Genomic DNA, 56,171 nt, shown 5'->3' with positions numbered 1-56,171 from the left:
CAGGTTCACGATCGACCGGATCGCCATGCGCTTCGCTTCCTCGGGTGCGATGCCCATGGCGTCGCAATTGACAAGGATGGCCTGCATGATCTGCGTTTCGCGTGCCCGGGCCGCCGCCTGATCCGGCGCTGGAGGAGGGGGCTGTGCCGTCATCGGGCTTTCTTCGCGATAACGCCTGCAACGATATCCTTGGTGCTGGCCGCAGCGGCAATCACCTTCGGCTTTTCCTTCTTGGGCTTCTTCTCATCGCGTTTTCGCTTGTTCATGCCCTTGGCCATCTTCCGGCTCCTTTGATCGCCGCCGACAATCGGCGGACTGTGCAGCCTAGACCTTTATGCGGGGATAGATACACAAATCGGCGCGACCGGGTTGTCCCTGCCGCCCGTTTCGCTGTGCAATGCGCCAAGCGGGGCTTGAATGGGTCAAAAATACATCCATATACCATCCACATGGATGGAGAAAACATGATGCCACCGCCGCGCAAGCCCCGAGAGAAGGCACCGGACAGCGAAAAGATCACCCTGAATCTGGGCTTTGTCGATCTGGGCCGGATCGATCTTCTGGTGCAGGAGGGCTTTTACTCGAACCGCAGTGATTTCATCCGCACCGCGATCCGCAACCAGCTTGACGGTCATGGCGATGTCGTCACCCGCTCGATCCAGCGCAACACGATGGAGCTGGGCCTGCGCGATTACAGCCGTGCGGAACTGGAGGCCCTGCGCGATGCGGGCGAGGTTCTGCATGTCAAGGTCGTGGGTCTGGCACGGATCGCGCCTGATGTGACGCCGGAACTCGCCCGGGCCGTCATCGGCTCTCTCACTGTTCTGGGGGCGTTGCAGGCCACGGCCGATATCCGCAAGGCCCTTGCCGACCGTATCCATTAACCATCCCTGATCCAAGGAATACCCGCATGAAACCCTTTGATACCAGTGCCTTGCGCCGGGTGATGGCCGATGCGCGCCCCGGCGCCGCCAGCGATCTCGTGCGCCGCACTCTGGCTCAACATGGCCTGATGGCCGAAGGCGGCAACCCCGCCGCGCCGAACCCGCTGGCCGCCATGGCCGGGATGCTGAACAGGCAGGCGCATCCCTCTGCTGCCCCGGAAGTGACGGTGCCGGGCGCCAGCTTCGGGGCCGATCGCTTCGCCTGCAAGGCTGGCGCCCGCGATTATCTGACCTATGTGCCCGCAAGCGCCAGCGACGGTGCGACCGGGCTGATCGTCATGCTGCATGGCTGCACGCAGACCCATGCCGATTTTGCGGCGGGAACCGGGATGAATGCGCTGGCAGAGCGGCACGGGTTCGTCACTGTCTATCCGCAGCAGTCGCGCGGGGACAATGCGCAATCCTGCTGGAACTGGTTCAGTCCCGGCGATCAGCGGCGCGACCGGGGCGAGCCCGCGATCCTTGCCGGTATCGCCACCCAGGTTGCCGCCGCCCATGGCGTCCCGCCTTCGAAAACCTTTGTGGCCGGGTTGTCGGCGGGGGCGGCGATGGCGGTGATTCTGGGGCAGACCCATCCCGACATCTTCGCGGCTGTCGGCGCCCATTCCGGGCTGCCCTTCGGCAGTGCCCGCGACGTGCCCTCGGCCTTCGCTGTGATGGCGGGGACCGCCGAGTCGCGTCCCACGAACCATCGGGCCACGCCGACCATCATCTTTCAGGGCAGCGCCGATCACACCGTCAACCCTGCCAACGCCGACCGGATCGCCCGCGATATCCTTGGCGCCGGGCCCGAGTTGACACTGTTCGACAAGCAGTCCCGCCAGATCAACGGTCGCAGCGTCGTCCAAGAGACCACGACGACAGGCGACGGGGCGACATTGCTGGAATACTGGAAGGTCGAAGGGCTGGGCCACGCATGGTCCGGCGGCAATCCCGCGGGCTCCTACACGGACCAGACGGGGCCGGACGCCAGTGCCGAGATGGTCCGGTTTTTCCTGACCCGGGGTTGACCTTGTGCGCAGTCGGGATCACCCATGCGGGCAGGAATCGTCATGGCTTGCAGGAAATCCCATGTCCAACTGCCGTCCCATCATGCTGTCCAACGATCATGTCGCCCGCGTGACCCCGGCCGAAGGTCCGCTGCACGATCCGCGCTGGCGGATGCTGGAGGATGCCGATCTTGACCAGCTGGCCGACAGGCTGACGCAGGACAGGCCCCGCCCGATTCCGATCTTTGCCTATGGCTCGCTGATCTGGAACCCGGGCTTTGCCGTCGGCGCGCGCCGTCGTGGCACGGCCATCGGGTGGCATCGCAGCTTTTCGATCTCGCTGGACCATTTTCGCGGCACGCCCGAGCGGCCCGGGCTGATGTTGGCCCTCGCCTCGGGTGGCAGTTGCGAGGGGCTGGTGCTTGAGATCGCGCAGCAGGCCGAAGCGCAGTCGCTGCGTGCCATCCTGCGGCGCGAACTCGTCGCCCATGAACTCTCGGCCAACGCCTGCTGGATCGAGGTCGAGACCGATCGCGGCCGCGAAGAGGCGCTGACCTTTTATGCCGATCCGGTGGGCACGCAGCTGGCCGAACTGACGGTCGGGGAACAGGCGCGGCGCCTTGCCCATGCGGCGGGCGCCGCCGGATCGGGGGCGGAATATCTGCTGCGCACGGTTCACGGGCTGGCGGAACATGGCATCCATGACGATTATATATGGACGCTTCAGCAACTCGTGGCCGAGGAAATCGAGGCTGGCACGACCGCCATCGCCGCCGGGAAGCTGCCGCAGGGATGATGCGGGGCCCGGGCTGATTGCCTGCGTCGGATATGGCTGCTTCCCGGAGCAAGGCATGCAGATGGTGGAACCCGCATCACCAACAAACTGCGCCGCCTGATCGCCAATTATTGTCGTTACCGTTCAGCCATATGCGGGGATCACGATGCCGCTTGCAGCAGTCTGGTCAGCCGCCCGACCCGCTGGCGGGCCAGTTGCACGATCTGGTCACGCGGAATCGTGGCATCCGTGGCCCAGGCCCTGAAGCCGATGGTGATGGCCCGCGACAGCACATGCGCCAGCAGCTGGGCGTCGGCCTCTTGTCCCGGTCCCATGCGTTCCAGCGCCAGCGCGGTCAGGTCGGAATGCAGCCGTTCCAGCGCGGTATGAAAGATCGCCAGCAACTCGGGCGAGGTCGCCAGCAATTCGCCGATCATGGCGGGCACGTCACGCTCCAGCCGCTTGTCGGTCAGCATCCTGCCCAGCACGTCGAACAGATCGTCCACCAGCGGGCCGTCCGAGGCCAGAAACTGCTGTTTCGAGGCCTCGCTGATGACCGGACGGGTTCCGACCAGCGCGGCATCCTTGTTGGGATAATAGTTGAAGAAGGTGCGCAGGCTGATCCCCGCCCGTGTCGCGATCATGTCGGTGGTCAGCGAATCATAGCCCGATTCCAGCGCCAGCCTCAGCGCGGCACGCTGGAGGTCCTGCGCGGTCTGTTCGCGGCGCCGATCACGAAGCGTTGAGGGTTCGCGCATTTTTCGCCAACTCCGGTCATTTCATCACAAGCAAACATTGCATGGAGTGCAATGATATGCAATCAGAACACCTGACACATTGCCTCTGACCGCCCCGGATATTCACCCAAAGGATTTCAGCATGCCCGATTTTCGCATCCCGGTCCGCCTTGGCCTTGCCGGTCTGTTGGCGATGGCCTCGCCCGGCCTTACGCAAGAGGCGGGGCAGATGCCGCCCAGGCAGGTCGGCGTCGTCGAATTGCAGTTGCAGGACGTGCCGCGGGTGGTGACGCTGCCCGGACGCGCCGTGGCCGGGGCCGAGGCCGCCATCCGTCCGCGCGTGGGCGGTATCATCACCGATATCCTTTACGACGCGGGTCGGGCGGTAAAGCAGGGCGATCCGATGTTCAGGATCGACCCCATCGTCTATGAGGCGAACCTGTCGGGTGCCGAGGCCGAGGTCGCCTCGGCCCGCGCGGGGGTGACGCAGGCGCAATCGGCCTATCAGCGGACGGAACAGTTGCAGGGTTCCGGCACCTCGGTCGCGCAGGTCGAGACCGCGCGGGCGACGCTGGAACAGGCGCAGGCATCCTTGCAGGCAGCCGAAGCGGCGCTGAAACTGGCGCAGTCGGAACTGGACTGGACCACCGTCGCCAGCCCCATCGACGGCAGGACCAGCGTCGCGGCGGTCTCGGTGGGTGATCTGGTCACGGCCAATCAGGCCGAGGCATTGGCCACGGTGACACGGCTGGACCCGATCGACGTGGATATGTACGAACCCGCCGTCCGCATGTTGTCGGTTTTCAACGACATCACCGAGGGCCGCTTGCAGATGGCCGACTCGTTGCGTGCCACGCTGACGCTGGAGACGGGCGAGACCTATCAGGCGACGGGTGAATTGCTGGCGCCGGGCTTCAACGTCTCGACCTCGACCGGGGCGATCGACACCCGCTTCCGCTTCGAGAATCCGCAGAACATCCTGCTGCCCGGCATGTTCCTGCGCGGACAGGTCGATCTGGGCACGATGCGCGCCGTTCTGGTGTCGCAATCGGCGGCCACCCGCGACCGCACCGGCCGGTTGACGGCATGGGTGGTCCGCGACGGCAAAGCCGAACAGCGGCAGCTGACCGATGACGGCACCTGGGAACATCACTGGATCGTCACCGATGGGGTCGAGCCGGGAGATCTGCTGGTTGTCGATGGGCTGACCGGGCTGAGCGAGGGGATGGAGGTCACCACCGTTCCCGTCGGCTTTGATGATAAGGGCGTCGTGCGCGAGGAACAGGCCGAGGCCGACCCGCCCGCCGATGACGATCCCGCGCCCGACAGCGGCGACACCCCGGCGGCGGAGTAACCCGGCATGGCCCGTTTTTTCATTCACCGCCCGGTCTTTGCCTGGGTGATCGCCTTCGTGACCATGCTGGTGGGCGGGCTGGGGTTGCAGACCCTTGCCATCGAACAATATCCGCAGATCGCGCCGACCACCGTGCGCATCGACGCCACCTATAACGGCGCCTCGGCCGTCATCGTCGAGGATTCGGTGACCACCGTCATCGAGGACGCGATGACCGGGCTGGACGGGCTGATCTACATGACGTCGAGTTCGACGCCCGGTTCGGCCTCGATCTCGCTGACCTTCGACGACTCGGTGGATGCGGACATCGCGCAGGTGCAGGTGCAGAACAAGCTGCAACTGGTCACCTCGCAACTGCCGGATATCGTCCAGCAGACCGGGGTGAACGTGTCGCGTTCGACCTCGTCGATCCTGCTGGTGGGGGCGCTGACCAGCAGCGATGGCCGATATAGCACGGTCGAACTGGGCGATCTGACCGCGCAGATGATCGAGGATCCGGTCAAGCGCACGCCGGGCGTCGGCTCGATCAGCACCTTCGGTTCGGGCTATGCGATGCGGATCTGGCTGGATCCGATGAAGATGACCCAATATCAGGTCACGCCCGCCGATATCACCGCGGCGGTGTCGGAACAGAACACCAATGTCACCGTCGGCAGCCTTGGCGCGCAGCCCTCGCCCGAGGGGCAGCGGCTGACCATGTCGCTGTCGGCGCAGTCGCAGTTCTCGTCGGTCGAGGAATTCGAGCGCATCCTGCTGCGGGTGGATCCCGACGGCTCGACCGTGTTTCTGGGCGATGTCGCCCGGATCGAGATCGGGCAGGAAAGCTATGGTGGCGACTCACGTTTCAACGGCAACCCTTCGGCGGGTTTCGCGGTGAACCTTGCGACCGGCGCCAATGCCGTGTCCACGGCCGAGGCCGTGCGCGAAGTGATCGCCGGTGTCGCGCCATCGCTGCCCGACGGGGTCGAGGTGGTCTATCCCTATGACACTTCGCCCTTTGTCGAGGAATCGATCAATCAGGTCTATCACACGCTGGCCGAGGCGGTGGTGCTGGTCTTTCTGGTCATCCTCTGCTTCCTGCAAAGCTGGCGGGCGACGATCATCCCGGTGGTGGCGATCCCGGTGGTGCTGCTGGGCACCTTCGGGGTGCTGGCGGCGGCGGGTTTCTCGATCAACACCCTGACCATGTTCGCGCTGGTGCTGGCCATCGGCCTGCTGGTCGATGACGCCATCGTCGTGGTGGAAAACGTCGAACGGGTGATGGAGGAAGAGGGCCTCGACGCCGTCGCCGCCACCGAGAAAAGCATGGACGAGATCACCTCGGCGCTTGTCGGCATCGTGATGGTGCTGTCGGCGGTGTTTCTGCCCATGGCCTTCATGTCGGGGGCGACGGGGGTGATCTATCGCCAGTTCTCGATCACCATCATCACCGCCATGGTGCTGTCGCTTGGTGTGGCGCTGATCCTGACGCCCGCGATGTGTGCGACGCTTCTGAGGCCGCGCAGCCATGACAGCGGCATCGCGCCCGCCCGCTGGTTCAACCGCAACCTTGACCGCGCCACCAATGGTTACGGCAACGCGGTCACGCGGCTGGTGCGCCGTCCCTTCCGCATGCTGGTGGTGCTGGTCGCCATCGGTTTCGGGGCCTTTGCGCTGTATCAGCAACTGCCCGGATCGTTCCTGCCGGACGAGGATCAGGGCGTGATGCTGGTCATGGTCGAAACGCCCGACGGCTCGACCACGGCGCAGACGCAGGCGCTGGTCGAACAGGTCGAGGATTACCTGCTGAACGATGAATCCGAGACGGTGGAATCGGTCTTTGCCGCGCTTGGCTTCAGCTTTGGCGGGTCGGGGCAGAACAGCGCGATGATCTTTGCCAAGCTGCGCGATTACGACCAGCGCGATGGCTTTGACATCGCCTCGCTGGTGACGCGGGCCAATGCGCATTTCTATATGAACAGTCGCGCCGGGCAGGTCTATTTCCTGCAACCCCCCGCGATTCAGGGCATGGGCGCGGCCTCGGGCTTTTCGATGTATCTGGTCGATCAGGCCGGGCAGGGGCAAGAGGGCGTCACCGCTGCCGCCGACCAACTGGTGGCGATCACGCAGGCCGATGGCCGCGTCACCAACCTGCGCGGTAACGAATCCCCGTATGAGACCTCGTTGCGGCTGGATATCGACCAGCAGAAGGCGGCGGCTTTCGGGCTGTCGATTTCGGAAATCAACGCGATGCTGTCGGTGATCTTTTCGGGCCGCGACGTGAACGATTTCGCGCTTGGCAACGAATTGCGCCCGGTGATCGTGCAGGGCGAAGGCTATGCGCGGTCGCAGCCCGACGATATCGACCGCTGGTATGCCCGCAACAATCAGGGCGAGATGGTGTCCTTCGGGGCGTTCTCGTCGCAGATCTGGGATCAGGAGCCGCAGGCGCTGTCGCGCTATGGCGGCACCCGCGCGCTGGAGTTGAGCGGGGCTGCGGCGCAGGGCCTGTCCTCGGGCGCGGCGATGGACGCGATGGAAGAGATGGTCGCGGATCTGGACGGCGGTTTTGGTACCGCCTGGACCGGGCTGTCCTATCAGGAACGTCTGTCGGGCAATCAGGCGCCGATGCTGTTCGCGCTGTCCGCGCTGGTGGTGTTTCTGGCGCTGGCCGCGCTTTATGAAAGCTGGACCGTGCCGCTGGCGGTGATGCTGACCGTGCCCATCGGCATCCTTGGCGCGCTGGCGGCGGCGCTGATCTTTGGCCAGTCGAACGACGTCTATTTCAAGGTGGGCCTGCTGACGACCATCGGCCTTGCGGCGCGAAACGCCATCCTGATCGTGGAATTCGCGCAGGCGCTGGTGGCGCAGGGCCGACCGCTGCTGGAGGCCGCCATCGAGGCGTCGCGGATGCGGCTGCGTCCGATCCTGATGACCACCTTCGCCTTCATGCTGGGCGTTCTGCCCTTGGCGATCGCCAGCGGCGCGGGGGCAGGGGCGCAGAACTCGATCGGGATCGGGGTGTTGGGCGGCATGGCGTCCTCGGCGGTGATCGGGATCTTCCTGGTGCCGGTCTTCTATGTCGCCGTGTTGCAGGGCGTGAAGATGATGTCGCGCAAGCCCAAGGCCGGATGAGCCCATTGCTGGCGGGGCTGTGATCCCGCCAGCAGTTGCACCCGCAGCGTGCAAGGCATAGAAATCCGCCACCGGTCGCAGCCTACCCGGTCATCAAAACAAGGGTTCTGACATGAAAGCCACTCTCGTCTGCTCTGGCGGACTCGATTCCGTTTCGCTGGCCCATATTCTGGCGGCGGATCACGCGCTGTCGCGCATCGTTTCCTTCGATTACGGCCAGCGGCACCGCAAGGAACTGGACTTTGCCCGCGCGGTCTCGGCGCGTCTGGCGGTGCCGTTCCATCTGATCGACATGCGCCCGGTCGGGGCGGCGCTGACCGGATCGGCGCTGACCGATGCGATCGACGTGCCCGACGGCCATTATGCCGAGGAAACCATGCGCGTTACCGTGGTGCCGAACCGGAATGCGATCATGCTGACCATCGCCTTCGGGATCGCGGCGGCGGCGGGTGACGATGCGGTCGCGGCGGCGGTGCATGGGGGCGACCACTTCATCTATCCCGATTGCCGCCCCGGTTTCACCGATGCCTTCGCGGCGATGCAGCGGGCGGCGCTGGACGGCTATGCCGATGTCGCGCTGCATGTGCCCTTCGTGCGCAAATCCAAGGCCGATATCGTGGCCGAAGGTGCCCGCGCCGGGACGCCCTTTGCGGAAACGTGGTCCTGCTACAAGGGCAGTGTGATCCATTGTGGCCGCTGCGGCACCTGTGTCGAGCGGCGCGAGGCCTTCGATCTGGCCGGGGTTGCCGATCCCACCGCCTATGCCGATCCCGATTACTGGCGCGCGGCGATCACGGCGCGCGGGGTGGTGTGATGTATCGCATCGCCAAGGAGTTCCACTTTTCCGCCTCGCATCAACTGTCGCATCTGCCGCCCGATCACCAATGCGCCCGGCTGCACGGGCACAACTATGTCGTGGTGGTCGAACTGGCCGCGCCTGCATTGAACGCCGACGGTTTCGTGCGCGATTATCACGAACTTGCGGCGCTGAAACGCTATATCGACGACCGTTTCGATCACCGGCATCTGAATGATGTGCTGGACGGCCCCAGCACGGCCGAGGCGCTGGCGCGGCATTTCTTCGACTGGTCCCGCGCCCGCTGGCCAGAGGTCGCGGCGGTCCGCGTGTCCGAGACGCCCAAGACCTGGGCCGAGTATCGGCCATGACGCTGCGCATCGCGGAAATCTTCGGCCCGACCATACAGGGAGAGGGGGCGCTGATCGGCCAGCCCACGGTGTTCATCCGCGCGGGCGGGTGCGATTACCGGTGCAGCTGGTGCGACAGCCTGCATGCCGTCGAAAGCCGGTTCCGCCATGATTGGGCGCCGATGCAGCCCGCCGCGATCATGGACAGGGTGGCGCAACTGTCGGGTGGGCAGCCGCTGATGGTGTCGATCTCGGGCGGCAATCCGGCGATTCAGGATTTCGGCCCGGTGATCGCGCTGGGGCGCAAGGCGGGCTATGGTTTCGCCTGCGAGACGCAGGGTTCGGTCGCGCGGGACTGGTTCGCCGGTCTGGCGCTGCTGGTGCTGTCGCCGAAACCGCCTTCCAGCGGGCAGGCGACGGATTGGGCGGCCTTCGACGCCTGTCTCGCCGCCGCCGGGGATGCCCCGCGCGTGATGAAGATCGTGATCTTTGACGAGGCCGATCTGGAATGGGCGCGGGACGCGGCGGCGCGCTATCCCGGCCTGACGCTCTATCTGCAACCGGGCAATCCCGAGACCGATCCCGACAGGCCGGTCGATCCGCAGGGCCTTGCCGATCGGATGCTGTGGCTGGTCGAGGCGACGGTCGGGCGCGGCTGGCTGACCCCACGCATCCTGCCGCAACTGCATGTGCTGATCTGGGGCAATCGGCGCGGGGTGTAAGCCGATCCCTGCGCGATGCCCCCGATAACTGCCCTGTCATGGTGCGAAACGAGGCTGTAACGCCTCTCTGACCGGCATTCCTGCCGGGCAGAGAGGCATGATCTGCATCAATTTTCGGCAAGCCCGTCGCGTCATCAAATTTCTGTAAAATATTGGTATAACTTGAGAAATTAAATCTCTTTCTGCGCGGTGAACGGGGGTTGACACCGAAAATCCAATTAATTACGAACGGTCGTACGGAAATAAGGGATCCCATGGGGCGTAAACGAACGATCGACCGTGGCGCATTGATGAACGCCATCGAAGCCGTCGCCCGCAGAGAGGGTCTGGACGGGCTGAGCATCGATGCCGTCGCCAAAGAGGCCGGGATCAGCAAATCCAGCGTGCTTTACGATTGCGGCAGCAAATCCGCGCTGCTGGCCGAATTCACCCGCCACCAGCTTGAGGCTCATGGCAAGGGGTGCGAGGCCGCCCGCGCGCGCTATGCCGGGCAGCCAAATGCGTCCTTCCGGGCGATGATCGACGAATTCCGCACCGCCCCCACGGATGAGGAAATGTCGGTGGCGATGCTGATCTGCGCCGGTGTCGGCAAGGATGCCAATTGCCGCGAGGTCATGCGCGGCAAGATCGCCGAAGAGACCCGCCGCGTCATCGGCGAGGCCACCGACAAGCGCGAGGTTCTGCGCGCCCTGCTGTCGCTGCACGGTTTGGCGTTCCTCGAATATTTCGGATTCTATCATTTCGATGAAACCGTGCGGAACGAGTTGCTCGATGACCTGCTGGCCATCGCGGAAAAAGACCGTCCCGCGTCGGACGAAACCTGACAACCAATCACAGCCAGTCTGAAAGTATGAAAATGCCCCCCACGAGAAGGATCCTCGGCGCCGCGCCGTTGTTGCTGGCCAGCCTTATCGCGTTCAACACCCCGGTATTCGCGCAGGACATGCCCCCGGCTGCGGTCAGCGTGCAGGTCATGCGCGGTCAGCCACTGCCCATCGTCAACGAATTGCCCGGCCGCGTCGCCGCGACCCGCACCGCCGAGGTGCGCCCGCGTGTCGGCGGCATCGTCGTGTCGCGCGTGTTCGAACAGGGCAGCTTTATCGAGGAGGGCGATGTGCTGTATCAGATCGACCCGGCGACATTTCAGGTCCGCGTCGCCAGCGCCGAGGCGACGCTGGCGCGCGCCAAGGCCGCCCAGCTGAACGCCACCGACCAGTTGCGCCGGGTCGAGGCGCTGCGCGAACGCCGCGTGACTGCCGGGGTTGAACTGGACAACGCCACCACGACGCTGGTGCAGGCCGATGCCGATGTCGCCATTGCCGAGGCCGCGCTGCAAGAGGCTCAGCTGAATCTGGGCTATACCGATGTCACCGCGCCGATCAGCGGCATCGTCGGGCGCGCGCTGGTGACCGAGGGCGCGCTGGTCAATGCCCAGACCGATATCATGGCGACGATCCAGCAGCTTGACCCGGTCTATGTGGACTTTACCCAGTCCTCGTCCGAGATGTTCGCGCTGCGCCGCGCCCGCGAGGCGGGGCAGCTGAACATGGTTTCGGACGACGAGGCATGGGTGCGGCTGTTCTTTGACGATGGCAGCGAATACCAACATCCCGGCAAGCTGCTGTTTTCCGAGGCCAGCGTGGACAGCAGCACCGGCCAGATCACCCTGCGGGCCGAGTTTCCGAACCCCGAGGGCGACCTGCTGCCGGGTCTTTATGTCCGCGTCCGGATCGAGCAGGGGGTGCGTGACAACGCCCTGACCATCCCGCAGATGGCGGTTCAGCGCGACCAGTCGGGCCAGTCCTATGTCTATGTGATGCAATCCGAGGATACGGTCGCGCGGCGCGATGTGTCGCTGGGTCGGACCAGCGGCAACCGCTGGCTGGTCGAGGACGGCTTGCAGGAAGGCGATCGCGTGGTCGTGGCCGGGGCGCAGAAGCTTTACCCCGATGCCAAGGTCGTGCCCGAGGTGGTCGAGGCCACCGAAGAAGGCGCAGAAGAAATCGCCGAAGAACCGGTCAACCCGCAAGATGCCGCCACCGCGCCGCAAGCGGCAGAGTGAGGCAGGCAGATGGCACAATTCTTCATCCATCGCCCGGTTCTGGCCTGGGTCATCTCGATCTTTATCGTGATCGCGGGGCTGATCGCGCTGCCGATCATTCCGGTGGCGCAATATCCGCAGGTCGCGCCGCCGCAGATCTCGATCTATGCCAACTATACCGGGGCTTCGCCGAATGAGATCTATCAGTCGGTCTCGCAGCCCATCGAAGAGGAACTGAACGGCGTCGAGGGGCTGGATTATTTCGAATCCACCTCGGCCTCGTCCGGTTTCGTGCAGATCACCGCGACATTCGCGCCGGGCACCGATATCGCCCGCGCGCAGGTCGATGTGCAGAACGCCGTGTCCCGGGTCGAACCCGTTCTGCCGCAATCGGTCGTGGATATGGGTATCACCGTACAAGAGGCCGGCGCGGGCTTTCTGATGATGGTCGCGCTGGTGTCGGACGACGGCAGCATGGATGCCACCGGACTGGGCGACTATCTGAACCGCAACGTCGCGGGTGAATTGCGCCGGATCGAGGGCGTCGGGCGTGCGCAGGTCTTTGCCTCGGAACGCGCGATGCGCATCTGGGTCGATCCCGACAAGATGACGGGTCTGAACCTGGCCTCGTCCGATGTCGTGAACGCGGTCCGGGCGCAGAACGCGCAGGTCTCGGCCGGTCAGATCGGTGCCGACCCCAACCCGTTTGGCCAGCAACTGACCGCCACCGTGCTGATCAAGGGCCAGCTGAACGAACTGGAAGAGTTCGAGAATATCGTGCTGCGCGCCAATCCCGACGGCTCGACCGTGCGGCTGAAGGATGTGGCGACGCTGGAGATCGGGGCCGAGGACTATATGTTCAGCTCGAAGCTGAACAACCAGCCTGCCGCCGCGCTGGGGGTGCAGCTTTCGACCACCGGCAACGCGCTGAACACATCCGGTCTGGTGCGCGACAAGATGGAGGAACTGTCGCAGTTCTTCCCCGAGGGCGTCAGCTATGTGATCCCCTATGACACGACGCCTTTCGTTCAGGCCTCGATCGAGAAGGTGGTGCATACGCTGCTGGAGGCCATCGCGCTGGTTTTCATCGTGATGTTCATCTTCCTGCAGAACTTCCGCTATACGATCATTCCGATCATCGTCGTGCCGATCGCGCTGATGGGCACGGTGGGGGTGATGCTGGCGGCGGGGTTCTCGATCAACGTGCTGACGATGTTCGCGATGGTGCTGGCCATCGGGATTCTGGTCGATGACGCCATCGTGGTGATCGAGAACGTCGAACGGATCATGGCGCAGGAAGGGTTGCCGCCGAAAGAGGCCACCCAGAAGGCCATGGGCCAGATCAGCGGCGCCATCGTCGGCATCACGCTGGTTCTGGCGGCGGTGTTCATCCCGATGGCGTTCTTCCCCGGATCGTCGGGCATCATCTATCGCCAGTTCGCGCTGACCATGGTTGTGTCGATCATGTTCTCGGCCTTCCTTGCGCTGACGCTGACCCCGGCGCTGTGCGCGTCCTTCCTGAAACCGATCAAGGGCCATCACGAAAAGAAGGGCTTTTTCGGCTGGTTCAACCGCAGGTTCGACGCCATGACCGCAAGCTATGGCCGCGCCGTCGCCATCGCGGTGCGCCGTGTGGCTGTGGTCATGCTGGTCTATGTGGTGATCGTGGCCGGGACCTTCATGGGCTTTTCCAGCCTGCCAAGCGGCTTTCTGCCCAATGAGGATCAGGGCTTCATCATCGCCGATATCCAGACCCCGCCGACCGCCAGCTCCAGGCGGACAGACGAGACCATCGCCACCGCGACCGATATGTTCCTGGAAAACGACGCGGTTCAGAATGCCGTCGGTATTCAGGGTTTCAGCTTTTCGGGGCAGGGGCCGAATGCGGGGCTGATGTTCATCACCTTCAAGGACTGGGCCGAGCGTGATGTCAGCGCGCAGGACATCGCCAATGATGCCAACATGAAGATGTTCGGCTATCAGGATGCGCAGTTCTTTGCGCTGTCGCCGCCGCCGATCCCCGGCTTCGGCACCTCGGGCGGCTTTGCCTTCCGGCTGCAGGACCGTGGCGGTCTGGGTCAGGATGCGTTGCAGGCCGCGGCCAATCAGCTGATGGCCAGCGCGCAGGAAACCGGCCGTGTCACCGGCCTGCGGATCGAGGGGCTGCCACCCGCCGCGCAGGTCTTTGTCACCATCGACCGCGAAAAGGCCAATGCCTTCGGGGTGGCCTTCGCCGATATCTCGACCACGATCTCGCAATATCTGGGATCGGCCTATATCAACGACTTCCCCAATGCCGGCAAGATGCAGCGGGTGACCATGCAGGCGCAGGACGGATCGCGCATGCAGGCCGAGGATATTCTGGATCTGACCGTGCGCAACTCGCATGGCGGCATGGTCCCGTTCTCGTCCTTCGCAACGATGACATGGGAACAGGGGCCGTCGCTGGTCGTGGGCTATAACGGCTATCCGGCGCTGCGTATTGCCGGGCAGGCGGTCGAGGGCGTCAGCTCGGGCGATGCCATGGCCGAGATGGAGCGTCTGGCGCAGGAACTGCCAGAGGGCTTCGGCTATGAATGGACCGGCCAGTCGCTGGAGGAACTGCAATCGGGCAACCAGTCCACGATGCTGTTCGCGATGAGCGTGCTGTTCATCTTCCTGCTGCTGTCGGGCCTTTATGAAAGCTGGTCGATCCCGCTGTCGGTGATGCTGGTGGTGCCCTTGGGCATCCTTGGCTGCGTGCTGGCGGTGATGCTGCGCGACATGCCCAACGACATCTATTTCAAGGTGGGGCTGATCGCGATCATGGGGCTGTCGGCGAAGAACGCGATCCTGATCGTGGAATTCGCCAAGGACCTGCGCGAGGAAGGCCAGACCCTGATCGAGGCTGCCGTCAACGCCGCCCGCCTGCGCTTCCGCCCGATCCTGATGACCTCGCTGGCCTTCACGCTTGGCGTGGTGCCGCTGGCGATCGCCACGGGGCCTTCGGCGGCCAGCCAGAACGCGATCGGGACCGGGGTGATCGGCGGTATGATCGCGGCGACCGTTCTGGCGATCTTCTTCGTGCCGGTGTTTTTCGTCTTTGTGATCGGCCTTTTCAGCCGCTTGAAAGGTGGCGCCAAGGCGCGCCCCGAAACGGCAGGGTGATTTTGTTGCCCATCATGCCCTGCCAGCGTGGGCGGGATCGCTCCGGTCCCGCCCGCGCCTTTCCAAGAAACCTTTTGAGGCAGGCCAAGACCCGCCCGGAACATGAAACTGGACCCCGATGACACGAACACTTACCCTTTCGCGGCGCGCGATCCTTGGCGGCTTTGCCTCGACGCTGGCGCTGTCGGCCTGCAGTCAGATCAGCTATACCGCGCCCGAACCCGACCTGCCGGAACGTTTTGCCTCGGATTCGCCTGCAAGACGGGCGGGGGCGAATGCCTGGTGGGCATCGTTTCAGGACCGCAATCTTGACAGCCTGATCTCGGCCGGTCTGGCGCGCAATCTGGATGTGCAGCAGGCGGTGGCCTCGGTCCGGGCGGCGCAGGCCAATGCGCGGCTGGTCGGCGCCAATGACCTGCCGCAGGTCGGGCTGGACGGCGCGGCCAATCGCGGCGAAAGCTCTGGTTCCGGCGTGATCACGGAAACCACTTCGGTCACGCTGGGGGTGTCCTGGCTGGTCGATCTGTTCGGTGCCAATCAGGCGGCACGGCAAGGCGCTGCGGCCTCGCTGGATGCGGCCTATCTCTCGACCGAGGTGGCGCGGCTGACCGTGGCCAGTGCCATTGCCTCGGCCTATGTCGATCTGCGCTATTATCAGGAATCGCTGGCGCTGACGCAGCAAAGTCTGGAAAGCCGCCGCCGCTCGCTGCAAATGACCCGCGATCAGGACGAACTGGGCGGGGCCACCCGGCTGGACGTGTTGCAAGCCGAACAGCTTGTGACGCAGGCCGAGGCCGCGCTGCCCGCGATGGAGGTGGGCTTCGAGCAGGCGGCGAACCGTCTGGCCACCCTGACCGCCGGCAATACCGCGCAGATCCGCTCGTCCCTGTCGCGCGGCACCGGCCAGCCCCGCGCGCGGTATCGCGCCAGCGTGGGCGTGCCTGCCGATGTGGTCCGGGTGCGTCCCGATGTGCGCGTGGCCGAACGCGAACTGGCCGCCGCCATGGCACGGGTGGGCGAGGCCCGCGCCGCCTTCTATCCGCAACTGACGCTGAGCGGTTCGGTCACGCCGACCAATATCAGCGGCGGTGGCAGCATGAAGACCTGGGGCTTTGGCCCGCAGCTTTCGGTGCCGCTGTTCACCGGCGGCGCCAACGAGGCGCGGCTGTCCGCCGCCGAGGCCGAGGCCGAACGCGCCCGTCTGGCATGGCAGGCCTCGGTTCTGAATGCCGTCGAAGAGGTCGAGAACGCGCTGTCGGGTTATAACCGCGATGCCCGCGCCGTCGCCGCCAACAGCCGTCTTGTGGACAACTCGCGCGAGACCGTGAACCTCACGCGGCTGTCCTATGAACTGGGCGAGGATGGTTTCTTCCCGGTGCTGGACGCCGAACGCAGCCTGTTGACGGCGCGGCAGGAACTGGCAAATGCTGTGCGCCAGCAAGCATTGAATTTCATCGCGCTCAGCGCGGCATCGGCGGGTGGCGTCGGTGTTCCGGCGCAATCCTGAAGGGGCTGAATGCGGACGGCGGCAGCAAGCCTGATGATCTGTATGGCCGTGCTGGGCGCTTGTTCGGCGCGGCCCGGGCCCGACATTCTGGCGCCGGCGGCCAATATGCTGTCGCCGGATGCCGAAACCCGTGTGGTGCGGATCCTGACTGTCACCACCCGCGACCGGCTGGCGGACCGGCCCCATGCTTTCGGGGCCGGGCGGGCGGCGCAGCCGGGCTATGCCAGCTTTGACATCTCGATCCCGCCGGGCCATCAGCCGGGCCAGATCGAATGGCCGGATGGCGCGCCCGACCGGCTGACCGATTTCGTCACCCTGCGCCAGACGGTCATGGGTGAGGCCGCCTTTCTGGATGCCGCCGCCGGATCACGGGTGACGGTCTTCGTTCACGGCTTCAACCACAGCTTTCAAGAGGCGCTGTTCCGTCTGGCCCAGATGAACGCGGATACGCACAGGGATGACACGTCGGTGCTGTTTTCATGGCCGTCCGAGGGCCGGGTCAGCGCCTATCTGGCCGACCGCGACAGCGTGGACTATTCGCGTCAGGCGCTGGTCGATCTGCTGACCGGGCTGGCAGGCCGGGCACCTCCGGGCCAGCGCGTGACGGTTTTCGCCCACAGCATGGGCGGCCGCCTGACGATGGAGGCGCTGCGCCAGTTGCGCCTGACCGGGCGCGACGATGTGCTGGACCGGCTGAACGTCGTGCTGGCCGCGCCCGATATCGATCTGGACGTGTTTCGCGAACAGGCGGTCGCCATCGGCCCGATGCAAGAGCCGGTGACGGTTCTGGTCGCCTCGGATGACAGGGCGCTGGCGCTGTCCAGCTATCTGTCGGCGGGGCATGGCCGGGCGGGCACGATGGATGTCAGCGATCCGCGTCTGGTCCAGGCGGTCGAGCAGGCGGGCATGCGCATCGTCGATATTTCCAGCGTACAAACCGACGGCATCGCCCACAGCCGCTATGTCGATCTGATGGCGATCTATCCGGCGCTGCAAAGGTCGGGGGCGGTGACCGATGACGGCCTTGGCCTGCGGCGCAGCGGAGCCTTCGTCTTCGACGCGGTCGGCATGACCTTCCAGAGACTGGGCGGCATTCTGGCAGACTGACGATCCGGGTTGCCGCGCTGCGATTTCGTATGGCGACGACGACATCGCCAATGCGCATATGATCAAAATTGCTCTGAAGTCCGGCTCCTGCCGATATATTCGCAGGGTGTGCGGGCCAGACCGGATTCGCCGTCGGTACGGGGCCCATGGCTGGCGAGGGTCGTGAGGCTACCGGCGAAGTTACCGGCGGCGCTGACGTGTTCGCAGCTGATCGCGATTGCCGCAATGAAACCATTTTCCGATCCGCTTCACCTTCGCTGATCGTGTGATTCATCCGCCCGACCTGGTCGTTTGTCAGCCTGTGCTCAATCCCATGCGCGCGCCATACCCGGTCGGGCGATGGGGCGGGCGTGCCGGGAAAAGGCATCGTTCCAACCTGATGTTGCCTGCACGGGCGACAGGGAACATTGGGACCGTTGAACTGTTAGGTGAGAAGCCCGGTTCAAGGATCCCGAACGCATGACAGATCGAGTTTCCCGTTTCATCCGCCCATCCGCAGCTGGACGCACATCAGATCGCGGACCGAACGGGGCCACCTTCCTGCGCGGATTTCAGGCCGGGACCACGAAACTTCGAGGCGCGGGACAGCAGGCTGCATATTCCGGCACAGGCGCGGTCCTCATGCTTTCGCTTAACTTACCGTTCCAAAGCTGAGATCATCCGGAGAAGGAGGGACGGCAAGCTGGGGTGATCTCTGACCCGGCAGAGTTTGTCGAAAAGGAAATGGCGCAATGATCCTTGGAGAGACCGGCACGAACATTCCATATTGCGGGGCGGCACCAGTGCCTGCGGCGATCTGGTCCAGCTGGAACCTCGATCCGGTGCTGATAGCCGTTTTGGCGGCTGGATTGCTGGCGGGGGTGAAACATGCGACGCGACCGGGGCTTTTCGCCTTTGGCTGGGTGGTTCTGGCGCTTGCTTTCGTCTCGCCCCTTTGTGCCTTGACCACTGCGCTTTTCAGTGCCCGCACGATACATCACCTTCTGATCGTCAGCCTTGCAATGCCGGTGCTGGCGCTTGCACTGCCATGGCGCAGCCTGCCCGCCCCGATCGCCCTCTGCGCCACCGCTTTTGCGCTGATCCTGTGGCATATCCCCAGCGTCTATTCGGCAGCGTGGAACAGCAGCTGGGTCTATTGGCTGATGCAGTTTGCCATGGCGTTGCCGGCCTGGGCCTTCTGGTCTCAGGTTCTGAACTGGCGCGGCCGCGACGCAGGCACATTTCTTGCGAATGCCCTGATGGTTGGTTTCTTTGCCGCTGTCATGGGGTTGATCGGTGCCGTGCTGACCTTTTCCACCCGGCTTCTCTATCCCGAGCATCTGGCCGGTCCGGTCGGCTGGGGAATGGAGCCGCTGGCCGATCAGCAGCTGGCCGGGCTGATCATGTGGGTTCCGGGTCTTTTGCCGCTGGCGATGATCGCGGCGTTCATGGCGCGGCGGGCATGGCAGCAGCAGGAACAGGCCGCATGATCGCGGCGCTGAAGTTCATCCATATTGCCGGGCTTGCCGGCTGGTGCGCCGCGCTGATCGCCTTGCCGCTGCTGATGCACGCCCATGGCCGGGCGGGAAATCAGCGGCAATATGCACGGTTCCGGCTGGTCACCCATATCGGCTATATCGGCTTTGCCACGCCCGCGGCCCTGATCACCATCATCGCGGGCACCGGCCTGATCTTTGCGGCGCAGGTGTTCACGCCGTGGCTGCTGGTGAAGCTTGCATTCGTTGCGGCCATGGTTCTGGTCCATGTCTGGTTCGGGCATATGATCCAGCGGTCCGGCGAGGAACTGCGCAGCCGCTGGCAAGGCGCACCGATTGCCGGTTTGCTGATCCTTCTACCGGTGATCGCGACCGTGCTGGGTCTGGTGCTGGTGAAACCCGATCTGGAACGGGTCAGGGATCTGATCCCCGATCAGTTCCTCTCGCCCCGGGGGGAATCGTCATGATCGGCCTGTGTTCCCAGCCCGTAATCAAAGACCAGCTTGCCGCCATGCCAGCCGGTCATCCCGGTCATCCCGGTGGCGAGAAGCGAGGTCAGGAACCCCCAGGGCAGCACAGCCGCCGCCGGATCGCCCCAGCGGATGCCCCAATTCGCCCCCAGCAGCGCCAGCAACATCACCGCAAGGATGAAATGCGTCCAGCTGGCGGCGCGGATGCGGATACCGGGCACGAGCAGCAGCTCTGCCGTCCCGGCAAGGCCGGCGAGGATGCCCATCAAGAACCCGACCCCCGCCGCCCAAAGCGCGACACGCGGCCAGAACGGATCGCCCGTCCACCAGTAAAACGCATCCGCTCCCAGCGTGCTGACGCAAAGCGCGATGGGAAAGGCCACCAGCATGGCATGGATCGGATGACCGGCGACGGCGATCCTCGATTCCGTCCGGTGGAAACTGCGGTGCTCGTGGATCGGGTCGCGAAGCCTGCGGCGTGGCCGCCTTGCCTTGGGAAATTGCATCTGACCTCCTGCTGCTTGGTCAGGAAACCGGCGGCGATGCTGATGGTTCCTTTGCTTGCCGGATGCGCGGGGCCACTTTCGACCCTGTCGCCGCAGGGACCGGCAGCCGCCGAGATCGCCGTTCTATGGTGGGCGATGCTGGCGGGGGCGATGCTGATTACAATCATGGTGCTGGCTTTGGTCTGGCGCGGCTTTGCGCGGGCCGAAGGCAATGCCCCCGGAGAAACCTTCTGGATCAAGGGGATGGGTCTTGGTTTTTCCTTCGCGGTGCTGATTGCGGTGGTCGGCGCCGGGATCTGGGTGGGCGAGCGCATCCAGCCCCGTCCGGGCGCGGATGTCATCCGGGTCGAGGCCATCGCACGTCAATGGGGCTGGCGCTTCCTTCAGCCGGGTCCCGACGGCACCATGATCGAGACCGAACGCCGCCTTTACATCCCCGCAGGGCAGCCGGTCGATGTGGTGATCCGCTCTGAGGATGTGATCCATGCCTTCTGGGTGCCGCAGCTTGCGGGCAAGATGGATGCCCTGCCGGGTCGCGACAATCTTCTGCGGATCGAGGCCTTCCTGCCGGGGCTCTATCACGGCACCTCTGCCGAGTTCTCGGGCATCGGCTATGCCGGGATGCGGTTCGAGGTGCTGGCCTATGACCCCGCGGATCCGCCCGCCTTCACCGACCCCGATTTCACGGATCCCGACGAAAGACCGCCCGAATGACGCCGCTTCAGCCCAATCCGCCGCAGTGCGCCCTGCATCTGCATCGCGAACTGGATCGGATCTGGGGCCGCCCCCGGGGCTTGCGCGGCGTTCTCGTCTCGGTCAACCACAGCGAGCTTGGCCTGCGCTTCATGGTCGCGGCCTTCATCTTCTTCGCCATCGCCGGATGCCTTGCCATGCTGATCCGCGCGCAGCTGGCGACCCCCGCCGGGGCCTTTCTGGATACCGCGCTTTATAACCAGTTCTTCACCATGCATGGCAGCCTGATGATGTTCCTGTTCGCCATTCCGATGCTGGAGGGGCTGGGAATGTATCTTCTGCCCAAGATGCTCGGGTCGCGGGATCTGGCCTTTCCGCGTCTCTCGGCGCTTGGCTGGTGGTGCTATCTGTTCGGCGGGCTGATCATTCTGTCCGCGCTGGTTGCGGGCATTGCCCCCGATGGCGGCTGGTTCATGTACACGCCTTTGTCGTCAAAGACCTACAGCCCGGGCGTCAATGCCGATGTCTGGCTGCTGGGCGTGACCTTCGTCGAGATTTCGGCACTTGCGGCGGCGATCGAGATCACCGTGACGATCCTCAGAATGCGCGCGCCGGGAATGAAGCTGACCGAAATGCCGCTTTTCGCCTGGTACATGCTGGGCACCAGCGCGATGATGCTGGTGGGCTTTCCGCCGCTGATCCTTGCCTCGGTGTTGCTGGAGATAGAGCGCGCCTTCAACTGGCCCTTTTTCGATGTGATGCGCGGCGGCGATCCCCTGCTGTGGCAGCATCTTTTCTGGCTGTTCGGCCATCCCGAGGTCTATATCATCTTTCTGCCCGCCGCCGGGGCGATCTCGACCATCCTGCCGGTGATGTGCCGGACGACGATCATGGGCTATGGCGCCATTGTCGCGGCCGTGCTGGGGCTGGTATTCCTGTCCTTCGGCCTCTGGGTGCATCACATGTTCACCGTGGGCATCCCGCATATGGCGCTGGCCTTCTTTTCGGCGGCCTCGGCGCTGGTTGCGGTGCCGACAGCGGTGCAGATCTTCGCCTGGATCGGGACCATGTGGCAGGGGCGGCCCCGGATGCGGCTGCCGATGCTGCATCTGATGGGGTTCTTTTCCACCTTCGTGATGGGAGGATTGACCGGGGTGATGCTTGCCATCGTGCCTTTCAACTGGCAGGCGCATGACACCGCCTTCGTCACCGCGCATCTGCATTATGTGCTGATCGGTGGGTTCGTCTTTCCGATGATGGCGGCGGCGGTTTACTGGATGCCGCTTTTTACCGGCAGGCAGGCGATCAAGGGTCTTGGTCCGATGGCCTTCTGGCTGATCCTGATCGGCTTTCACGGCACTTTCTTCATCATGCATCTGACCGGCCTGCTGGGAATGCCGCGCCGGATCGACGTCTATCCCGACAATCCCGAATGGATCTGGCCCAACCTTGTCAGCTCTTTCTTCGGTTTCGTCATGGCGGCGGGGTTCACGCTGTTCGCGCTGGATCTGCTGTTGCAACTTCTGTTCGGACCGAAGGCAGGGCGCGATCCCTGGCAGGCCGAAAGCCTTGAATGGGCGATGCCCATGCCCGCGCCCAGCTATAATATCGCTTCGCTGCCCTTGCCCGGGCAGGGCGCCCTGCAACTTGCGCGCGGCGAGGGGCTGTTGCCGGGCGCCCCCCGACAGCGACGCGAGACGCTGGTGGTCGATGCAATCAGTGGCGCCCCCCGCCATATCGCCATCCTGCCCGGTAACAGCGCGCTGCCAATTCTGACGGCGGCGGTGATTGCGGGCTTTGTCCTGCTGATGCTGGCGGGGCTTTATGCGCTGGCCCTATTTGGCCTGATCGCCATCGCCGCCATGCTGTGGCAATGGCACCGATTCATGGGCAGCGCGGTCGATGAGGGCATGGTATCCGTCGCGCCGAGGCTGAGCCTGCCGGTGAACCCCGGCGTTCAGGACGGCCTCGCACGGACCGGGTTGACCTGTCTGCTGATCGCGAATGGTACGCTGTTTGCCTGCTTCCTGTTTGCCATAGGCTTCCTGTCGGTGATCGCGCCCAACTGGCCCGCCCCTGAAAGCGGTCTTGCAACCATTCCCGTTGCCGCGCTTGCCGCCGTGCTGATCCTTGCGCTGATCGCGGCGTCCGGCCTTGCGCGGATCAGGCTTGCGGCGGGCGTGGTGGTGGCCCTGCCGGTGATCCTTCTGGGGCTGGGGGCAACCGGCGGTCTGGCCCTGCTGCTTGACGATCCGACCCGCCATGCGCGTGATGCGCTGCGGGCGGCGGGGCTGGGCTATGTCGCGCTGCATTGCGGGATTTCCGGCCTGCTGGCGCTTCTGTGCCTTGTGCAGCGCCGGGATGGCAGGATCGTACCGGGTCGTATCTCGGCCTGGCCGGTCTGGCGGATCTGGCAGGACTACACGCTGGCGACCGCACTGATCCTGACTCTGCTGATCGCAGCGCAAGAGGTGCTGACATGAGCTGGCCGCTGCGCGCCCTTCTGGGCCCCGCCTTCTGGGCTTTTGCCTTTTCGCTGATCTATGCCGCGCATGGTGCCGGCTGCGCATGGGACTGGCCCGCAAGGCCCGCGCCCTTGGGCGACCTGCATCATTTCACGCTGATCGCGCTGTGGCTGGTGTCGCTGGTGATCGCCGCCGGAATCCTCGGGCTTTCGCCGCGCCGTGATACCACCGGCGACAGGATCGCCCGTGCCGGCGGCTGGATCGGGCTGGTCGCCGTCGCGCTGACACTGTTCCCGGTCATGGGCCTGAGCACCTGCGGCGGATAGCAGATACGCCCGAAATTCCAGTCAGACGCATGACCCTGTGGGCGCGCGCCCGGACAGCTGACCTTACCGATCTTCAGGGCTCTCGGCCAATGGGCTCAGGGTGAACCGCCAGCATCGCGGATTGTTGCAGTCGGGCAGGGGTGGAACAGGTCGATGCGATAGGCGCCGTGGTCGCTGGTCCGGGGCTGGCCCAGAAATCCGGCCAGCAAGTCAACGGCACTGGCACCGTCCAGCGGCTCATCCGTGGGGCCGGTCCAGTTGACGGCGACGACAGGACCGCGCGAACGGGTCAGCAGCCAGTCGGCCAGTTCGCGGATCTCCTCCGGTGTCAGGAAATACAGCACCTCTGACAGCAGAACCAGATCGGGGCGGATGTCCGGCAGGCCCTGTGGCGCCGTGCCCTGAATCACGGTCACCTGCGCCATGTCCGCCAGTGTTGTCCGGGCCAGCCGGGCCGCTGCCGGAATGCACTCCATCACCGTAAGATGCCGGCAGCGCGGCGCCAGAAGGCGGGCCAGCGTGCCATTGCCGCAGCCGATTTCCAGCGCAAGCCGGAATGGCCCCTGACCGATGGCGGCAAGGGTCGTGTCGTATTTCCCGGCCTCATAGGCGCTGCTGCGATGATGCCAGGGATCGTCGCTGGCAGCATAAAGCCGCGACAGATGGTCAAGAACATCCTTACGGGGCAATGACGATCTCCGGGTGGGCAAGGAAATGCGCCTGCTGCCAGTCCTCCATGACGAAACCATCTGCATCGTCGTCGATCAGCGCGCTCATCTGGGTGCGGTGACAGGCCAGCGCCGCCGCCTTGGCCGCCCGCGCCGCGCCGGATGCGTGGATCAGCCGCGCAGGGGAGGTGCGATCCCTAAAACGGCCCCAGATCGGATAGAAGGCCAGCGCGATGTCGGGGCGCCGTGCCGCCAGATGCCGCGCAAGCTGCGCGACCCGCTCATGGTCGATATGCGGATCGCCGTCCCAGCTTGCCATGACCATCGCGCGATCCGGCACAAGTCCGGAGATTTCGCGGGCCGCGGCGTCGTCCGAGGGTGCGGCGCAATCGGGGTGGCCAAGCCAGTCGATCCGCGCCTGCGGGGCAAGGACCGCCACCGCGCGGGACAATTCGGCACGTCGTTCCTGCGCCAGCCGCTGCGCTGGCCACCGGCGCGAATTGGGATGTGACCTGGTGCCGTCGGTGACACAGATGATATGGCAATCGGCGCCACGTGATGCGGCGTCGAAGATCAGCGCCCCGCAGCCCAGAGTCTCATCATCGGGGTGGGGCGCCAGCACGACCAGAGGCCGGTCGCCCAGCAATTCCCCGACCGTGATCTGCGGCGCGTGGGTCAGTGCCTCCAGAAATCCGCTCATCCGATCCACCGCTGCCGCAGGTTGGGATCGGCAAGGATGCGGTCCGTCGATGCCAGCATCAGCCCGTCCGGGTTCGCCTGCCGCAGATAAAAGCTCAGATCGCGCCGGATCCGGTCCGCCGGATGAGCCGTCGCGAAAGACGCCGCGCCAAGCGCCTGATCCATCGCGTTCAGCAGCGAGACAGCCTCGGTGGCGGTGCGCAGCCGCGCGAGGATGGCGGTTTCGGCATCGCTGGCCACCGCATCCGGCCTTTCGACCGCGCGGGCAGCCTGTGCCAGCCACAGCCGGGCGGTTTCGCAGGCCAGGATCATTCTATGCAGCCGCATCGCCTGCAAGGGCGTATCCGCCTGCCCGCGTTCGTGCAACTGATCGGCGGTTATCGCCGTCAGCGCCCGCATCGCCCCCAGTTGCACCGCGGCATAGCGCCAGACCCCGCCATGAAAATGCGGCTCGACCAGATAGGCGTCGGGCGGGCCCAGCAGGGTTGCATCGGATAACGCCATCCCGTCCAGATCGCAGCGCCCCGAGGCGGTGGCCTTCATGCCCGACACCTGCCATTCCTGCGCAAACAGCCGCCCACGCAGCTGCGCGCGGCTGAACAGCAACAGGCGCAGACTGTCGCCCTGTTTCGCGGTGACGATGATCCGGTCCAGCACATCGGCGCCGCTGGCAAATTGCTTCTGGCCACGCAGGATACCGCCCTCGATCCGCGCCGGATCGCGCCCATCCGCGCCCCAGATGCCATAAAGAGCACCGCGGCGCAGATCACCAACCGGACCTCCGTGCAGGATGACCAGCTTGACGGCATTCACATGGCCCTCGAAAAGACGTCCCGCCGACAGGCTGGCGCGGCCGATGGTCTGCAAGGCGTCCAGCAGTTCCAGCGGGTTTTCGGGGTGATGGGCCAGCCGCGCAGACGCCACCAGCAGCCCGCTGTTGCGCAGGGCTGCGGCAAGGGTGGGACCGGACGGTCCGTCCTCGCCATCGGGCGGGGCATCTGCGATCAGGCGGGCTGCCCGTGCCGCGGGGTTCATGCCGCCCTGTCCCGTGCCGTCTGCATCCATCGCGCAAAATGCGTGCGAACCGTGGTGGCGACAAAATGGTTCAGTTCCGGCAGGTCCCGCTCCAGATCGCTTGCGCGCAGGCGGGTTCCGTATATCCGCGCCCGATCGGGAAAGCCCGGCGGGCGACCGGCCAAGGCCTCTGCCCACAAGCGACGCAGCGCCTCCAGTGGCAGCATCGCCTGATCCGCCAGAGGATCGCCGTCGCACATGCGCTGTCGCAGGCACTCGGCCATGCCGCCCTGCGCCCGACCGTGCAGCCGTGCGGAAACCCGAACGCGCATGTCGTCGGCATAGCGGATCCGCAGCCCGTGGGCCTCTGCCCGATGCACCAGCGCGCGATCTTCGCCGGCATCCACGCAGGGCAGCCCGCCGATGGCCCGATAGGCCTGTGCACGAATGGCCATCGAAGCCCCGGATTCCATGTAATGAGGACGTGCCGCCGATACCGCCTGCCGTCCCGCCATCTGATCGAGGCAATGGCGGATTTCATGCACAAGCGCAGCATAAGCGCCCTCTGCCCGCGTGATCCGCGCGCCCGAGGCTGTCGCCAGCACATGATCCACGCAGGCGGTAATGGCGCCGCAAACCAGATCGGCCCCCATGACCACCGCGCCCAGGGCCGTATTGATCCAGCCGGGATCCGGGACCGCATCGCCATCGGTGGTCATCAACAGGGCATCACCCCGCGCCGCCATATCCATCGCGACCCGCCTTGCGCGCCCCGCGCTGGACTGATGGTCCGGAAACGAGACCTCGCGCAACTCGATCCGCAACGACGGTTGTGCGAAACCCCGCGCAATGGCGCTTGTCCGGTCGCCACAGTCATTGGCCAGAACGACAGCCGTCACCGGCAAATGACAGCGCGAGGCGGCAACAGCCAGCGCGCCCAGCAGCCTGCCGATCCGCGCCGCCTCGTTCCGGACGGGTATGGCAATGACGATCTGATCGGGCGGCGGCTGTAGCGACTGACTGATCTGGGCAACGCAAGAACCGTTCATAAGAACCTCCGCCATCATTTACCCATAGTGAACGATGGCCCCGGATCTTTCGTTCCGCTAACAAACAGCAGCCAGCCGACCGATGCAGTCGCAGCACGTTGACAACGGCGGTGACGAAGCCCGCCCGACCCTGCCGCAGCCGAGGTGTCCTTTCATCTTTACGCTTGTTGCGCTTCCGGGCTTCTGGTGCCTGTTCCACCATGGCGGGCGGCGCGGCATAGCTTACCGTCAGGCGGGAATCGGTGCCGCACCCTGGGCGATGGTCACAGGGCCGCCGCTTCGTCCAGTGCTTCGCGGCAGGCTTCTTCATCACCGGCAGCCAGAGCCGCCCGCGCCCGCTCGATCGCGGCGTCACGATCGCCGGACGCATCCCCGGCCTGCTCGACTGCTGTCGGTGCGCCTTCCTGCTGCGCCTGGGCATCGTCGCCCGACATCGCCAGATCCGCACCGGTCTGCTCGTCATTGCCGCCTTCCTGGAATTCGGCAGGGGTGCCGTCGCGGGCAACGCCCTCACCAGCCTCCTCGTCGGACGCCGCCGCTTCAGAGCCGTCATTCACCGCGCCGCCGTCCTCCAGCGGTGCCAGCGAACCGTCCTTGGCGATTCCTTCGGTTTCGCCATCCGCCTGATTTTCCAGCGCCGCCAGATCCGCCGCGCAATCGGCACTGGCAAGACCTGCCGTCAGCGCCCAGATCGCACCCGCCGCCATCAGTTTCGTACCGGTCTTCATTTCGGCCTCCCATCAAATGTGCCCCGACCCCATGTCGGAACGGGCCAGAAACAAGCAGGCTGTCGAAATGTTCCTGTCAGCTATTGAGCAATGCGGCGGATTGGCCGGATACAGCGCGGCGGTCCGACCTGCTCATGTCCTCAGCCGCTTTCTAAGAAGCAGCCTCTTCCTTAGGGAAAGGTGCCAGTGTAAAGCCGAGAGCCTTGGCGCGCCGTTGAAGGTTCGACAGCACGCGTTGCCGGTGTCGCTCGTCGTAGGCTGTCGCCCCTGATCCTGGTAGGTCATATCGATGCCTCCTCAACTGCGGCCTTGGCATCACCAGGATATGGCTTTATAGAAACACCCAAGCTGTTGCCCGGCTGGCGGAACTGGTAGACGCAGCAGGTTTAGGTCCTGCCGCCGAAAGGCGTGGGGGTTCAAGTCCCTTGCCGGGCACCATTATCTTTTTAAATTCATGTAACTTCAATGGATTGCATGACCTTCGCCTTTCTCAGCCGGTAGCATCCAAGGACGTGGTTGAAAGTTGCGCCGCGGAGGTGTTGTAACCGGGGTGGCCGTCGAGGGCGTCGGTTTATGGTGGAGTTACCAGCTTTAACCACTGACCGAAGAGAACCCCGATGACCAAGGCCAACATGCCCGTGATCGAGCTGCTGCAACAGCATGACGAGGGAGATTTTCTGCGCGCCGTGACCGAGGCTGTGCTTCAGACGCTGATGGAGCATGATGTCGAGGGCAGGATTGGCGCTGGCCTCTAGGAATGCTGTGAGGGTCGACGGGCTTATTGCAACGGCTAACCGATGATCCAGAATGGCTATCCGAGAATTTACACCAGCTTGACGGACGCTGCCTCCCAGCACCCTACGACGGTTGCTGATCTCCCAGAACGAGGAGATCAGAACATGTCGAAACGCAGGAACCTTGACGCGGGCTTCAAGGCTTGTGTGGCGCTGGAAGCCGTGAAAGGCGAGCGCACCGTGTCGGAGCTGGCCGCAGAATACGGCTTGCATCCGACAATGATCCACTAGTGGAGAAGGCGCTGCTCGAAGGGGTGACGGACATCTTTGATCGCGGCGGGAAGAAGAAGGCCGAGGTCGATGAGGACACGGTGTGGTCGCTGCACGCCAGGATCGGAGAGCTGGCCGTGGGCAACGATTTTTTGTCGCGAAAGCTCAAACCTTGGACCGGCAAGTGTGGCGCGCGATGATCCTGACGCATATTCGCGACCAGCATCGGCTGAGCCCGGGCAGCTATGGCAGGCCGCGCATGACCGAGGACCGTAAGCGGTGAAAAGACCCCATGTTTCTATAAATCAATGACTTAGCGATACTGGCGTCATCTGATCAAAGGAGGTGACAATGCTGGACGGAGAGGTTCCGGAAGAAGTTGAAACGGTCTGGGGCTTTGCCGTCCCGACCATGCCCAACGGGCGTCGCAAATGGCCCGAGGCGCTCCGCGCCATGGCAGTCGAACGGATCGAGGCCGGTGCCAGCGTCCGCGAGATCGCCGAAGAAATCGGCGCGCACCAGTCCCTGGTGGCGGTATGGGTCAAGAACGCCAGACCCGGCGATGCCGAACCCACGTTTTTCGAGGTCCTGCCGCCAACATCGGCGAAACCTGGACGCAGCGCCAGATCCAACCCACCCGTGGCGGATGATGCAGCATCCTGCCGGGTCCGTCTCGGGGATGCGGATATTGCGATACCGCCTGGTTATCCCGCCGCTCATCTTACCGAGATCCTGCGTGCCGTGAGGGCCTCGGCATTGATTTCCCCTTCCGGCGACATTGTTGCAGAAGTCGTTTTCAGGACATAATGCCGCTTTTCCCGGCTGAGTTCATGCCACGCGTTCGATCTGGGCGGTGCCGAGGGCATTGAAGCGGTTCATCAGGGCCACGCGGATGTGGATCTCGGCTGTCTGACGGTCGGGGTCCCTCGAGGCGATCCGCTCGCCGAAGGATTTCAGGTTCCTCATCCGGGCCTCGACCCGGCTGCGGACTTGGTCGCCGGACCATCTTTTCCAAATCGTCCGGCCGAGACGCCGGGTTGCCCTCAGGATGTCGTTGCGGGCCAGGGCAGCGGGGCAATCTTCTTTCCAGAGGCGGCCATTTCTGCGGATGGGAATGATCCCTGTGCCACCGCGCGCGAGGATCGCCGAATGGCAACGGCGGGTGCCTTCGGCGCCATCACCGGTAACGGTGCCGATTTCCTCGTCTTCCGGGATCTGGTCCAGAAGATCAGGGAGAACGGGGCTGTCGCCCTCACGGCTGGAGGTGAATTCCACCGCCCGGATGTCGCCGGTCGCCGTGTCCATCGCCAGATGGACCTTGCGGTACTGGCGCCGGCGGTGGGTGCCATGCTTCCTCGCCAGCCACTCTCCGTCACCCAGGAACTTGATCCCGGTGCTATCCACCCGCAGGTTCAGAGCGCCCGGAGCCCGGCGCGACGAAAGCTGGACCGTGATTGTCTTCTGGCGGCGGCTGAGCGTGGAGAAGTCCGGGACCGGCCAGTCCAGACCAGCCATCTCAAGGATGCTGGCGACCAGTCCGGTCGTTTGCCGAAGCGGCAGGCCGAAGAGCACCTTCATCATCAGGCAGAACTGGATGGTGGCGTCGGAGAAGACCGGCGGACGTCCGGGCTTGCCTGCCTTCGGCGCAGGCCAGTCCATGTCCCGGTCCAGCCAGACGAGCAGAGATCCGCGCCGCTTCAGCGCGTCGTTATAGGATTGCCAGTTGGTCGTACCGTAGCGGGCAGGTTCGGGCTTGCTCATGGCAGGCTCTTAACCCACCAGATTCACGCCGTGAATCCCGGATGATGATCAGTTCTGCAACAACGCCGCCCCGATCTGATCGCATTGTTGCGGGCCGAGGCCGGAAAACCGGTGACGGATCACGATAGCCGCGCCATGCCCGCGATCCTCAAGACGCATCCGCACCGCGTCGCGCTGACCCGCATCGGGCGGGTCGAGGTGTTCCAGAAGATCGGCGGGCCGGATACCGGCGGGGTTTCGCCCGTCGGGCCGCATACCCACGTTCTGCCGCAGCTTTTGCGTGCTCGACGCAGCCATTCGGCCAATACGCCGATCCCTGAGGGGCTGGTTCCGGTGGCAGGATTGCATCCGGAAAGCCCGATCATGGACAGTCTTGGCGCGGATCGCGATTTCGACCGGGCGGCCTTCGATGCATTTCAGCACATGCTGGTGGCGTGGGGTGACCCGGCCCGCCACAATCTGAAAGCCGAAATCTGGTATATGCTGGCGGCGGGCGATCCGCCCGACCGGATCGACCCACCCACCGACCGCTTCGGTCGTGCGGCCCTGCGCGTGGCGCTGCGGCAGGCCGAACGCCGCGACGGCGCGTCGGACCTGCTGTTACGCTGGCGCGCAGCCTTCGACCGCGAGTCCAACCAGTCCGAGGATGCGGACACGCCGGGCCATTAACCCTCCTCGAAGCGGAAGATCGCGAGGCTGCGTTCGCGTTCGTTCACGGCCAGTTTGCGGTTGATCGGGGCATGGGCACGGGCGGGGCAGTTCTGCCGCTCGCACAGATAGCAGTTCAGCCCGATATCGACGGGCTTGCTGCGGTCGAGGTCGATGCCGTCGGCATAGATCAGGCGCGGCGCATAGGCCACGTCGCAGCCCAGACCGATGGCCAGCCGTTGCGAGGGGGCGCCGTGGCTGCCACCCGCCCGGCTGACCGTGCGCGCGATCGAGAAATAGCTGGCTCCTTCCGGCATTCGGATCACCTGGGTCTGGACCTGATCGGGGGTCTCGAAGGCGGAATGGATGTTCCATAGCGGACAGGTGCCGCCAAAGCGCGAAAACGGAAAGCGCCCGGCGCTGAAACGTTTCGAGATATTCCCGGCCCGGTCCACACGCACGAAGAAGAAGGGGATGCCGCGCGCCTGCGGGCGTTGCAGCGTGGACATGCGATGGGCGGTCTGCTCGAAACTGGTGCCGAAACGGTGGCTGAGCAGTTCGACATCATAGCGGGTGCTTTCGCAGGCGGCCAGAAAGCGGCCATAGGGCATCAGCAGGGCTGCGGCGAAATAATTCGCCAGGCTGACCCGCATCAGGCTGACCGCTGCCGGATCGGGCAGCGCCGCGCCCGCGACCAGTGCGGCGATGATGTCCTCGGCCTCCAGCCGCGCCAGCAGAACGCCGATCTGGAAGCGCCGGCTGGACTGACCCAGCAGTTCCGACAGCAAGAGCTCCTTGCGGTGCTGGTCGAACCGGCGCAACTGATCGCCCATCACCGGGGCAGGCAGGATGCGGACATGAATGCCATGTGCGCCCAGCCGGGCGCTGAGCGCGACATGGGGTTCGTTGCGGTGCAGGGCCAGTTCCTCGGCCAGCGCCTCGGCGGCGCGGTCCAGCGGATCGACATGGTTGCCGCGGGCATAGAACCATGCGCGCACCTGCTCGACCGGGCGCGTGGTTTCGGCCAGCGCCTCGACCTTGTCGCGGTCGGTCATCGGGTTGGCGTCGGCCTGCGGCATCACCAGCGCCTCGCGGTAACGGTCATGCAGCCGCACGAACGCCGCCGCGATTCGCGGTGACGATTGCAGCACGGCCTCTATCTCGGCGCGCGGCAGACTGCCTGTCTCCAGCGCCGGGTCCTTCAGCGCCGAGGCGAAATCCGCCGCCAGCTGCGCATCCGCCGAGGGCGCAAGCTCGGTGATGTTCAGGTCATAGACTTCGGCCAGCCGCATCAGCAGCCGGGCCGAGGCCGGGCGCTGATCGGCCTCGATCAGGGTGATATAGCTGGCCGAGACACCCAGTTCCGCCGCCATCTGTGCCTGCGTCAGCCCCAGCGATTGCCGCAAGACCCGCAGCCGCTGGCCGATGATCAGTTTCTCTGTGCGCGCTGCCATCCCGTTCGCCTCTTGTAACAAAAATTACAATATATGTCGGGGTTGTCTGACATGAATGACAATAAAACCCCTTTGTTCAAACGATATGCTGCATCTGCGGCATAACATTACTAACCTGACATTACACGGAATCACCGGAGCCCACCATGCCCCTCGATCATTCTGCCATCACCATTCCGCCGCCCGTCATCCTGCGCGATGCACCCGGCGCCGATCATGTCCTGACCACCGAAGCACTGACCTTCGTGGCCACGCTTCAGGCGCGCTTCGGCCTGCGCCTTCATGCGCTGATGGTCGCCCGGCAGCGCCGTCAGGAGCGCATCGACCGGGGCGAGTTGCCCGATTACCTGCCCGAGACGAAAGAAATCCGGCAAGGCATCTGGCAAGCCGCCCCGGTGCCCGAGGCGCTGGCCGATCGCCGGGTCGAGATCACCGGCCCCGTGGATCGCAAGATGATGATCAACGCGCTGAACTCGGGCGCGAAAGTCTTCATGGCCGATTTCGAGGATGCGACCTCGCCCGGTTTCGCCAATATCATCGCGGGCCATGCGAACATGCTGGATTACCGCGACGGCACGCTGCAACATGACGATCCGAAGACCGGCAAGTCCTATCGCATCGGCCTCGATCCCGCGTTGCTGATCGTTCGCCCGCGCGGACTGCATATGGCGGAATCGAATGTGCTGATCGGCGGCCAGCCGGTTTCGGCCGCGCTGTTCGATTTCGGGCTGAACATCTTTCACAATGGCCGCGCGCTGGCTGCTTCGGGACGCGGGCCGTTCTATTACCTGCCCAAGCTGGAAAGCCATCGCGAGGCGAAGTTCTGGAACGAGGTGTTCCTGTTCGCGCAGGACAAGATCGGTCTCGCCCCCGGCACGATCAAGGCCACGGTGCTGATCGAGACCCTGCCTGCCGCTTTCGAGATGGATGAGATCATCTGGGAACTGCGCGACCATATCGCCGGGCTGAACTGTGGCCGGTGGGATTATATCTTCAGCTATATCAAGACGCTGCGCAATCACGGCGCCTATGTTCTGCCCGACCGGGCAGAGGTCACGATGGACCGCGCCTTTCTGGCGACCTATGCTGCGCGGCTGGTCAAGGTGTGTCACCGCCGGGGCATCCATGCGATGGGCGGCATGGCCGCCGCGATCCCGGTGAAGGGCGATCCCGCCGCCAACGAGGCCGCATTCGCGAAGGTGCGCGAGGACAAGCGGCGCGAGGTCGAACTGGGCCATGACGGCACCTGGGTTGCCCATCCCGATCTGGTGCCGGTCGCGCGCGAGGTCTTCGATGCGGCCATGCCGGGGCTGAACCAGATCCGCCGCCAGCGTCAGGATTACCGGATCGAGCCCGCCAAGCTGTTGGCCCCGCATCAAGGTCAGGTGACCGAGGCCGGTATCCGCACCAATATCTCGGTCGCCATCGAATATCTGGCGCAATGGCTGCAAGGCCGCGGCGCGGTGCCGATCAGCAACCTGATGGAGGATGCCGCCACCGCCGAGATCAGCCGCGCGCAGCTGTGGCAATGGCGCCGGCACAATGCGCCGGTGGTGCTGGCCGATGGCGGCGAGGGCCGGCTGACGGACGAATGGTTCGGGCAGCTGGTGCAGGAGGAAATCCTCCGCATCCTCGGACGCCTTGGCCCGAACGGTTTTCATCGCGGCCATTACGCCAGTGCCGCGCGGATCGTGCAGGAGGCGGTCACGGCCGACGTGCTGCCCGACTTCATCACCACCCCGGCCAGTCGTGTCCTGAACGCATTGGACTGAACCCCATGGACATCATTCGCACGCTTTCCCCCTTCGGCGGGCCGATCCCCGGGGACTGCTCTCCGGACAATACCCCGTCGCAATCCGAACCCGTCAAAACCAGAACCGACCATGTTGAAAGGAAACAATATGAAGAACCGAAAGACTTTTTCGGAAATCCGTGCCGAGCTCCTGTCGCGCTACCCCTCCGGGAATACGCCGGGTGGCGTTACGGTCGATGACATCGTGCAACTGCGGTTGCAAAGCACCTATGACACGCATCTGGACATCGCCCGCGACATGGCAACGGTGATGCGCGCCGACATGGCCGCCTATGATGCCGATACCTCGAAATTCACGCAAAGCCTTGGCTGCTGGTCGGGCTTTCACGCCCAGCAGATGATCAAATCGGTCAAGCGCCTGCGCGGCACGGCCAGGGGCACCTATGTCTATCTGTCGGGCTGGATGGTTGCCGGCCTGCGCAACCGCTGGGGTCATCTGCCCGACCAGTCGATGCACGAAAAGACCGCCGTGGCCGATCTGATCAACGAGATCTATGTCTCGCTGCGGCAGGCCGACGAGGTGGCGCTGAACGACCTGTTCAAGGCGCTGAAAGAGGCCGGTACGGATGCGGAACGCCAGCGTGCCATCGCGGCGATCGACGGTTTCGAATCCCATGTCGTGCCGATCATCGCCGATATCGACGCGGGCTTTGGCAACGAACATGCCACCTATCTGCTGGCCAAGGAACTGATCAAGGCCGGCGCCTGCGCGCTGCAGATCGAGAACCAGGTGTCCGACGCCAAGCAATGCGGCCATCAGGACGGCAAGGTCACCGTCCCGCGCGAGGATTTCATCGAAAAGCTGCGCGCCTGCCGTCTGGCCTTCGAGGAGCTGGGTGTCGATGACGGCGTGATCGTGGCGCGCACCGACAGTCTTGGCGCCGGTCTGACCCAGAAGGTGCCGGTCAGCCAGCGCCCCGGCGATCATGCCGCCGAGTATCTCAAATGGCTGAAAACCGCGCCGATCTCTGACGCCAATCCGATCCGTGAGGGCGAGCTGGCCATCTGGCAGGGTGGCGAATTCGTCAAGCCTGCCCGCCTGCCCAACGGGCTGTTTCCGTTCCGCGAAGGTACCGGCCGCGCCCGCGTGATCGAGGACTGCATCGCCAGCCTGCGCGACGGCGGCGCGGACCTGCTGTGGATCGAGACCGACACGCCCAATGTCGACGAAATCGCCGGAATGGTCGCCGAGATCCGCAAGGAAGTGCCGGATGCCAAGCTGACCTATAACAACTCGCCCAGCTTCAACTGGACGCTGAACCTGCGCAAACAGGTCCGCGCGCAGTGGATCAAGGAAGGCCGGATCAACGAGGCCGACTATCCCGACGGCGTTGAGCTGATGAAGGCCGATTACGACGACACCGATCTGGGCCACGAGGCCGACACGCGTCTGCAACGCTTCCAGACTGACATCTCGGCGCGGGCGGGCGTGTTCCACAACCTGATCACCCTGCCGACCTTCCACCTGACCGCGAAATCGGTGGATGAGCTGTCGCACGGCTATTTCGGCGAGCAGAAGATGCTGGCTTATGTCAAGACCGTGCAGCGCGAGGAAATCCGTCGCGGCATCAGCGCGGTCCGGCACCAGCACGAAGTCGGCTCGGACCTTGGCGACACGTTCAAGGAAATGGTCGCGGGCGAGCGCGCGCTGAAAGCGGGCGGACACGCGAACACCATGAACCAGTTCGCCGCCGAATAAACCCGGATCCGGTCGGCGGCCTTCTGGCGTTGGACCCGCCGCCCGGTGCGCCGCCCCGAAAGGGGCGGCGCTTTGCCCCTGCATCCGCGACTTGCCACCAACACCGTCAGGCGCTAGGGGAAGGGTGTCGGTTTCCGCAAGGAATTGAAAGGGAATCCGCCGGGGTGTTTCACGTCCCGAACCGGAACTGCCCCCGCAACTGTAGGCGGTGAGCCCGGCTCGGAATATGCCACTGGACCCAGGGTCCGGGAAGGTCGAGCCAGCTGTGACCCGTCAGTCAGGAGACCTGCCGGCGACGTTTGACCAATCCGAGCGGGTCGGCTCGGGAGGGGATTGTGTTCGGTGCCCCTGTATGCCCGACCGCAACCCGCCTGTTCGGCCTGCCCATAATGCAGCGGAAGGAAGCATTATGCTCAGGTTTACCACGGCGATTGTCGCCACATTTACGCTGGCGCCGATGGCGTTCGCGGCCACCGAATACCCGTTGACCCTGACAAGCTGCGGTCACGAGGTCAGCTTTGACAAAGCGCCCGAAAGCGTCGTCAGCGTCGGCCAGAGCACGACCGAGATCCTGTATATGCTGGGCCTTGCCGACAAGGTCGCGGGGACGGCGCTGTGGATCAATCCGGTCTTGCCGGAATTCGAGGAGGTCGATGCCGGGGTCGAGCGTCTTTCGGACAATGCCCCCAGTTTTGAAAGCGTGCTGGAAAAACGGCCCGGGCTGGTCGTCACCGCCTATGAATGGATGATCGGCCCGCAAGGCGCGGTCGGCACACGCGAGATGTTCGACGACGCGCAGATCCCCAGCTGGATCATGCCCGCCGAATGCGTCGGCAAGGACAATACCCAAAGCATGGATGGCGAACGCACGGTCATGTTCGACACCGCATTGCTCTATCAGGGCATCGAGGAACTGGCGGCGATCTTCGACGTGCAGGATCGTGGCGAGGAACTGATCGCCGACCTGAAGGCGCGCGAGGCGGCAGCGGTCGAACAGGCGCAGGCGCTGAACCTGCCCGAGGACGTGTCGGGCGTGTTCTGGTATTCCTCGGCCGATATCGGGATCGACCCCTATGTCGCCGGGGTGAATGCCGCGCCGGGCTGGATGCTGTCCAAGCTGGGGGTGCAGAACGTCATCACCTCGCAGGAGGAATGGCCGACCGTGGGCTGGGAAACCATCGCCCGCGCCAACCCGACCTTCATCGTCGCGGCCGAGATGAACCGCCGTCGCTTTCCCGCCGACGATATCGAGGTCAAGCGTGAATTCCTGACCGGCGATCCCGTCACCAGCGAAATGGATGCGGTGCAGAACGACCGCATCCTGACGATGGAAGCGAATGCCATGGACCCCTCGGTCCGTTCGATCTTTGCGCTTGAGGCGCTGTCGGATTCGCTGGCCGGGTTCGGTCTGACGCAATGAACCAACGCGCCGCGACTCGTGGTATGGGCTGGCTGTGGCTGTCCCCACTGGTGCTGGCCGCGGCGCTGCTGTTCGGCACGGCGGTCGGCGAGACGCGTATCCCGCTGGCCACCGTGATCGAGGTCATGGCGGTCAAGGCCGGTCTGTCCTCGCAGGTGCTGGACCCGATCGACGCCAGCGTGATCTGGCATTACAGGCTGTCGCGTGCCGTGGTCGCGGCCTGCGGCGGGGCCAGTCTGGCGCTGTCGGGGCTGATCCTTCAGGCGCTGCTGCGCAACCCGCTGGCCGAGCCCTATCTGCTGGGGATCTCGGCCGGGGCCTCGACCGGGGCGGTCATCATTGCGGTGGCGGGCGTCGGTGGCGGGCTGGTCAGCATGTCCGCCGGAGCCTTTGCGGGCGCGTTGACCGCCTTCGCGCTCGTCGCGGGCCTGGCGCGGGTCGCAGGTGGCGGGACAGGCCTGCGAGGGGCCGGGGTCATCATCCTGGCAGGCATCGCCGGATCGCAGATGTTCAACGCCCTGACCGCGCTGATCATCGCGCAATCGGCCAGCGCCGAACAGGCGCGGGGCATCATGTTCTGGCTGCTGGGCAACCTTTCTGGTGTGCGCTGGCCCGATACCCGGCTGGCGGTGCCGATGGCGGCGCTGGGGCTGGGGGTGACGCTGTGGTATGTCCGCGCTCTGGACGCCTTCACATTTGGCGCTGATGCCGCCGCTGCGCTTGGCATTGATTTGCGGCGCACGCAGGCGGTTCTGATCGGCACGGCGGCGCTGGTGACGGCGGTGATGGTCTCGATCGCCGGGGCCATCGGCTTTGTCGGGCTGGTCGTGCCCCATGCGATGCGCTTTCTGGTCGGCAGCCGTCATGCGCGGCTGGTTCCGGCCACGGCACTGGCCGGGGCGGTGTTTCTGGTACTGTCGGATGTGGTCTCGCGCATCGTCATTCCGGGGCAGGTGCTGCCCATCGGTGTCATTACCGCGCTGGTCGGCGCGCCCGCCTTCGCCGTCGTCATGATCCGGGGACGGCAGCGATGACCGCGCTGCTGGAGGTGATCGGCGCCAGTCGCACCGCGCAGGGACGCGATATCGTTGCCGATGTCAGCGTCGCCTTGCGGCCGGGCGAGATGCTGGGCCTGATCGGGCCGAACGGCTCGGGCAAATCGACGCTGCTGGGCATGATGGCGGGGCTGTTGCGGCCCTGCCGGGGTCAGGTCCGGCTGAACGGCCAACCGATGGAGCGCCTGCGTCGCCGCCAGATCGCCCAGCATCTGGCCCTGGTCGCGCAATCGGCCGAGACGGGCGACCGCATCACCGTCCGCGAGGCGGTCGAGCTGGGTCGCACACCGTGGCTTGGCCCCCTGCGACCGTGGCGGCCCGAAGATGACGCGGTCGTCGCAGACGCTCTGCAGGCCGTGGGCATGGCGCATATGGCCGCGCGCGACTGGTCGTCGTTGTCGGGGGGCGAACGCCAGCGGGTCCATATCGCCCGCGCCCATGCGCAGGCGCCGCGGATCCTGCTGCTGGACGAGCCGACGAACCACCTGGATATCCACCATCAGCTTGGCATCCTCGACCTGATCGCCGGGCTTTCGCTCACCACCGTCATCGCACTCCATGACATGCATCACGCCCTGCGCTGCGACCGGATCATGGTGATGCGCGAGGGCCGTTGCGTGGCTTTCGGCCCACCGGTCGATGTCCTCACCCCGGCCCTGATCCGCGACATCTTCGCGGTCGAGGCCGAACTGATCCCCCATCCGGGCGGTGGCCGCCCTGTCTTTGCCTTCCAACGCCTTGCCTGAAAGGAAACCCCATGCTGTTCCGCATTGCCCTGCTTGCCTGTCTGATGCCCCTTTCTGCCATGGCCGAGGTGCATGAGGTCAGGATGCTCAACCGCAACGACACCGGTGCGATGCCCTTCGAGCCCGATTATCTGGTGATCCAGCCCGGCGACACGGTGAAGTTCCTTGCCGCCAATCCCGGCCACAATGCCGCCACCATCGACGGCATGATCCCCGAGGGGGGCGAGAAATTCATCGGCAAGATCAACGAGGAAATCGAGGTCACGCTGGATGCCGAGGGCATCTGGGGCATCAAATGCTCGCCTCATTACACGATGGGCATGGCAATGCTGATCCAGGTCGGCGACACGCCCGCGACCGAGGCCGACCTGCCCGACGATCTGCCCGCCCCCGTCCATCAGCGGATGCTGGAGATCCTGGAACGCCGCGACGCCGCAAACTGAACCCACCTCGGGGCGGTTGGGACGGGCATTGATGGTGTAACTGCCCCCCGACGGCATTGATGTGCCAAGGTGGGATCGCAACAATCCAACTTGGGCGGCGGTCATGTCGGAGATTACCACAATCGGACTGGATCTGGCGAAGAATGTGTTTCAGGTCCACGGAGCAAATGGAGATGGACGGGCACTTGTCCGTCGGAAGCTGCGCGGGGCGCAGGTTCTGGGCTTCTTCAGCGCGCTGCCACCTTGTCTCGTGGCGATGGAGATGGGGTGGTTGCCGCCCTCCCTCGACGGCATCGCAATGTGCCAGGATCGTGGTGTTCAACGCCACGCAAAGGAAAGGACGGCAAATGAAGGATACAATGATTGGGGTGGATCTGGCAAAGAACGTCTTCCAGCTTCACGGTGCCAGCATGGCTGGGCAGGTGAAGTTCCGCAAGAAGGTGACACGAGTCCAGTTCCGGCACTTCATGGCGCAGCACGAACCCGCCATCATGGTGATGGAAGCCTGCGGTAGCGCAAGCTACTGGGCGCGAGAAATGGTCAGGCCTGGCCATGAGGTCCGGTGAATCGCGCCTCAATATGTCCGGCCTTTCGTAAAGCGCCAGAGGAATGATGCTGCCGACGCCGAAGCCATGGTGATCGCTGCACAACGCCCGGAAATGCGCTTTGTCGAACCGAAGACGGAAGAACAGCAGGCGCGCGCAATGCTGTTTCGTGGCCGGGAACGTCTTGTCCACCAGCGCACCGAACTGGTGAACGCGTTGCGATCACATCTCTACGAATACGGCCACGCCGTCCCGCAGGGCATTGGCCAGATAAGGCCTATTGAGGCGATCATTTTGGCCTCGAACAGCGACCTTCCGAAACTCGTCCGGGAGGAATGCCTGGATTTGCTCAAGCAGATCGCCGAGAAAACGACACGGATAGACTTAAAAATCAATAATATCAATATATTGGCGGCTAATGGGGGCATAGCGCGGCGACTTCCGACAATGCCAGGCGTCGGCCCTCTGAGCGCGCTGGCGATTGAGGCTATTGCGTCTGACATGGGGCGTTTCAGGCGAGGCAGGGACTTCTCAGCCTGGCTGGGACTTGTGCCCCGGCAGCATTCCTCGGGAGGAAAAGAGCGGCTCGCCGAAATCTTGGATCAGCGGGTCATAACCGATAATCAAATCGCCACTGTGCGCGCGGCGCTTCAGGAGATCAAGAAGGACATCGTCTTCGCCCGGGATCTTCCTGAGGAGATTCTCTGTCCCACTTGTGGCACGTCCCACCAGAACGATTTTGCCAATCGATACAGCATCATCGAGGATCGCGAGGCGTGCCTCGAACTCATTTCTGAAGCCTCGACGAAAATCCAGCAACTTGCGAAATTGGCAGCTTCCGTAGTGGCGGAGGCGCGAGACGCGGATGCCGCAATGGCGGAGATCCAGGCCGCGCTCGACGCCCGGCACAACGATGTCTCCTTGGCGGACGTCATCGAGGGCAAGGGCCGACGCATTGCATCTGATCTTTTTCGGGAGCAATTCGATAGTCTGACGGATGAGATCTCGAATCTCGTAAACGAAATCAAAGAGATCGAAGCGCAGCTGAGCGCGCTGAAGGACAGGAAGGGCGTTGATGGTGTAACCGCCCCCCGACGGCATCTGTGTGCCAGGGTGGGTTTGCGATGATCCACATAGGAGAGCGGTCATGTCGGAGGTTATCACTGTCGGGCTCGATCTGGCGAAGAATGTGTTCCAGGCTCACGGGGCTGATGCCTTGGGGCGTGTTCTTTTTCGCAAGAAACTGAGGCGGGATCAGGTTCTGCCGTTTTTCAGCCAGCAGCCGAGCTGCGTTGTCGCGATGGAAGCTTGCGGTGGCGCGCACTTCTGGGGCCGCGAGCTTGGCAAGCTCGGGCACGAGGTGCGGCTGATCCCGCCTGCCTATGTCAAACCCTTCGTCAAGCGCCAGAAGAACGACATGGCCGATGCCGAGGCCATCTGCGAAGCGGCGACACGCCCGACGATGCGTTTTGTGCCCGTAAAGAGTGAGGAGACCCAGGGGGCGGCAATGGTCTTCCGCATCCGGGAACTTCTGATCCGGCAGCGCACACAGGCAATCAACGCCCTGCGTGGGCATTTGGGCGAGTTCGGTCAGATCGTGCCGCAGGGTGCTGGCAACGCGGCTCGGCTGATTGCGATCATCGAGGACCCCGACAGCGGTCTGCCCGCCGATGCCATCGCCACACTTGATGTGCTGGTCGCGGCGCTCCGACACCTCGAAGCGGAGATCGGGAAGCTGGACGCCGAGATCAGCCGGCGGGCCAAGGATAACGAAGTCGCGCGGCGCTTGATGACAATCCCGGGCATCGGCCCCCTGATCGCAACGGCCATCGCCACACTTGCTCCCCCGCCTGAACTCTTCCGGAAGGGGCGGGACTTTGCAGCATGGCTCGGGCTCACGCCCCGCCAGCACTCGACGGGCGGCAAACAGCGGCTTGGCGCCACGACGAAGATGGGGGAACGGTCCCTGCGGCGCTTGATGATCATCGGCGCCAACAGCGTGGTCATCAAGCGGCACGTTCATGCCTCGGCTCGGCCAGGCACCTGGTTGGGCGGAATGCTGACGCGCAAGCCACCCATGCTGGTGCGGGTAGCGCTGGCGAACAAGATGGCGCGCATCGTCTGGGCTTTGATGGCCCACGGTGACGTCTACAAAGCTCCGGCCGCAGCGGCATAAGCCGTCAAGGTCGCGAGGACGTCGGAGCAAAAGAGGGCAAGGAGACGTTTGGCGCAACGGTCGTGAGACGGGATCAGAGGAACCAGCCTGCAACAAAGTGCCTTCGAGCACGCGGCGTTGATTTGGGACCTGATCCGCGAACACCATACGGGCCGGCGGCATGACGATGGCCGCAACAGAGGCCGGATACATGTCAGCACCCGACAGCGCGCGAAACTGATCCACAAACCCTCTTGCGCAAGGGGCGGTTATACATGTTGCAGAACTCCGTTTTCTGAGGGATTCACACTGCGAATCCAGTGGGCTAAGGGGCGAGTATGAGCAAGCCTGAGCCCACCCGCTACCGCACGATGAACTGGAAGTCCTACAACGATGCCTTGAAGCGGCGCGGGTCCCTTCTGATCTGGCTGGACAAGGACATGGTTTGGCGCGCACCCAAATCCGGATGCAATGGTCGGCCGCCGGTCTTCTCTGATGCCGCGATCCAGTTCTGCTTGATGGTGAAGGTTCTGTTCGGCCTGCCTCTCCGGCAAACGACAGGGATGGTGGCGAGCATCCTTTCGATGGCCGGGCTCGACTGGCGGGTGCCCGATTTCTCGACCCTGAGCCGCAGGCAGAAGCGCATCACGGTTCAGATCACGAGCCGCCGTGCGCCGGGGCCGCTGAACCTGCTGGTGGACAGCACCGGGATCAAGTTCCTGGGCGACGGAGAGTGGCTGGCGAGGAAGCATGGCACCCACCGCCGGCGCCAGTACCGCAAGGTCCATCTGGCGATGGACACGGCGACCGGCAACGTCCGGGCGGTGGAATTCACCTCCAGCCGTGAGGGCGACAGCCCCGTTCTCCCTGATCTTCTGGACCAGATCCCGGAAGACGAGGAAATCGGCACCGTTACCGGTGATGGCGCCGAAGGCACCCGCCGTTGCCATTCGGCGATCCTCGCGCGCGGTGGCACAGGGATCATTCCCATCCGCAGAAATGGCCGCCTCTGGAAAGAAGATTGCCCCGCTGCCCTGGCCCGCAACGACATCCTGAGGGCAACCCGGCGTCTCGGCCGGACGATTTGGAAAAGATGGTCCGGCGACCAAGTCCGCAGCCGGGTCGAGGCCCGGATGAGGAACCTGAAATCCTTCGGCGAGCGGATCGCCTCGAGGGACCCCGACCGTCAGACAGCCGAGATCCACATCCGCGTGGCCCTGATGAACCGCTTCAATGCCCTCGGCACCGCCCAGATCGAACGCGTGGCATGAACTCAGCCGGGAAAAGCGGCATTATGTCCTGAAAACGACTTCTGCAACAATGCCGGCAGGAAGCGTCACGACAAGATCGTCGCATTCTATGCTCAGCTCATGGTCGCCTATCTCGATCGGCTGGATGTTTCTAACTTCAGTGTTCAGGAATTAACAAAGCTTCCGGCCCGAATCTCGGAGACCGGCAGTGACCTGCCGCGGTCGATCCTCGCCTACTGCCTCGCGATCATAAATACGATGAACGAGTTCTCTGTCGGCCGTCAGCGCCCATGGCACAGATTTGAGGTTGTGATTTAAGGAGGATTTTGGGAGGCGGCGGGCGCACGGCATTGATGTGCTGCCACACAGAAGGAGGTCAAATGGGGACGCTGTCGTTTTCAAGCACGAGCAATCGATAGACCCATTGCTCCGCCCTATTGAAAGAGCCCTGCCACGGATGCCGCCATAGTCCTCATTGCCGAGGAGTGGCGACCTCTCGCAGCCCCTTTATCGTGATTTCTGATACAGCTTGCTGGCGATCTCGAACATTTCTTCGGGCGCGTAATCGGGGGTGAAGGCCGAAGGAACGCCGGTCAGATCGTGGATCTTGCCGCCCTCCGGGATGCCATCCACCACCTCCAGTTCTCCGGGCGGGTCATCGGGCAGCGCCCCCTCGCCATTTCCCCAGATGCCCTTCATCTCGTGATAATCGTCCGGGCTGAAGGTATAGAGGCGGCGATGCGCCCCCTCGGCCAGATATTTCTGACATTCGGGAATATTGCCCAAGGGGATGTTCGGCACCGGCAGAAACTTGTCCAGATCGACCCCGGTAATCTTTTTCAGTGCCAGCGCATATGCATGTGCGTGAACCGAACCCCGCACCAGCAGATAGCCGCAGACCTCGCGCCCGGTGGGATCGGTCAGGCTCTCGTAAACCCGCAGCTTGTGCAGCCTCGCGCCGCATTCGAGGTGGAAGTTGTGCAGCAGGTCCACGACGACATTGCCCATCGTGGTGACCATGTCCGCGTTCCATGACTGCCCGTTGCTGTTGACCGGAACCGCGCCACCCGCGTGCGAATAGAAAGCCGCGGCCAGCCGGGCATCCTTCATCGCCTCGAATGGAGCGCCGGAAATGTCGCCGCCGGGTCCCTGATCGTCCTGATCCGCATCCGGACCATTCGCCAGCATCGCGACGCCGTTGCTGACCAGCTCGACATGACCGAGTTCCTCGGCCGTGATTGCCGCCACCAGACTATAGAAGGGACGCAGCTTGCTCTTGCTGCGGAAGTTGAAGCTTTGGAACATATAGTTGCCCAAAGTCGACATCTCGCCATATTTGCCGCCCAGAAGCTCTTGCAGGGCTGCTGCCGCGTTGGGATCCTGGCGCTTCGGTGCCGGCAGGTCGATCTGCAGTTTATCAACGCGTAAGAACATGTGCCTTCTCCTTGTTGGGGATCGCGACTCCTCGGAGGTCCGGCAACAACCGTTTGCCCGGAATGTTCCCGACGCGATGCGTGGGGAACCATCGGCGACGTCCTCCGTTCCCTTCCTGCGCCCCCCGCGAAGGATCCCGACATGGCACCGCGCTCTTATTGGAAGGGCTATCTCAAACTGTCGCTGGTCACCTGTCCGGTGGCGATGATGCCCGCCACGACCGAGGCCGAGAAGGTCCGTTTCCACACGCTGAACGCCAAAACCGGCAACCGTGTCCTCAGTCGGTATGTCGATGCAATCTCGGGGAAACCGGTGGCCGAGGATGACGAGGTCAGGGGTTATCCCCGGGGCGAGGACGACTATGTCATGCTGGACGACAAGGACATCGAGGCGGTCGCGCTTGAAAGCACCCGCACCATCGATATCGACATGTTCGTGCCGGCGGATTCCATCGGCTGGGTCTGGTATGACCAGCCCCATTACCTGACGCCCGCCGACAAGATCGGCGCAGAGGCATTTGCCGTCATCCGCGACGCGATGGCCAGAACGAAGACCGTCGGCATCTCGCGACTGGTGATGTATCGCCGGGAAAGGGCGGTCATGTTGCAACCGCGCGGCAAGGGGATCACGCTGTGGACCCTGCGCTATGGCGACGAACTGCGCAACGAGGCCGATTATTTCGACGACAGCACGGATGACAAGCCCCCATCCCGGCTGATGACGCTGATGCGGAAACTGATCGACGAACGCACGGTGGCCTGGGATCCCTCGATGGTGGATGACCCTGTTCAGGCGCGACTGCTGGACATCATCGCAGCCAGAAAGAAAAGCCCCAAACGGCGGGTCAGGACCAAAGCGCCTGAAAAGGCGGATACGGACAATGTCATCGACATCATGGATGCCCTGCGCAAAAGCATCGGTGCGGCAAAGAAAAAGAAGTAGCGTCAGGCTTTGCGCTTCGTCTCCAGAGGCGTTTCCGCGGAACGAAACGCCTGCCACGGATCGGCTTTCAGCACCGCAAGGCGGTTGGACGCATTCTCGACCGTGAAATGATCCGGGCCAATATCGGGGGCCAGTTCCTCCCACGCCAGGGGCATCGACACCGCAGCGCCGGGCCGGGCGCGGGGTGACCACGCAGCGACCGCCGTCGAGCCTCGCTGATTGCGCAGATAGTCGATCAGGATCCTGCCGCGCCGCTTCGATTTCGCAATGGTCGAGACATATCGTTCCGGACTGTCCAGGGCCATGCTGTCGGCGATGGCCTTGGCAAAGCTTTTGACCGCCGCCCATCCCGCCTTGGGTTTCAGGGGTGCGACGACATGCAGCCCTTTCCCGCCCGAGGTTTTCACAAAAGCCGCAAGCCCCGCGCCCTCCAGCCGCTGCCGCACCTCATGCGCGGCGTCGATCACTGCCTGCCATTCGACGCCCTCGCCGGGATCGAGGTCCATGGTGATCGTGTCGGGTCGTTCCCAATCGGCGATGGTCGTACCCCAGGGATGGATTTCGAGTGCGGCGGATTGCACCAACCCCATGAGCCCGTCCAGATCGGTGATGGAAATCAGCGGCGCGCCCTTCTTGTCCTTCGGATCGTGGATGGGGACGATATGTTTGTTCATCCCTTTCCACGCATGCTTCTGAAAGAACTTCTGGCCCCCGATGCCAGTGGGGCAGCGCAGCAGCGCCAGCGGGCGCCCGACGATATAAGGCGCGATCAGCGGCCAGACTTCGGCATGGTAATCCGCAAGCCCCTCTTTGGTGATGCCCTCATCCGGCCAATAGATGCGGTCGGGATGGGTCAGCGTAACGCGACGGCGTTGGGGCCTGGCGGGCGCATCCTTCACGCCCGCCGTTTCGCGGACGATTTCCGCGGCAGGCTTGTCCTCGCGCAGGCCCCGGAACGACGCATGGCGCAGATGACCGTCGGCGGTCCATGCCCGGAACTCGACCTCGGCCACCAGTTCGGGGCGGACATAGCGAACCTTGCGCGCTTCGGTCGCGGTCAGCGGTTGCGCGAATGGGCTTTTGTTGACCCGAAGCTTGTTCAGGCTGGCATGGAGTTCTTCGGCGACCCTGACAGAAAAACCAGTGCCCACCCGTCCCACATGCTGCAACGCCCCATCCTCGTAAACACCCAGCACCAACGAGCCGATGGCCTTGTCCGACACGGTCGAGGGCACATAACCCGCCACCACGAATTCCTGCCGCGCCGAGCATTTCGATTTGATCCAGCCCTTGCCGCGCCCTGAGCGATAGGGCGCATCGGACTGTTTCGAGACGATCCCCTCCAGCGACAACCGGCAGGCATGGCGCAGAACCAGCGCGCCGCTTTCATCGAAATGGTCGCTGTAGCGCAACGTCACCGGAGCAGCGTCCAGCAGCTTTTCCAAAGCCGCCTTTCGGTCGCTCAACGGGGCTTTGCGCAGATCATATCCGTCGAGATAGAGCAGATCGAACACATACAAAGGCCTTGTTGCACAAAGGAGGCCTGAGATTCACTTTGGGAATCCAATGTAGTAGCCGAATGGCATGGGCAGACCGCCGAAACCGACCTACAAGACCACCAATTGGCACGCGTATAACCAAGCGCTGAGGCAGCGCGGATCTCTGACCGTCCGGTTCGCTCCCTTGATGCTAGTGGGAGGCAGTGCCGTCAGGGCGGCGTGGCCGCCAGAAAGCCTGCAGCGACGCTGCGATCTAGGCCCGCCTGACCATCAAGGTTCTCTTCGGCCTGCCGCACTGCCAGATCGAGCCATGTTGCGCCACCGGTTCGAGCAACCATGGCGAGGCGGCTTCGTGGCAAGCCTTCTGGAATTCTCGGCGCTCGGCTGGGCTGTGCCGGACTTCAGCACCCTTTCCCGTCGGCAGAAGACCTTGGAGGTCGTCATTCCATTTCGCGGTTCCAAGGGGTCGTTGCACCTGCTCGTCGACAGCAGCGGGTGGAGGGCGAAGGAGAGTGGCACACGCACAAGCATGGCGGCTCGAAACGAAGGGCTCGCCATGGTCCTCGGACCAGTGGCCGACATGGCTCGCGGCGCAAGATCCATCTCGGGATCGACGAGGAAACGCTCGAGATCCGGGCGGTGGAAGTCACGTCAAGCAATGTCGGCGATATCGAGCCGGTGAATGCCACCGGTTCGAATGAACCGGCGAGGGATGCTGCCGGACCTGCTGGCCCAGATCCCGGCGGACGAGGAGATCGCCACGGTCACGGCCGACGGTGCCTGCGATACACGGGCCTGCCATGACGCTATCGCTGCCCGCAGTGCAGCGGCTCGGCCTGCGGCTGATGTCACGGGACTTCGACCGCCAGGTTGCCGAGGTCCAGATCCGCGCGACGGTCATGAACCGCTTCGCGGCAATCGGCATCCCGGTCACTGTGGCAATGGGATAAGTGTGTCCGGCGAAAGGGGAACTGCGGTCGCCAGATGATTTGCGCAACAGCGCCGCGACAGGGGCAAAGCCCCCTCCGGGCGAAAATCCTCAGCCGCCGAAGCCGCGCGATCCGCCGGTGCTGCCGAACCCGCCGCGAGAGGCTGCGGTGGCAGCCGTCATCGGCGGTCTGCCTGCGGTTGCGGCGGGGCGGGCGAATTGCTGGCTGCCCAGTTGCGCGCGGCCCGCATTCGACGAATAGGCGCTGGTTCCCGTCGCATTGGTGAAACGGCCGTCGGGCGTGCGGTACATCGGCTGCGCCGCCGCCATTCCGCCGCCCGCGCGGCCCAGCATGTTGCCGATCAGATAGCCCGCCAGCAACGGCATGAAGATGCTGCCCGATCCGCCGCTGCTGACCTCGCTTTCACTGCCGCAATTGCCGGCGCCGTGCTGTTCCTCGCAGACCGCGATACTGTCATAGCGGGGGGCGGATTCGACATGCAGCTGCTCGGCCTCGGCAAAGGCCTGATCGCATTCGGCGGCGGTGAACATGCCGCCCGAGGATGCCGCTGCCTGACAGCTGGCCAGATCGGGGAAAGCCTGCGCATCCACCTGTTCCTCGCGGCAGCCCGCGACGGTAAAGGCGGCGGCGCCCAGCAGGGTCAGGGCTACGGTTCTGGAGCGTTTTCTCATGTCTGAATCCCCCTTTCGGGTCAGTCGGCGATGAAATGCGGTTTGAAACGGGACAGGTCCTGGGTAATGCGCAAACGGTCTTCGCGCAGGCCCATGCCGGTGCAGGCGTGACCCACGATCCATGCGCCGATCACCGGGCGGAAACCGTCGAATTCCGGCAGCGGCGCATAGGCCTGCACCACGCGCGGATGCTGGTCATAATCGTTGCTGGGCGAGGCTTCGGTGACCGTGCCGTCCTCGACGATGCTGACCGAGGCGCCTTCGCGTGAAAAGATCGGCTTGACCACATGGCCGCGCCGCATCTGTTCCGCCGCGCGGTCAAAGGCCGCCGCCACGGCGGGCACCGGCCTGCCGCCCGCGACCAGCGCATCGGCCACGTCATCGGCAAAGAAGGCGGGCAGCAGGTTCGGATGACCTTCGAACATCTGCCACAGCACCGGCAGCAGCCCCTTGTTCGAGACCAGCGCCTTCCATGCCGGTTCCAGGAACATGCAGCCCGAGCCCTTGATATGGCGCGCATAATCGTCGCGCAGCAGATCCTCCCACGGATAAAGCTTGAACAGCGTTCCGATCACCCGGTTTTCCGCGTCCAGAAACTGGCCCTCGTCGCTGAGGCCGATCTTGTCCAGATCGCTGTAATGTGCGCCCAGCCCGGCTTCGCGCGCGGCCCAGCCCATGGATTCGACCGTGGCGTAATCCTCGGGGTTGCCGGCGGCGGCGGTGAAATGCAGATCCGTGCCGGATTCGAACAGATCGCCAAGCCGCGCGACCAGGGCCTCGTGGATGCCGTTGAACTGGTCGGCCCCCTCGGGCAGCACACCCGCCGCCAGTTGCTCCTCCAGCCATTGCCATTGGAACGCGGCGCTTTCATACAGCGATGTCGGGGTGTCGGCATTGTATTCCAGCAGCTTGGCCGGGCCGGTCCCGTCATAGGCCAGATCCATCCGGCCATAGATTTCGGGCTCGTTGCGCTGCCAGCTGTCGGCGACCAGATCACGATGTTCCTCGGGGATGCCCAGCCGGTCCATCAGCGCCTCGCTGGCCACGATCCCGGCCACGGCCTCGCGGCACATGGCGTGCAATTCGGTCGCGGGGTCCTCGATATCCTGCTCGATCTGCCGCAGCGAAAAGCGATAGGCCGAGCTTTCGTCCCAATAGGGTTCGCCGTGCATGTCGGCAAAGGTGAAGCCGACTTCCTTCGCGGTATCGCGCCAGTCGGGGCGTTCGGGCAGAGAGATCTTTTCCATAGCCGCCCTGATAACCCAGCCGCGCGTGGCCCGCCAGCATCAATGCACCCCGCCGCGGGTGGTGAAACGGATGGTGTGGAAATTGACCCTTGCGGCGGATCGCGTGACCCCATTTCCCGTCATGGGTGAAACCGGCGTCTTTCCGCCGGAAACCGGATGGTGACGGGGCCGATCGGGCTTGACTAGCCGCAATGCGCGGTCAATTCCTGCGCCGTAGTTATTTCAGTTGGTATCAGGGTTCGATTTTCATGGCGCGTTTGGAAAGGCATCATGCCGATTCAAGCAATCAGCATCTGATTGCGGATGAGCTGAAGCTTTCCTCGGTCCTGTCGCAAATGGCCTCGTTTCTGGTCCGCAATCGCCGGTTATTGGCCGGTTTCGTGAACGGTTCGGTCCTGCTTTGTGCAATTCTGGCGCTGACGACCGAAAAACGCTATCGCACGACATTGTTGCTGATGGCGGACCCGCCGCTGCAAAGCCCGCTGGAAACCACCGAACAGACAAAGCGCGACGAAACCTCTTTCGTGGAAAGCCAGATCTATATTCTGGAATCGCGCGATATTTTGCAGGCCGTGCTGGAGGCCGCCGATCTGGAGGCGACCAGGGAATACAGCCAGTCCGAACCTTCGCTGATTTCCCGTGCCATCGGCGCGGTCAAAAGCCTGCTGCCGACAAGCGCGGGCGAGAGTGGGGACGAGGGCGGCCAGCCGGTTGAATCCCATGCGCTGCGGGAATTGCGCAAGAATATCGGGGCCAGCCGCAAGGGCGATACGAATGTGATCGGCATCGACGTGACCTCGACCTCGGCGCGGCGGGCGGCGCAGATCGCCAATGCGATGGGCGACGCCTTCATCGCCAACCGGCAGGCGGCGCAGCTGGAACGGGCAGAGCGGCTGGCGCAATGGCTGGACGGGCGCGTCGTCAGCCTGCGCCAGCAACTGTCGGGGGCCGAGGATGCCGTCACCAGCTATCGCATCGAGCACAAGCTGATTTCCGGCGATCCGGGCACGACGCTGAGCGAACAGCAACTGTTCGAGATGAACGCCGAACTGATCCGCACCCGCGCCGTGCTGGCGGAAAAGCGGGCGGCATATGAGCGGGCGATGCAATTGCTGGAGGATGGCGGCGATATCCAGTCGCTGCCGCAGGTTCAGGATTCCGATCTGATCACCCTCGTTCGCGAAAAGCTGATCCAGATCAAGCTGCGCGAGGCCGAACTGGCCCGCATGAACGCCACCGATCCGCGCCGCGAGGCCATCGCCAATGAGCGTCGCGCGGTCGAGGCCGAACTGGCCGCCGAGATCGGCCGCACCGTGCGCATGATCGGCCACGAGGTCGAAACTCTTGAGGCGCGCGAGGCGCTGGTGGCGGCGGCCCTGGCCGAGGCGGGCAACCGCTCGGGCGTCGAAAACCGCAGCATCGTCGAGCTGCGCGAGCTGGAGCGCGTGGCGCAGGCCTATCAGGCGCTTTACGAGCGTTATCTGGGCAGCACCGGGTTGGTGGATGAGACGATCAGCTATCTCTCCAGCGGGGTCGAGATCGTCGAGCCAGCCGCCGTGCCGCGCAATCCCAGCTATCCGCCGACCAAGCTGCTGCTGATCTGGGGCCTGTTGCTGGGCGTGGCGCTGGGGGTCGTCGCCGCCCTGCTGCGCGAGGCGCTGCGTCCCGGCTTCCTGTCCAGCGCACAGGCCGAGGCCGATCTGGGCGTGCCGGTGCTGGGCGCTGTGCCGGGGGCGGGGGCCAGTCGGCCCCAGATCGACGCTGCCATTCGCAGCCTGCGCATGCGGCTGGGCCTGACGGCGCGGCGCGACGGGCCCTTGCGGCTGCTGCTGACCTCGGCCCGGGACGGGGATGGCGAGGATGCGCTGGCCGAGGCGCTGGCCCGTTCCGCCGCCGCAGCCGGTGCCTCGGTCCTGTTGATCGACGCGGACTGGACCCATGTCGGGCTGACCGCCCGGCTGGGCCTGCAAGCCAAGACCGGACTGGCCGAGGCGCTGCGCGGCGCCAGCGATGCCGAATGCCAGCACCCCTTGACGGGGTGTCCCGGTGCGACCGTGCTGCCCTTGGGCAAATGGGACAGCGCGGTGTCGGATGACGTGGCGGGCGCTGCGATGAAGTCGCTGCTGGCGCGGGTATCGGCGGCGCATGATCTGGTGATCGTTATCGCACCTTCGGTTCGGGGGGATGCCGATGCGCCGCTGCTGGCGCGGTTCTGCGACGGTGTGGCCGTGGTCGCGCGATGGGCGGTCACGCCACGCGCGGCGGTGGCGATGGCGCTGGATCAGTTCAAGGGCGTGGCGCGGCCCGGGCTTGTGCTGACCGACATGAACCGCAGGCAGGCGCGCCATTTCGGCGAGCCGGTCAGCCGCCATGCACCCGGCTGAGCCCGCCTTCGTCCTTCCGCGCGCCGCGATGCAGGGCAGGGGCCTGACCGTGAAACTGCTGGTCCTGTCGCTGGTCGTGCTGCTGCCCTTTCAGTGGCTGAAGCTGGCCGACGCCGGGGGTTTCGCGCTGAAGCTGCCCTATGCGGTGCCGCTGATGGCGATGGCGGGGGTTGCTGTGCATCCCCGTCTGCGGGCGGGGCTGTTGGGCTGGTTTCGCGAAAGCTGGCCGTGGTTCGTGCCATACCTGTTCTATATCCTGCTGATCCTGCCCGCCTATTACGGCAGTATCGCGCAGGGCTCTCCGGTCCGGCAGGGGTTCTTTGCGGTGGGCGCGGCGGCCTTCGGCGCGGCGGTGGCGATGCTGCGCGATCCGACAGCGGCGATGCGCGCGGCGGGTTTTCTTGGCGTGGCCGGGTTCGTGCTGGTGACCGAGTTTCTGGGCCGCCAGATCGACACCAGCTGGGCCGAGGCGATCGGCCATTTCTTCGGCGGTGATCTGAATTTCGTCATCTATGCCTTTCTGCGCAAGGTGTTCAACGTCGCGGGCGATCCCGATGACAATCTGGCCATCCTTGCGTCGGAAAAGAACGCGGTGTCGGCCTCGCTGTTCGTGGCGCTGGCGATGTTCCGGGCGGGGACGAGGCGGCGGCTGGATCTGTGGGGGATGGCGGCGATGGTGCCGATGCTGGGGCTGATGGTGATCCTGAACACGCGCTCGGTCCTGTTGCCGCTGGCACTGGGGCTGATGCTGGTCGGGCTGATCCAGATGCGTCAGGTTCCCGCGACCGACCGGCCCCTGAGGGCGCTGCTGCTGGTGTTGGCCGGTGTCGCGGCGGTGGGCGGGCTGATCGCGCTGCTGAACACCGATCCGCTGTATGGGATGCTGAATGCGCGGTTCTCGCTGGGGGATTCGTCGTCTGCCAGCCGGGTCGAGCAGCAGGCATGGGCGATGGCCCATATCGAAGAGGCCATCCTGCTGGGCAATGGCTATATGCAGATCGACGAGCATCCGGTGCATAACCTGTTTCTGGGCGCCTTCCTGCATGGCGGCATCCTGCCCTTCCTGCTGGTCGTGACCTTTTATCTGGCGGTGCTGGTGCAATGGCTGCGCTTTCTGGCGCGAATTTTTCTGACGCCGAGCTTCTGGCATCTGCCGCTGAGGGTCGAATGGGTGGCGATGCTGCCGTTGCTGCCGCTGATCCGGGTCTGGCTGGTGGGCGATTCCGGCCATCCCTCTTTGGCGGAATGGACGGCGCTGGCGCTGTTTTTCGGCTTTTGCGCCGCCAATCGCCGCGCATGGCTGACGGCGGCGATGCAGGCAAACAAAGGAGTGTGACGATGGCGCAGCAGGGCAGGCAAGTGCGGCGGGTGCTGATCGTCAGCGACTTTGCCTCGGTCACCGGCGGGCAGGCCAAGGTCGCCATCGACAGCGCCCGGCTGCTGGCCGATCGCGGCATCGGGGTGCTGTTCTTTGCCGCCTGCGGGCCGGTCTCGGGTCTGCTGGACCATCCGGGCATCCGGGTGATCTGCCTTGACCAGCGCACCATTCTGGACGAGCCCAGCCGGTTGCGCGCCATGACCACCGGCATCTGGAACGCCGCCGCCCTGCGCAGCCTGCGAGAGGTCATCGCCGGAATGGATGCCGGTTGCGATGTGCTGCATTGCCACGGCTTTGCCAAGGCGCTGTCGCCCGCCATCGGCCGGGCGCTGGCCGGGGGTGGGATACGCTCGGTCTTTACCATGCATGAATATTTCCTGGCCTGCCCGAATGGCGGCTTTTTCGACTATCGGCGGCAGGAAATCTGCCACCGCCCCGCCCTGGGCTGGTCCTGCATGACGACGAACTGCGATGCCAGACGGGTCGAGCACAAGGCTTGGCGCGTCCTGCGCGGGGCGGTGGGCGCGACGCTTGGCAAGCTGCCGCGAGGATTGCGCGACGTGATCTATATCTCGGACCGGCAGCGGCAGGTCATGGCGCCCTATCTGCCACGCGCGGCGCGGCTGCATCACGTCTCGAACCCGGTCGAGGCGGGCGGGCCGCGGGTCGATGCCGCCGCCAATCGCGAACTGGTCTTTGTGGGGCGGTTGTCGCCGGAAAAGGGCGCGCTGCAACTGGCGCGGGCGGCAGCGTCGCTGGATATGCCGGTCACATTCGTGGGCGACGGCCCCGAGGAAGAACGCATCCGTCAGGCCAATCCCGACGCCCAAATAACCGGCTGGAAAACCCCGGCCGAGGTGCAGGAATATCTTGGTCGGGCCCGCGCGCTGGTCTTTCCCAGCCTGTGGTACGAGGGCCAGCCGCTGGTGCCGATCGAGGCCCTTTTACGCGGCATCCCCGTCGTCTGCGGCAATTGGAGCGCGGCGACGGAATCGGTGCAGGACGGGCAGAACGGCATCATCTATGACCGGCCCGATGCGGGTTCGCTGAAGGCGGCGCTGCTGCGTCTGCCCGCATTGGGGCGCTTTGATCCGGGGGCGCTGGCCGATCACGTCGCCCCCGCCACCCATGCCGACCGGCTGATCGGTATCTATGACGGGATGTTGTCGCGGGCGGCGTGACGGCTCAGCCCCAGCCCGACAGATCCAGCCCGAACTCTGCCGCCAGTGCCGCATTGGCCGGGGCAAAGCGGTCCCGCAGCCGGGCCAGATGCTGATCCGGGTCGGGCTGCGCCGGGGGGCGGGTGGTGTTCAGCCGCCGGTAAACCCCGCGCAAACCCCGGTACAGCGCGCCTTTGGGCAGACGTTCCCGCAGCGCGATATTCAGGTTCTGCAACCCGCGCGACCGGGGCACATAGCTTTCGTTCTCGCTGGCGAAATCGTGGCTGTCATAGAAGGACGGGTCCAGCCCCGTCCATTGCGCGATGCGCCGGGTCAGGGCGGGCGCGTCGCGGCGCAATTCGTCGAAGGTGCAGACGAACATGCGCCCCTCGCCCAGACGGTCGCGCCACGGCCGCAGGAAATCGACATAGGCCGCGTTGGTCAGCGCATCGCGGGCCAGCTCGTTGCCGCTGAAATCATGGCTGCCATCCTCGATGGCGCGCAGATAGTCGCCAAAGCCCATCCCGGCGGGAATCCATGACCAGTTGTTCTGGAAATAGTTGAACAGCGACAGGATCTGGCTGGCCGGTTCGCGCAGAACGAAGATGCAGCGCGGCTGGCCGGGCAGGTCGGGCAGATGATCCAGCGCGGTTCGCTGATAGATATAGGCGGGGGTCGAATCCAGAATGACCCGTGGCGCGGCGCCCCGGGGAATGGGGAACTGGCTGCGATAACCCTCCAGTCCGTTGGCGATGTTGAAATCCGGGCGGTGGATATGCCCGCCGGGGTCCATGAAGAACCGCGCCTCCTTGTCCAGCGCGCCGAAGGCGTCGGGAT

The 56,171-nt window shown here is 64.5% G+C and carries 50 protein-coding genes, 1 tRNA gene, 4 pseudogenes and 1 riboswitch (2 of these 56 cut by a window edge); of the genes and pseudogenes, 39 read left to right on the top strand and 16 right to left on the bottom strand.

Annotated features, from left to right (window positions below; all coding sequences use genetic code 11):
• Together JHW40_RS22265 and JHW40_RS22260 are read right to left on the bottom strand one after the other, a co-directional pair.
• Positions 1-153, bottom strand: the 5' portion of a protein-coding gene (locus tag JHW40_RS22265) for a hypothetical protein (protein WP_170851914.1). 24 nt of this gene lie to the left of the window's left edge; the window shows 153 of its 177 coding nt (coding positions 1-153); it begins with the start codon at positions 151-153; its stop codon lies beyond the left edge, outside the window.
• On the bottom strand, positions 150-278 hold the full coding sequence (locus JHW40_RS22260; protein ID WP_272849130.1) for a hypothetical protein: 129 nt from the start codon (positions 276-278) through the stop codon (positions 150-152). The genes JHW40_RS22265 and JHW40_RS22260 overlap by 4 nt, the downstream gene beginning before the upstream one ends.
• 189 nt (positions 279-467) lie before the next feature.
• On the opposite strand from JHW40_RS22260, the gene JHW40_RS22255 reads away from it, so the two are divergent.
• The 3 genes from JHW40_RS22255 to JHW40_RS22245 all read left to right on the top strand — a co-directional run bounded on the left by JHW40_RS22255 (position 468) and on the right by JHW40_RS22245 (position 2,729).
• Positions 468-884 (top strand): CopG family transcriptional regulator, encoded by a 417-nt coding sequence (locus JHW40_RS22255; RefSeq protein WP_090615942.1) that lies wholly within the window; start codon positions 468-470, stop codon positions 882-884.
• Between the two features lie 26 nt (positions 885-910).
• Positions 911-1,954, top strand: coding sequence for an extracellular catalytic domain type 1 short-chain-length polyhydroxyalkanoate depolymerase (locus tag JHW40_RS22250; protein WP_090615851.1), 1,044 nt, complete (start codon positions 911-913; stop codon positions 1,952-1,954).
• 61 nt (positions 1,955-2,015) lie between these two features.
• Positions 2,016-2,729 (top strand): gamma-glutamylcyclotransferase, encoded by a 714-nt coding sequence (locus JHW40_RS22245; RefSeq protein WP_090615855.1) that lies wholly within the window; start codon positions 2,016-2,018, stop codon positions 2,727-2,729.
• A 140-nt stretch (positions 2,730-2,869) separates the two neighbouring features.
• Here the strand turns inward: JHW40_RS22245 and JHW40_RS22240 are convergent, their stop codons facing one another.
• Complete coding sequence (locus JHW40_RS22240; RefSeq protein WP_090615860.1) at positions 2,870-3,466, bottom strand: TetR/AcrR family transcriptional regulator; 597 nt, start codon at positions 3,464-3,466, stop codon at positions 2,870-2,872.
• 121 nt (positions 3,467-3,587) lie between these two features.
• Between JHW40_RS22240 and JHW40_RS22235 the strand changes: the two genes are divergently transcribed.
• The 12 genes from JHW40_RS22235 (at position 3,588) to JHW40_RS22180 (ending at position 19,525) form a co-directional block, all read left to right on the top strand.
• Positions 3,588-4,799, top strand: coding sequence for an efflux RND transporter periplasmic adaptor subunit (locus JHW40_RS22235; RefSeq protein ID WP_244519311.1), 1,212 nt, complete (start codon positions 3,588-3,590; stop codon positions 4,797-4,799).
• Between the two features lie 6 nt (positions 4,800-4,805).
• Positions 4,806-7,913 (top strand): efflux RND transporter permease subunit, encoded by a 3,108-nt coding sequence (locus JHW40_RS22230; RefSeq protein ID WP_090615866.1) that lies wholly within the window; start codon positions 4,806-4,808, stop codon positions 7,911-7,913.
• Positions 7,914-8,025: 112 nt separating this feature from the next.
• The gene (queC, locus tag JHW40_RS22225) at positions 8,026-8,727 is read left to right on the top strand and encodes a 7-cyano-7-deazaguanine synthase QueC (RefSeq protein WP_090615869.1); all 702 of its coding nucleotides are present in this window, start codon (positions 8,026-8,028) and stop codon (positions 8,725-8,727) included.
• A complete protein-coding gene (queD, locus tag JHW40_RS22220; RefSeq protein ID WP_090615871.1) occupies positions 8,727-9,080 on the top strand; it encodes a 6-carboxytetrahydropterin synthase QueD in 354 nt (117 codons plus the stop codon). The genes queC and queD overlap by 1 nt, the downstream gene beginning before the upstream one ends.
• The gene (gene queE / locus JHW40_RS22215) at positions 9,077-9,781 is read left to right on the top strand and encodes a 7-carboxy-7-deazaguanine synthase QueE (RefSeq protein WP_090615874.1); all 705 of its coding nucleotides are present in this window, start codon (positions 9,077-9,079) and stop codon (positions 9,779-9,781) included. Before queD ends, queE begins: the two co-directional genes overlap by 4 nt.
• Before the next feature lie 254 nt (positions 9,782-10,035).
• Entirely contained in the window at positions 10,036-10,605 is a 570-nt protein-coding gene (locus JHW40_RS22210; protein WP_090615878.1) for a TetR/AcrR family transcriptional regulator, read from the top strand.
• A gap of 32 nt (positions 10,606-10,637) precedes the next feature.
• Positions 10,638-11,843 (top strand): efflux RND transporter periplasmic adaptor subunit, encoded by a 1,206-nt coding sequence (locus JHW40_RS22205; protein ID WP_090615949.1) that lies wholly within the window; start codon positions 10,638-10,640, stop codon positions 11,841-11,843.
• 9 nt (positions 11,844-11,852) lie between these two features.
• Complete coding sequence (locus tag JHW40_RS22200; RefSeq protein WP_090615883.1) at positions 11,853-14,969, top strand: efflux RND transporter permease subunit; 3,117 nt, start codon at positions 11,853-11,855, stop codon at positions 14,967-14,969.
• A 118-nt stretch (positions 14,970-15,087) separates the two neighbouring features.
• The gene (locus tag JHW40_RS22195) at positions 15,088-16,476 is read left to right on the top strand and encodes an efflux transporter outer membrane subunit (protein WP_090615887.1); all 1,389 of its coding nucleotides are present in this window, start codon (positions 15,088-15,090) and stop codon (positions 16,474-16,476) included.
• 33 nt (positions 16,477-16,509) lie between these two features.
• Positions 16,510-17,583, top strand: a complete 1,074-nt coding sequence (locus JHW40_RS22190) for an alpha/beta hydrolase (protein WP_170851915.1) — start codon at positions 16,510-16,512, stop codon at positions 17,581-17,583.
• Positions 17,584-18,314: 731 nt separating this feature from the next.
• Positions 18,315-19,052, top strand: coding sequence for a cytochrome c oxidase assembly protein (locus JHW40_RS22185; RefSeq protein WP_090615894.1), 738 nt, complete (start codon positions 18,315-18,317; stop codon positions 19,050-19,052).
• Positions 19,049-19,525 carry a CopD family protein gene (locus JHW40_RS22180; RefSeq protein WP_090615898.1) on the top strand — a complete coding sequence of 159 codons (477 nt, stop codon included), beginning with the start codon at positions 19,049-19,051 and terminating at the stop codon, positions 19,523-19,525. The genes JHW40_RS22185 and JHW40_RS22180 overlap by 4 nt, the downstream gene beginning before the upstream one ends.
• Here JHW40_RS22180 and JHW40_RS22175 read toward each other — a convergent pair.
• Complete coding sequence (locus tag JHW40_RS22175; protein WP_090615901.1) at positions 19,492-20,034, bottom strand: DUF2231 domain-containing protein; 543 nt, start codon at positions 20,032-20,034, stop codon at positions 19,492-19,494. The genes JHW40_RS22180 and JHW40_RS22175 overlap by 34 nt on opposite strands.
• 36 nt (positions 20,035-20,070) lie before the next feature.
• On the opposite strand from JHW40_RS22175, the gene JHW40_RS22170 reads away from it, so the two are divergent.
• Genes JHW40_RS22170 through JHW40_RS22160 form a run of 3 tightly spaced genes read left to right on the top strand, consistent with a single transcriptional unit; the run spans position 20,071 to position 23,518 of the window.
• Positions 20,071-20,748 carry a cytochrome c oxidase subunit II gene (locus JHW40_RS22170; protein WP_090615904.1) on the top strand — a complete coding sequence of 226 codons (678 nt, stop codon included), beginning with the start codon at positions 20,071-20,073 and terminating at the stop codon, positions 20,746-20,748.
• Positions 20,745-23,210, top strand: coding sequence for a cytochrome c oxidase subunit I (gene ctaD, locus JHW40_RS22165; RefSeq protein WP_090615906.1), 2,466 nt, complete (start codon positions 20,745-20,747; stop codon positions 23,208-23,210). Before JHW40_RS22170 ends, ctaD begins: the two co-directional genes overlap by 4 nt.
• Positions 23,207-23,518, top strand: coding sequence for a hypothetical protein (locus JHW40_RS22160; RefSeq protein WP_090615910.1), 312 nt, complete (start codon positions 23,207-23,209; stop codon positions 23,516-23,518). The genes ctaD and JHW40_RS22160 overlap by 4 nt, the downstream gene beginning before the upstream one ends.
• Positions 23,519-23,613: 95 nt before the next feature.
• Here the strand turns inward: JHW40_RS22160 and JHW40_RS22155 are convergent, their stop codons facing one another.
• From JHW40_RS22155 to JHW40_RS22135, 5 genes are all read right to left on the bottom strand, one after another.
• On the bottom strand, positions 23,614-24,207 hold the full coding sequence (locus JHW40_RS22155) for an SAM-dependent methyltransferase (protein ID WP_170851916.1): 594 nt from the start codon (positions 24,205-24,207) through the stop codon (positions 23,614-23,616).
• Positions 24,197-24,886: a PIG-L deacetylase family protein gene (locus tag JHW40_RS22150; protein WP_090615918.1), complete on the bottom strand. Its 690-nt coding sequence runs from the start codon at positions 24,884-24,886 to the stop codon at positions 24,197-24,199. The genes JHW40_RS22155 and JHW40_RS22150 overlap by 11 nt, the downstream gene beginning before the upstream one ends.
• On the bottom strand, positions 24,883-25,920 hold the full coding sequence (locus JHW40_RS22145) for an acyl-CoA dehydrogenase family protein (protein WP_090615922.1): 1,038 nt from the start codon (positions 25,918-25,920) through the stop codon (positions 24,883-24,885). The genes JHW40_RS22150 and JHW40_RS22145 overlap by 4 nt, the downstream gene beginning before the upstream one ends.
• The gene (locus JHW40_RS22140; RefSeq protein WP_170851917.1) at positions 25,917-26,948 is read right to left on the bottom strand and encodes a glycosyltransferase family 2 protein; all 1,032 of its coding nucleotides are present in this window, start codon (positions 26,946-26,948) and stop codon (positions 25,917-25,919) included. The genes JHW40_RS22145 and JHW40_RS22140 overlap by 4 nt, the downstream gene beginning before the upstream one ends.
• A gap of 263 nt (positions 26,949-27,211) precedes the next feature.
• Positions 27,212-27,676: a hypothetical protein gene (locus tag JHW40_RS22135; protein WP_090615929.1), complete on the bottom strand. Its 465-nt coding sequence runs from the start codon at positions 27,674-27,676 to the stop codon at positions 27,212-27,214.
• A 353-nt stretch (positions 27,677-28,029) separates the two neighbouring features.
• On the opposite strand from JHW40_RS22135, the gene JHW40_RS22130 reads away from it, so the two are divergent.
• The 5 genes from JHW40_RS22130 (at position 28,030) to JHW40_RS22110 (ending at position 29,487) form a co-directional block, all read left to right on the top strand.
• A tRNA-Leu gene (locus tag JHW40_RS22130) sits at positions 28,030-28,114 on the top strand.
• Positions 28,115-28,293: 179 nt separating this feature from the next.
• Positions 28,294-28,431 carry a hypothetical protein gene (locus JHW40_RS22125; protein ID WP_170851918.1) on the top strand — a complete coding sequence of 46 codons (138 nt, stop codon included), beginning with the start codon at positions 28,294-28,296 and terminating at the stop codon, positions 28,429-28,431.
• Positions 28,432-28,575: 144 nt separating this feature from the next.
• The gene (locus JHW40_RS22120; protein WP_272849129.1) at positions 28,576-28,701 is read left to right on the top strand and encodes a hypothetical protein; all 126 of its coding nucleotides are present in this window, start codon (positions 28,576-28,578) and stop codon (positions 28,699-28,701) included.
• Positions 28,701-28,880 carry a hypothetical protein gene (locus JHW40_RS22115; protein ID WP_090615935.1) on the top strand — a complete coding sequence of 60 codons (180 nt, stop codon included), beginning with the start codon at positions 28,701-28,703 and terminating at the stop codon, positions 28,878-28,880. Before JHW40_RS22120 ends, JHW40_RS22115 begins: the two co-directional genes overlap by 1 nt.
• A gap of 151 nt (positions 28,881-29,031) precedes the next feature.
• Positions 29,032-29,487, top strand: coding sequence for a transposase (locus JHW40_RS22110; protein ID WP_090615939.1), 456 nt, complete (start codon positions 29,032-29,034; stop codon positions 29,485-29,487).
• 21 nt (positions 29,488-29,508) lie between these two features.
• On the opposite strand, the gene JHW40_RS22105 is transcribed toward JHW40_RS22110, so the two are convergent.
• Positions 29,509-30,441, bottom strand: a complete 933-nt coding sequence (locus JHW40_RS22105) for an IS5 family transposase (protein ID WP_272849128.1) — start codon at positions 30,439-30,441, stop codon at positions 29,509-29,511.
• A gap of 54 nt (positions 30,442-30,495) precedes the next feature.
• Here JHW40_RS22105 and JHW40_RS22100 point away from each other — a divergent pair, with 54 nt between their 5' ends.
• Positions 30,496-31,110 carry a DUF6925 family protein gene (locus tag JHW40_RS22100; protein WP_419182488.1) on the top strand — a complete coding sequence of 205 codons (615 nt, stop codon included), beginning with the start codon at positions 30,496-30,498 and terminating at the stop codon, positions 31,108-31,110.
• On the opposite strand, the gene JHW40_RS22095 is transcribed toward JHW40_RS22100, so the two are convergent.
• Positions 31,107-32,543 (bottom strand): helix-turn-helix domain-containing protein, encoded by a 1,437-nt coding sequence (locus JHW40_RS22095; protein ID WP_090617770.1) that lies wholly within the window; start codon positions 32,541-32,543, stop codon positions 31,107-31,109. The genes JHW40_RS22100 and JHW40_RS22095 overlap by 4 nt on opposite strands.
• 146 nt (positions 32,544-32,689) lie before the next feature.
• Between JHW40_RS22095 and aceB the strand changes: the two genes are divergently transcribed.
• The 10 genes and pseudogenes from aceB to JHW40_RS22045 all read left to right on the top strand — a co-directional run bounded on the left by aceB (position 32,690) and on the right by JHW40_RS22045 (position 43,690).
• Positions 32,690-34,315 (top strand): malate synthase A, encoded by a 1,626-nt coding sequence (aceB, locus tag JHW40_RS22090; RefSeq protein ID WP_090617768.1) that lies wholly within the window; start codon positions 32,690-32,692, stop codon positions 34,313-34,315.
• 129 nt (positions 34,316-34,444) lie between these two features.
• Positions 34,445-36,055, top strand: a complete 1,611-nt coding sequence (locus JHW40_RS22085) for an isocitrate lyase (RefSeq protein ID WP_090617766.1) — start codon at positions 34,445-34,447, stop codon at positions 36,053-36,055.
• A gap of 111 nt (positions 36,056-36,166) precedes the next feature.
• Positions 36,167-36,363: riboswitch (cobalamin riboswitch) on the top strand.
• 101 nt (positions 36,364-36,464) lie between these two features.
• Positions 36,465-37,475 carry an ABC transporter substrate-binding protein gene (locus JHW40_RS22080; RefSeq protein ID WP_090617764.1) on the top strand — a complete coding sequence of 337 codons (1,011 nt, stop codon included), beginning with the start codon at positions 36,465-36,467 and terminating at the stop codon, positions 37,473-37,475.
• Positions 37,472-38,509, top strand: a complete 1,038-nt coding sequence (locus tag JHW40_RS22075; protein WP_090617762.1) for a FecCD family ABC transporter permease — start codon at positions 37,472-37,474, stop codon at positions 38,507-38,509. Before JHW40_RS22080 ends, JHW40_RS22075 begins: the two co-directional genes overlap by 4 nt.
• The gene (locus tag JHW40_RS22070) at positions 38,506-39,276 is read left to right on the top strand and encodes an ABC transporter ATP-binding protein (RefSeq protein WP_090617760.1); all 771 of its coding nucleotides are present in this window, start codon (positions 38,506-38,508) and stop codon (positions 39,274-39,276) included. Before JHW40_RS22075 ends, JHW40_RS22070 begins: the two co-directional genes overlap by 4 nt.
• 11 nt (positions 39,277-39,287) lie before the next feature.
• On the top strand, positions 39,288-39,719 hold the full coding sequence (locus JHW40_RS22065; RefSeq protein WP_090617758.1) for a pseudoazurin: 432 nt from the start codon (positions 39,288-39,290) through the stop codon (positions 39,717-39,719).
• A gap of 103 nt (positions 39,720-39,822) precedes the next feature.
• Positions 39,823-39,981: pseudogene (locus JHW40_RS24355) on the top strand (IS110 family transposase); the annotation flags it as partial.
• Between the two features lie 85 nt (positions 39,982-40,066).
• Positions 40,067-40,861 (top strand): annotated as a pseudogene (locus JHW40_RS24350) (IS110 family RNA-guided transposase); the annotation flags it as partial.
• Between the two features lie 550 nt (positions 40,862-41,411).
• Positions 41,412-42,440, top strand: coding sequence for an IS110 family RNA-guided transposase (locus JHW40_RS22050; RefSeq protein ID WP_090618173.1), 1,029 nt, complete (start codon positions 41,412-41,414; stop codon positions 42,438-42,440).
• 317 nt (positions 42,441-42,757) lie between these two features.
• Positions 42,758-43,690 carry an IS5 family transposase gene (locus tag JHW40_RS22045; RefSeq protein ID WP_272849127.1) on the top strand — a complete coding sequence of 311 codons (933 nt, stop codon included), beginning with the start codon at positions 42,758-42,760 and terminating at the stop codon, positions 43,688-43,690.
• A 486-nt stretch (positions 43,691-44,176) separates the two neighbouring features.
• Here JHW40_RS22045 and JHW40_RS22040 read toward each other — a convergent pair whose 3' ends face one another.
• On the bottom strand, positions 44,177-45,103 hold the full coding sequence (locus JHW40_RS22040; protein ID WP_272849126.1) for a manganese catalase family protein: 927 nt from the start codon (positions 45,101-45,103) through the stop codon (positions 44,177-44,179).
• 141 nt (positions 45,104-45,244) lie between these two features.
• Between JHW40_RS22040 and ku the strand changes: the two genes are divergently transcribed.
• Positions 45,245-46,045 carry a non-homologous end joining protein Ku gene (gene ku / locus JHW40_RS22035; protein WP_272849125.1) on the top strand — a complete coding sequence of 267 codons (801 nt, stop codon included), beginning with the start codon at positions 45,245-45,247 and terminating at the stop codon, positions 46,043-46,045.
• Positions 46,046-46,047: 2 nt separating this feature from the next.
• Here ku and ligD read toward each other — a convergent pair.
• Positions 46,048-47,562: pseudogene (gene ligD, locus JHW40_RS22030) on the bottom strand (DNA ligase D); the annotation flags it as partial.
• Between the two features lie 67 nt (positions 47,563-47,629).
• Here ligD and JHW40_RS22025 point away from each other — a divergent pair.
• Positions 47,630-48,494: pseudogene (locus JHW40_RS22025) on the top strand (IS5 family transposase).
• 89 nt (positions 48,495-48,583) lie between these two features.
• On the opposite strand, the gene JHW40_RS22020 reads toward JHW40_RS22025, so the two are convergent.
• Positions 48,584-49,165 carry a DUF1190 domain-containing protein gene (locus tag JHW40_RS22020; RefSeq protein WP_090613232.1) on the bottom strand — a complete coding sequence of 194 codons (582 nt, stop codon included), beginning with the start codon at positions 49,163-49,165 and terminating at the stop codon, positions 48,584-48,586.
• Between the two features lie 20 nt (positions 49,166-49,185).
• The gene (locus JHW40_RS22015) at positions 49,186-50,412 is read right to left on the bottom strand and encodes a glutathionylspermidine synthase family protein (protein ID WP_090613235.1); all 1,227 of its coding nucleotides are present in this window, start codon (positions 50,410-50,412) and stop codon (positions 49,186-49,188) included.
• Positions 50,413-50,660: 248 nt separating this feature from the next.
• Here JHW40_RS22015 and JHW40_RS22010 point away from each other — a divergent pair, with 248 nt between their 5' ends.
• The 3 genes from JHW40_RS22010 to JHW40_RS22000 are packed head-to-tail and all read left to right on the top strand — an operon-like array spanning position 50,661 to position 55,355.
• Complete coding sequence (locus JHW40_RS22010; protein ID WP_170851835.1) at positions 50,661-52,796, top strand: GumC family protein; 2,136 nt, start codon at positions 50,661-50,663, stop codon at positions 52,794-52,796.
• Complete coding sequence (locus JHW40_RS22005) at positions 52,783-54,132, top strand: hypothetical protein (protein ID WP_211657314.1); 1,350 nt, start codon at positions 52,783-52,785, stop codon at positions 54,130-54,132. Before JHW40_RS22010 ends, JHW40_RS22005 begins: the two co-directional genes overlap by 14 nt.
• A gap of 2 nt (positions 54,133-54,134) precedes the next feature.
• A complete protein-coding gene (locus JHW40_RS22000; protein ID WP_170851837.1) occupies positions 54,135-55,355 on the top strand; it encodes a glycosyltransferase family 4 protein in 1,221 nt (406 codons plus the stop codon).
• A 4-nt stretch (positions 55,356-55,359) separates the two neighbouring features.
• Here JHW40_RS22000 and JHW40_RS21995 read toward each other — a convergent pair whose 3' ends face one another.
• A protein-coding gene (locus JHW40_RS21995) for a sulfotransferase domain-containing protein (RefSeq protein ID WP_090613240.1) crosses the window boundary here: on the bottom strand, positions 55,360-56,171 show its 3' portion. The gene runs 85 nt beyond the window's last position; the window shows 812 of its 897 coding nt (coding positions 86-897); its start codon lies off the right edge, out of view; it ends in the stop codon at positions 55,360-55,362.

The organism is Paracoccus alcaliphilus (genome assembly GCF_028553725.1).
Taxonomy (GTDB): domain Bacteria; phylum Pseudomonadota; class Alphaproteobacteria; order Rhodobacterales; family Rhodobacteraceae; genus Paracoccus; species Paracoccus alcaliphilus.
Note: the sequence above shows the minus strand (reverse complement) of the source record. Positions and strands in the feature narration are given on the sequence as shown.

Coding starts and splice junctions, on each gene's coding strand:
- JHW40_RS22260 (WP_272849130.1), bottom strand. CDS start 278: ATGGCCAAGGGCATGAACAAGCGAAAACGCGATGAGAAGAAGCCCAAG.
- JHW40_RS22255 (WP_090615942.1), top strand. CDS start 468: ATGCCACCGCCGCGCAAGCCCCGAGAGAAGGCACCGGACAGCGAAAAG.
- JHW40_RS22250 (WP_090615851.1), top strand. CDS start 911: ATGAAACCCTTTGATACCAGTGCCTTGCGCCGGGTGATGGCCGATGCG.
- JHW40_RS22245 (WP_090615855.1), top strand. CDS start 2,016: ATGTCCAACTGCCGTCCCATCATGCTGTCCAACGATCATGTCGCCCGC.
- JHW40_RS22240 (WP_090615860.1), bottom strand. CDS start 3,466: ATGCGCGAACCCTCAACGCTTCGTGATCGGCGCCGCGAACAGACCGCG.
- JHW40_RS22235 (WP_244519311.1), top strand. CDS start 3,588: ATGCCCGATTTTCGCATCCCGGTCCGCCTTGGCCTTGCCGGTCTGTTG.
- JHW40_RS22230 (WP_090615866.1), top strand. CDS start 4,806: ATGGCCCGTTTTTTCATTCACCGCCCGGTCTTTGCCTGGGTGATCGCC.
- queC (WP_090615869.1), top strand. CDS start 8,026: ATGAAAGCCACTCTCGTCTGCTCTGGCGGACTCGATTCCGTTTCGCTG.
- queD (WP_090615871.1), top strand. CDS start 8,727: ATGTATCGCATCGCCAAGGAGTTCCACTTTTCCGCCTCGCATCAACTG.
- queE (WP_090615874.1), top strand. CDS start 9,077: ATGACGCTGCGCATCGCGGAAATCTTCGGCCCGACCATACAGGGAGAG.
- JHW40_RS22210 (WP_090615878.1), top strand. CDS start 10,036: ATGGGGCGTAAACGAACGATCGACCGTGGCGCATTGATGAACGCCATC.
- JHW40_RS22205 (WP_090615949.1), top strand. CDS start 10,638: ATGCCCCCCACGAGAAGGATCCTCGGCGCCGCGCCGTTGTTGCTGGCC.
- JHW40_RS22200 (WP_090615883.1), top strand. CDS start 11,853: ATGGCACAATTCTTCATCCATCGCCCGGTTCTGGCCTGGGTCATCTCG.
- JHW40_RS22195 (WP_090615887.1), top strand. CDS start 15,088: ATGACACGAACACTTACCCTTTCGCGGCGCGCGATCCTTGGCGGCTTT.
- JHW40_RS22190 (WP_170851915.1), top strand. CDS start 16,510: ATGATCTGTATGGCCGTGCTGGGCGCTTGTTCGGCGCGGCCCGGGCCC.
- JHW40_RS22185 (WP_090615894.1), top strand. CDS start 18,315: ATGATCCTTGGAGAGACCGGCACGAACATTCCATATTGCGGGGCGGCA.
- JHW40_RS22180 (WP_090615898.1), top strand. CDS start 19,049: ATGATCGCGGCGCTGAAGTTCATCCATATTGCCGGGCTTGCCGGCTGG.
- JHW40_RS22175 (WP_090615901.1), bottom strand. CDS start 20,034: ATGCAATTTCCCAAGGCAAGGCGGCCACGCCGCAGGCTTCGCGACCCG.
- JHW40_RS22170 (WP_090615904.1), top strand. CDS start 20,071: ATGCTGATGGTTCCTTTGCTTGCCGGATGCGCGGGGCCACTTTCGACC.
- ctaD (WP_090615906.1), top strand. CDS start 20,745: ATGACGCCGCTTCAGCCCAATCCGCCGCAGTGCGCCCTGCATCTGCAT.
- JHW40_RS22160 (WP_090615910.1), top strand. CDS start 23,207: ATGAGCTGGCCGCTGCGCGCCCTTCTGGGCCCCGCCTTCTGGGCTTTT.
- JHW40_RS22150 (WP_090615918.1), bottom strand. CDS start 24,886: ATGAGCGGATTTCTGGAGGCACTGACCCACGCGCCGCAGATCACGGTC.
- JHW40_RS22145 (WP_090615922.1), bottom strand. CDS start 25,920: ATGAACCCCGCGGCACGGGCAGCCCGCCTGATCGCAGATGCCCCGCCC.
- JHW40_RS22140 (WP_170851917.1), bottom strand. CDS start 26,948: ATGAACGGTTCTTGCGTTGCCCAGATCAGTCAGTCGCTACAGCCGCCG.
- JHW40_RS22135 (WP_090615929.1), bottom strand. CDS start 27,676: ATGAAGACCGGTACGAAACTGATGGCGGCGGGTGCGATCTGGGCGCTG.
- JHW40_RS22125 (WP_170851918.1), top strand. CDS start 28,294: ATGACCAAGGCCAACATGCCCGTGATCGAGCTGCTGCAACAGCATGAC.
- JHW40_RS22120 (WP_272849129.1), top strand. CDS start 28,576: ATGTCGAAACGCAGGAACCTTGACGCGGGCTTCAAGGCTTGTGTGGCG.
- JHW40_RS22110 (WP_090615939.1), top strand. CDS start 29,032: ATGCTGGACGGAGAGGTTCCGGAAGAAGTTGAAACGGTCTGGGGCTTT.
- JHW40_RS22105 (WP_272849128.1), bottom strand. CDS start 30,441: ATGAGCAAGCCCGAACCTGCCCGCTACGGTACGACCAACTGGCAATCC.
- JHW40_RS22095 (WP_090617770.1), bottom strand. CDS start 32,543: ATGGCAGCGCGCACAGAGAAACTGATCATCGGCCAGCGGCTGCGGGTC.
- aceB (WP_090617768.1), top strand. CDS start 32,690: ATGCCCCTCGATCATTCTGCCATCACCATTCCGCCGCCCGTCATCCTG.
- JHW40_RS22085 (WP_090617766.1), top strand. CDS start 34,445: ATGAAGAACCGAAAGACTTTTTCGGAAATCCGTGCCGAGCTCCTGTCG.
- JHW40_RS22080 (WP_090617764.1), top strand. CDS start 36,465: ATGCTCAGGTTTACCACGGCGATTGTCGCCACATTTACGCTGGCGCCG.
- JHW40_RS22075 (WP_090617762.1), top strand. CDS start 37,472: ATGAACCAACGCGCCGCGACTCGTGGTATGGGCTGGCTGTGGCTGTCC.
- JHW40_RS22070 (WP_090617760.1), top strand. CDS start 38,506: ATGACCGCGCTGCTGGAGGTGATCGGCGCCAGTCGCACCGCGCAGGGA.
- JHW40_RS22065 (WP_090617758.1), top strand. CDS start 39,288: ATGCTGTTCCGCATTGCCCTGCTTGCCTGTCTGATGCCCCTTTCTGCC.
- JHW40_RS22050 (WP_090618173.1), top strand. CDS start 41,412: ATGTCGGAGGTTATCACTGTCGGGCTCGATCTGGCGAAGAATGTGTTC.
- JHW40_RS22045 (WP_272849127.1), top strand. CDS start 42,758: ATGAGCAAGCCTGAGCCCACCCGCTACCGCACGATGAACTGGAAGTCC.
- JHW40_RS22040 (WP_272849126.1), bottom strand. CDS start 45,103: ATGTTCTTACGCGTTGATAAACTGCAGATCGACCTGCCGGCACCGAAG.
- ku (WP_272849125.1), top strand. CDS start 45,245: ATGGCACCGCGCTCTTATTGGAAGGGCTATCTCAAACTGTCGCTGGTC.
- JHW40_RS22020 (WP_090613232.1), bottom strand. CDS start 49,165: ATGAGAAAACGCTCCAGAACCGTAGCCCTGACCCTGCTGGGCGCCGCC.
- JHW40_RS22015 (WP_090613235.1), bottom strand. CDS start 50,412: ATGGAAAAGATCTCTCTGCCCGAACGCCCCGACTGGCGCGATACCGCG.
- JHW40_RS22010 (WP_170851835.1), top strand. CDS start 50,661: ATGGCGCGTTTGGAAAGGCATCATGCCGATTCAAGCAATCAGCATCTG.
- JHW40_RS22005 (WP_211657314.1), top strand. CDS start 52,783: ATGCACCCGGCTGAGCCCGCCTTCGTCCTTCCGCGCGCCGCGATGCAG.
- JHW40_RS22000 (WP_170851837.1), top strand. CDS start 54,135: ATGGCGCAGCAGGGCAGGCAAGTGCGGCGGGTGCTGATCGTCAGCGAC.